The sequence below is a fragment of the Nostoc sp. CCY 9925 genome, from assembly GCF_963920935.1.
Classification (GTDB): Bacteria; Cyanobacteriota; Cyanobacteriia; order Cyanobacteriales; family Nostocaceae; genus Nostoc.
This window is the reverse complement of the sequence record NZ_CAWUDO010000001.1, coordinates 1-57671: the sequence shown is the minus strand read 5'-3', so window position 1 is coordinate 57671 and position 57671 is coordinate 1. Positions and strand designations below refer to the sequence as shown.

37 protein-coding genes (1 of these 37 running past the window's edge) are annotated in these 57671 nt (G+C 42.7%); 8 read left to right on the top strand and 29 right to left on the bottom strand.

The features are described 5' to 3' along the window. The 3 genes from devC to ACM0OY_RS00175 form a co-directional block, all read right to left on the bottom strand. On the bottom strand, window positions 1-1089 hold the 5' portion of the coding sequence (gene devC, locus ACM0OY_RS00185; RefSeq protein ID WP_414566891.1) for an ABC transporter permease DevC. 66 nt of this gene lie to the left of the window's left edge; only the first 1089 of its 1155 coding nucleotides appear in the window; its start codon is at window positions 1087-1089; its stop codon lies off the left edge, out of view. A gap of 23 nt (window positions 1090-1112) precedes the next feature. After that, entirely contained in the window at window positions 1113-2537 is a 1425-nt protein-coding gene (locus tag ACM0OY_RS00180; protein ID WP_414566890.1) for an HlyD family efflux transporter periplasmic adaptor subunit, read from the bottom strand. A 1177-nt stretch (window positions 2538-3714) separates the two neighbouring features. After that, window positions 3715-4464 (bottom strand): phycocyanobilin:ferredoxin oxidoreductase, encoded by a 750-nt coding sequence (locus ACM0OY_RS00175; RefSeq protein WP_414566889.1) that lies wholly within the window; start codon window positions 4462-4464, stop codon window positions 3715-3717. 200 nt (window positions 4465-4664) lie between these two features. On the opposite strand from ACM0OY_RS00175, the gene ACM0OY_RS00170 reads away from it, so the two are divergent. Further along, window positions 4665-4907 carry a hypothetical protein gene (locus tag ACM0OY_RS00170; RefSeq protein ID WP_414566888.1) on the top strand — a complete coding sequence of 81 codons (243 nt, stop codon included), beginning with the start codon at window positions 4665-4667 and terminating at the stop codon, window positions 4905-4907. Then, complete coding sequence (locus tag ACM0OY_RS00165; RefSeq protein ID WP_414566887.1) at window positions 4904-5458, top strand: EF-hand domain-containing protein; 555 nt, start codon at window positions 4904-4906, stop codon at window positions 5456-5458. Before ACM0OY_RS00170 ends, ACM0OY_RS00165 begins: the two co-directional genes overlap by 4 nt. A 114-nt stretch (window positions 5459-5572) precedes the next feature. Here ACM0OY_RS00165 and ACM0OY_RS00160 read toward each other — a convergent pair whose 3' ends face one another. Both ACM0OY_RS00160 and psbP read right to left on the bottom strand, forming a co-directional pair. Continuing rightward, window positions 5573-6166: a Maf family protein gene (locus ACM0OY_RS00160; protein ID WP_414566886.1), complete on the bottom strand. Its 594-nt coding sequence runs from the start codon at window positions 6164-6166 to the stop codon at window positions 5573-5575. 146 nt (window positions 6167-6312) lie between these two features. Then, entirely contained in the window at window positions 6313-6858 is a 546-nt protein-coding gene (psbP, locus tag ACM0OY_RS00155) for a photosystem II reaction center PsbP (RefSeq protein WP_414566885.1), read from the bottom strand. 505 nt (window positions 6859-7363) lie between these two features. Between psbP and dapB the strand changes: the two genes are divergently transcribed. Further along, window positions 7364-8200: a 4-hydroxy-tetrahydrodipicolinate reductase gene (dapB, locus tag ACM0OY_RS00150; RefSeq protein ID WP_414567072.1), complete on the top strand. Its 837-nt coding sequence runs from the start codon at window positions 7364-7366 to the stop codon at window positions 8198-8200. A 32-nt stretch (window positions 8201-8232) separates the two neighbouring features. Continuing rightward, a complete protein-coding gene (locus ACM0OY_RS00145) occupies window positions 8233-8922 on the top strand; it encodes a phosphate ABC transporter permease (protein WP_414566884.1) in 690 nt (229 codons plus the stop codon). Window positions 8923-9450: 528 nt separating this feature from the next. Here ACM0OY_RS00145 and ACM0OY_RS00140 read toward each other — a convergent pair. From ACM0OY_RS00140 to ACM0OY_RS00115, 6 genes are all read right to left on the bottom strand, one after another. Continuing rightward, window positions 9451-10863, bottom strand: coding sequence for a right-handed parallel beta-helix repeat-containing protein (locus ACM0OY_RS00140; protein ID WP_414566883.1), 1413 nt, complete (start codon window positions 10861-10863; stop codon window positions 9451-9453). A gap of 100 nt (window positions 10864-10963) precedes the next feature. Then, window positions 10964-11590 (bottom strand): precorrin-8X methylmutase, encoded by a 627-nt coding sequence (locus ACM0OY_RS00135; RefSeq protein WP_414566882.1) that lies wholly within the window; start codon window positions 11588-11590, stop codon window positions 10964-10966. A 142-nt stretch (window positions 11591-11732) separates the two neighbouring features. After that, window positions 11733-12539: a TPM domain-containing protein gene (locus ACM0OY_RS00130; RefSeq protein ID WP_414566881.1), complete on the bottom strand. Its 807-nt coding sequence runs from the start codon at window positions 12537-12539 to the stop codon at window positions 11733-11735. Between the two features lie 278 nt (window positions 12540-12817). After that, entirely contained in the window at window positions 12818-13357 is a 540-nt protein-coding gene (locus tag ACM0OY_RS00125) for a DUF948 domain-containing protein (RefSeq protein ID WP_414566880.1), read from the bottom strand. A gap of 11 nt (window positions 13358-13368) precedes the next feature. Then, complete coding sequence (locus ACM0OY_RS00120) at window positions 13369-13719, bottom strand: YtxH domain-containing protein (RefSeq protein WP_414566879.1); 351 nt, start codon at window positions 13717-13719, stop codon at window positions 13369-13371. Window positions 13720-14136: 417 nt separating this feature from the next. Beyond that, on the bottom strand, window positions 14137-14472 hold the full coding sequence (locus tag ACM0OY_RS00115) for a hypothetical protein (protein ID WP_414566878.1): 336 nt from the start codon (window positions 14470-14472) through the stop codon (window positions 14137-14139). A 1008-nt stretch (window positions 14473-15480) separates the two neighbouring features. On the opposite strand from ACM0OY_RS00115, the gene ACM0OY_RS00110 reads away from it, so the two are divergent. Then, window positions 15481-16464 (top strand): metal ABC transporter solute-binding protein, Zn/Mn family, encoded by a 984-nt coding sequence (locus ACM0OY_RS00110; protein ID WP_414566877.1) that lies wholly within the window; start codon window positions 15481-15483, stop codon window positions 16462-16464. A 382-nt stretch (window positions 16465-16846) separates the two neighbouring features. Here the strand turns inward: ACM0OY_RS00110 and ACM0OY_RS00105 are convergent, their stop codons facing one another. The 16 genes from ACM0OY_RS00105 to psb34 all read right to left on the bottom strand — a co-directional run bounded on the left by ACM0OY_RS00105 (window position 16847) and on the right by psb34 (window position 52289). Continuing rightward, window positions 16847-18415 (bottom strand): HlyD family efflux transporter periplasmic adaptor subunit, encoded by a 1569-nt coding sequence (locus ACM0OY_RS00105; protein ID WP_414566876.1) that lies wholly within the window; start codon window positions 18413-18415, stop codon window positions 16847-16849. Between the two features lie 151 nt (window positions 18416-18566). Continuing rightward, window positions 18567-21575, bottom strand: a complete 3009-nt coding sequence (locus ACM0OY_RS00100) for a peptidase domain-containing ABC transporter (RefSeq protein WP_414566875.1) — start codon at window positions 21573-21575, stop codon at window positions 18567-18569. Window positions 21576-22849: 1274 nt separating this feature from the next. Then, window positions 22850-26383 carry a DUF4347 domain-containing protein gene (locus ACM0OY_RS00095; RefSeq protein ID WP_414566874.1) on the bottom strand — a complete coding sequence of 1178 codons (3534 nt, stop codon included), beginning with the start codon at window positions 26381-26383 and terminating at the stop codon, window positions 22850-22852. 473 nt (window positions 26384-26856) lie between these two features. Further along, the gene (locus ACM0OY_RS00090) at window positions 26857-28035 is read right to left on the bottom strand and encodes an MFS transporter (protein WP_414566873.1); all 1179 of its coding nucleotides are present in this window, start codon (window positions 28033-28035) and stop codon (window positions 26857-26859) included. Between the two features lie 355 nt (window positions 28036-28390). Then, complete coding sequence (locus ACM0OY_RS00085; protein ID WP_414567071.1) at window positions 28391-31498, bottom strand: esterase-like activity of phytase family protein; 3108 nt, start codon at window positions 31496-31498, stop codon at window positions 28391-28393. A 368-nt stretch (window positions 31499-31866) separates the two neighbouring features. Then, a complete protein-coding gene (locus tag ACM0OY_RS00080) occupies window positions 31867-37287 on the bottom strand; it encodes a phytase (RefSeq protein ID WP_414566872.1) in 5421 nt (1806 codons plus the stop codon). A gap of 182 nt (window positions 37288-37469) precedes the next feature. Then, a complete protein-coding gene (locus tag ACM0OY_RS00075; RefSeq protein WP_414566871.1) occupies window positions 37470-41009 on the bottom strand; it encodes a putative Ig domain-containing protein in 3540 nt (1179 codons plus the stop codon). Window positions 41010-41032: 23 nt separating this feature from the next. Next, complete coding sequence (locus ACM0OY_RS00070) at window positions 41033-41164, bottom strand: hypothetical protein (RefSeq protein WP_414566870.1); 132 nt, start codon at window positions 41162-41164, stop codon at window positions 41033-41035. A 401-nt stretch (window positions 41165-41565) separates the two neighbouring features. Continuing rightward, entirely contained in the window at window positions 41566-42900 is a 1335-nt protein-coding gene (gene rppB, locus ACM0OY_RS00065) for a two-component system sensor histidine kinase RppB (RefSeq protein WP_414566869.1), read from the bottom strand. Between the two features lie 19 nt (window positions 42901-42919). Next, the gene (rppA, locus tag ACM0OY_RS00060) at window positions 42920-43615 is read right to left on the bottom strand and encodes a two-component system response regulator RppA (protein ID WP_414566868.1); all 696 of its coding nucleotides are present in this window, start codon (window positions 43613-43615) and stop codon (window positions 42920-42922) included. A 127-nt stretch (window positions 43616-43742) separates the two neighbouring features. Beyond that, window positions 43743-44186: a hypothetical protein gene (locus tag ACM0OY_RS00055; protein ID WP_414566867.1), complete on the bottom strand. Its 444-nt coding sequence runs from the start codon at window positions 44184-44186 to the stop codon at window positions 43743-43745. 335 nt (window positions 44187-44521) lie between these two features. Beyond that, complete coding sequence (locus tag ACM0OY_RS00050) at window positions 44522-47626, bottom strand: efflux RND transporter permease subunit (RefSeq protein ID WP_414566866.1); 3105 nt, start codon at window positions 47624-47626, stop codon at window positions 44522-44524. Between the two features lie 28 nt (window positions 47627-47654). Beyond that, window positions 47655-49253, bottom strand: a complete 1599-nt coding sequence (locus ACM0OY_RS00045) for an efflux RND transporter periplasmic adaptor subunit (RefSeq protein ID WP_414566865.1) — start codon at window positions 49251-49253, stop codon at window positions 47655-47657. 173 nt (window positions 49254-49426) lie between these two features. Continuing rightward, window positions 49427-50212, bottom strand: a complete 786-nt coding sequence (locus tag ACM0OY_RS00040; RefSeq protein WP_414566864.1) for a COP23 domain-containing protein — start codon at window positions 50210-50212, stop codon at window positions 49427-49429. A gap of 78 nt (window positions 50213-50290) precedes the next feature. Continuing rightward, window positions 50291-51919: a M48 family metalloprotease gene (locus ACM0OY_RS00035; RefSeq protein WP_414566863.1), complete on the bottom strand. Its 1629-nt coding sequence runs from the start codon at window positions 51917-51919 to the stop codon at window positions 50291-50293. A 199-nt stretch (window positions 51920-52118) separates the two neighbouring features. Next, window positions 52119-52289 carry a photosystem II assembly protein Psb34 gene (gene psb34 / locus ACM0OY_RS00030; RefSeq protein ID WP_414566862.1) on the bottom strand — a complete coding sequence of 57 codons (171 nt, stop codon included), beginning with the start codon at window positions 52287-52289 and terminating at the stop codon, window positions 52119-52121. Between the two features lie 119 nt (window positions 52290-52408). On the opposite strand from psb34, the gene ACM0OY_RS00025 reads away from it, so the two are divergent. The 3 genes from ACM0OY_RS00025 (at window position 52409) to ACM0OY_RS00015 (ending at window position 55956) form a co-directional block, all read left to right on the top strand. After that, window positions 52409-52573: a hypothetical protein gene (locus ACM0OY_RS00025; RefSeq protein WP_414566861.1), complete on the top strand. Its 165-nt coding sequence runs from the start codon at window positions 52409-52411 to the stop codon at window positions 52571-52573. 154 nt (window positions 52574-52727) lie between these two features. Next, on the top strand, window positions 52728-52913 hold the full coding sequence (locus ACM0OY_RS00020; RefSeq protein ID WP_414566860.1) for a transcriptional regulator: 186 nt from the start codon (window positions 52728-52730) through the stop codon (window positions 52911-52913). Continuing rightward, complete coding sequence (locus ACM0OY_RS00015; RefSeq protein WP_414566859.1) at window positions 52906-55956, top strand: ATP-binding protein; 3051 nt, start codon at window positions 52906-52908, stop codon at window positions 55954-55956. The genes ACM0OY_RS00020 and ACM0OY_RS00015 overlap by 8 nt, the downstream gene beginning before the upstream one ends. On the opposite strand, the gene ACM0OY_RS00010 is transcribed toward ACM0OY_RS00015, so the two are convergent. Both ACM0OY_RS00010 and ACM0OY_RS00005 read right to left on the bottom strand, forming a co-directional pair. Next, complete coding sequence (locus ACM0OY_RS00010) at window positions 55953-56357, bottom strand: hypothetical protein (protein ID WP_414566858.1); 405 nt, start codon at window positions 56355-56357, stop codon at window positions 55953-55955. The two genes, ACM0OY_RS00015 and ACM0OY_RS00010, sit on opposite strands and share 4 nt — an antisense overlap. Before the next feature lie 145 nt (window positions 56358-56502). Beyond that, window positions 56503-57201: a Crp/Fnr family transcriptional regulator gene (locus ACM0OY_RS00005; protein ID WP_414566857.1), complete on the bottom strand. Its 699-nt coding sequence runs from the start codon at window positions 57199-57201 to the stop codon at window positions 56503-56505. Window positions 57202-57671: the final 470 nt, after the last annotated feature.

Genomic DNA, 57671 nt, shown 5'->3' with positions numbered 1-57671 from the left:
CATGATTATGGTCAAAATCAACACAGTTGTGGCGCGATCAAAACTCATAAATACTGGTAGAAGCGTTGCCTCTCTTGCACTTTGATACATAAATAAAGAAAAAAATATTCCGGGGAAATATCCTAAAACAGCTAGTAGAAAAGCCTCTTGCAAAATCACTTTCAATAAATAGTTATGTGTATAGCCTATGGCTTTAAGAGTAGCGTACTCGGCTAAGTGATCTGAAACTTCTGTATAAAGAATTTGATAAACAATTACAGTTCCTACAATAAAACCCATGATAGTTCCCAGCGTGAAAATAAATCCGATAGCTGTACTACTTGCCCAGTAATTTCGCTCAAAGTCAATAAATTCTTGTTTAGTTAAAACATTTATCTCTTTAGGTATATATTTCTTTAAATCCTCAGCCACAGCGTTAACATTTGCTCCAGGTTTCAATTTAATTAAGCCAATATCAATTAATCCTTTCTGACGAGTGTTGAATATCCGCAGAAAGTTAACATCACTGGTAATTAAGTTACCATCTGCACCAAATGATGCACCTAATGTAAATAGTCCTACTACTCTCGTTCGCCGCCTTCGTACTTCTGCTGTGACGGTTTTTCCTTGGTCAAAATCAGCAGCAATTGGGCCATATTCAACCCTAGAAGAACGGTCAAATAAAACTACATCTGGTAGTTTAAGTTTTTCTAAATTTTCCTGAACTCCAGGTAAATTGAGCAAGTTAGTTTCTGGATTCATCCCAAATATCAGGATACTACGAGGGCGACCTGTGATCGGATTTTTCCAGGTTGTATAATCTAAATATATAGGATGTACTGATTCTACTGTTGGTAACTCTAAAGCTTTATATAATCGTCGTTGAGAAAAGCTTCTCATGGCTAAAACAGCACTAGATTGACTGTTAATTAAAACAATATCGCCCTGCAAACTGCTATGGAATCGAACGTTACTATAATACAAAGCATCCCGAAATCCGAGTTGCATAAACATCAAAATGTCAGCAAAAGCAATTCCGGCCAAAGCCACAGCTAGGCGAGTTCTTTCTCTTGTTAGTTGTAGCCATGACAGAGGTATTTTTTTATTCATTATCAAGATTGATTTCTGATGACTTAGTTATTAATTTCCACAAGAACTTTCGCATAAGTTAAACCAGAAACTTGCAGACTATCTTCTGGAGAGAGAGCAATTTTTACTTCTATGACTCTGGCATCCACATCTGCTGCTGGATCTGTATTCAATACATCTTTTTTGCCAATTTTTCTGCCAATTTCAGTGACAGTTCCTTTAAATTCGCCACCAAATGCTCCATTATCGCTAGTGATAGTAGCATTTTGACCGAGACGCACTTTGCTAATACTATCTTCAGGAACTTCAGCAACTACAAACATTTGACTAGTTTGTCCAATTTCAGCAATGCCATTTGCACCTATAGCTTCACCTGACTTGGTGTAAACCTTTAAAATTTCTCCTGCGATTGGTGCTTGAACGTAGCTTAATTTCAGTTCTGCTTCGGCTTTTCTGACATTAGCGATCGCATTACTAACTTGGGCGAGGGCTACTTGCACATCAGTAGGACTAACGTCCAAAAGTCTGCTGAGTTTGGCTTTTTCTTCATCAATTTGTCTTTGCAAAGTTGCTACAGTTTTGTCACGGTTAACTTTCGCTTCAATCAGCTGCTGTTGCAAAGTTGCTAAATTTTGTATTTGACTAGCTCTGGCCTCGGCAAGTTGCTGTCGTAGCGTTGCCAATGTCTGCTTCAGGGTGGCTTGACTTTCAGCAACCTGCTGATTAGCTGTAACTGCACTCAGGCGTCTTCTATCCCGTTCCTGCTGAGAAATCGCACCTTCTCGGTATAAAAAATCATAGCGCCCAGCATCGACTTGAGCATTGCGCTGTTCGGCTTGGATACGTGTAACTGTTGCTCTGAGAGCCTCTCTTTGTCCGCTAAGTTCAGCTTCTAGGCGATTTACAGTTGCTTGTTGGACGAGTTTTTCTCCACTCAACTGAGCTGCAATTCTAGTGATGCTTGCTTGCTGAGCATCCCTTTCGCCAAGTAACTGCGCTTGTAGGCGAGCAATAACCGCTCTTTGGGCTTGAATATCTCTTGGAGATCCGGCTCTGACTTGCGCTAAATTCGCACGGGCTTCTTGGACTTTAGCTTTTGCCTCTTCTAGTGCGGCTATTTGAGTATCGCGGTTATCCAAAATTGCTACAATTTGACCTTGCCTGACTTTTTCACCCTCTTTCACTAGAAGCTGCTGAATTCGTGAGGATGGTGCTAATCCTGAGGATGGCGCAGACAATTTAATAACTTCGCCTCGCGGTTCCAAACGCCCCACAGCACTAACGCTATTGGTAGATGGCATTACGGGTGCGGATACAGTTAGTTTTTTGAGCTGCTCGATTTTAGCTGTACCTAGTACCCCAGCAGCAATTACTATTGGCACTGCTACAGCAATACCCCACCAAATTTTAGGTTGTTCGGGATTAAATGTCTGCTCAGTTGGCTTTGGCTTCTCGGTCACCCTTGACATAGTATGTTGCCCGTTTATCTGAATTGTGCTGATGCAAGTAAAAAAGGGTTTTTAATCAATAGCCAGCCGCTTAGGATAAACAATGGCTATGGCTTAAAATCCATTGCGCGATCGACACTCAACACTCACACTAAAGCTTTGCAAAATGATGGCAATTTGAAAAAAGAATGCGACAGATACATACTCCCAAACCTTTATTCTGTCTGGCTTTCTTAAGTTTGAAGTTTGAATTTTGAATTGGTATGATGCCCTCTTGTAGCTGGCTATCTAATAACTCTGAGTATTTTTCAGATGTGAAATGAAAGTGAAGAAAATTCGATCATTCACAAGCTCCATCACTCAGAATTGAAATTTATGCCCTGCCCAATTGCAGTTATGAATTCAACTATAAAGATGCAAGATATCGCCTCTTTATTAAAAATCCATAACTGCTATGATGCGGTACTGTACTACTACATTCAGTATCGCAAGGATAAAGTTATTGACATTAACTAATCAGTGAACGCTAGTAACTATTTATTGATCAGAACTTAGCAACTAGAATAGTCAGGAAATAAATAGTTTTATACCTGATTGATTTTGTGCAAATTATCAAACTTGGGCATCTAAATCTATTAATTCTGACCACAGGCAGAGCTTCTCCGGCTCGGCTCCTGAATTCTGAATTCTAAATTCTTATCTTTCCTGATAGCTAATTAATTGTTTCAAATCTCCAACTTAAATTTTGATCGCTGATAACTGTTTGAGCTAGCACAGCCTAATCAGCGGAGGCTACAGTTATTTACAACATTGAAAAACAAGATCAAAAATCATTTGTTTCAAAGACCTGATACCAATTCTCAAAAATTTTGCTACACATTTTTCTTTGCGTCACTGTGTCACTGTGTCCCCGCATCATTATCTGTAACCTAGTTAAAGCTAATTGGTTTTATTAATCTCCCTGCTTCTATTTTGGGACTCCATCAAACTCTCGTTGAATGAATTCTACATTTATCAGTTACCGGAAAACGTAACAGAGCCTACAGATGCGGGAATAAGGGCATTGGGCATTGGGCATGGGGCATTAGGAGTCAAGAGTAAGGAGTTAGGGAGTTATTCTCGTCCCCGTGTCCCCGTGTCCCCGTGTCCCCGTGTCCCCGTGTCATAGCGCCCTCTCACCTTCTGGGTTGGAGATTTTTTATCTGGAAATCTCCTGTGGAAGGTCGAATAGGACTGTGGTCATGTAATGTTCTGCCCAAGCTGGCCCAAAGGCTTTTTCTAGTACGCGACGGGTTTTGTCGTTTTGCTGCTGTTTAGTGCAGTAATTGTGTTGTCCAGCGAGATTTTGTGTGACTTGTTCGAGTGGAACTGGACTAGAAGCGATCGCTTGGGTACAATGAATTTCTAAAAAGTCTCGCACACGAGAGAGAAACATTGTTTCTTCTTCTGGAGAACTAGGACGCACAAAGATACAATAATCTGAAAAAATATTTCCCCATTCAGGTAATTCTCGCGGTTGGGAAAAGTTCAGCACTGTTAGCTGTGTGAGTTCAGCAGTATAAGATTCTGGTAAGGTACGTTCTAAGTGTATGGGAGAAAGGTCTGCGATCGCCGCGCTAATTTGACCTCTACCCCCCACTAAATCACAACCAAACATCGGCAGGTTGTATTCTGGACGGGGAAACATGACGCAATGCAAAATATCGAGCATATTTCCGATTTTTGCTAGTTCCAAGTGCATTTTCCGGAACTGAGGGGTTTGATAGCAACGGTTTTCAATGGTCAGTTTTTCCCCTTCTAGTCTACCTTCCACATACCCCAACTCAGCAGGCAAATGGTAGGGCGAGAGATCCAGATGCTGATGCCAAGCTGCCTCAATACAATCAGCTAGCTGACGAATTAGGGGATGTTGTTGCTCACGCAGCGAGGGCATAGAAGTAAATGACATATTCTAGTTGGGAATGCGATCTAGTAGCCAGTCTACAACCTGCCGTGCCTCACAGTCATAGCTTGCAATATTAAGCAAACACTTACAACAGCCAACGTAAAGTTATAAGACAGCTGCTTTTCAGAAGTATTATTTATTTTGTAGTGTAAGTTACAGAAATAATTTTAGATTAGCCCATTGGTTAAGGCTAAGGTGAAGATATGAAACTAGATTCTAATAGACCAGATTTTGCTGTTCAAGCAAGAAGGCGGAATCTGGAAGATTTACAGCAGTTAAAAGTTTCTAGTTGGGTCAAGCTTTTGGAACTTCCCAACCCTTTGAGTTTTGACGAAGCACTTTTATTGTGTCCAGTTTCCAAAGATGAATGGCTAGCTTGGATTCCAGATCATGGAGAGGCGATACTGAACATCAGCCAATTACGTGATATCGCCAAAACCCTATGAACCATTTCCTGGATCGGAAACTCTCCAAACGCTTCCGCACCTTCGATGACGATCGCAACGGCTTTATTGAGCGGAGCGACTTCGAGATGTCAGTTGCACGTCTAGCTGAAGAATTCGGTCATGAAGAAGAATCTCCTGCCCGACAACGCCTGCTTGAGGTCTGCTTAGGCTTGTGGGATCACTTGTTGCAAGTTGCCGACACAAACACCGATGGGCGCATCAGCGAGGCAGAGTACAAAGCAGCATTCGCGTTGGGACTGCTAGAAACTACTGAAGCGTTTGACCAGAGTTACATGCCTTATCTTTCCGCCATTATGGATATCGTTGACCAGGATCAGGACGGCAAGCTTACTGTCACTGATGAGATCCGCTGGACTGGGGCTATGATGCACCTATCCGAGCAAGATGCCCGTGAGGTATTCCGTCACCTTGACCAAGACGCCGATGGCTTCATCACCACCCGTGACCTACTCGAAGCCATCCGCGGCTATTACTTCGACGACTCGCTTGATTCTCCGGGCTACTGGCTGCTCGGCCCGCTCGATTCATAATCGTTTCCTATACAAGTCAGGTGCAAGTGAAGTGCGGCAGGGTGAGCAAACATTTCTTCACCCTGACTTAATAGCTTAGGGTAAATCTCAAATCTCAAATCCAAAATTCATTGACTATTGCCAAAAATCCGTAACATCGTATCCCAGTTCTGCTAACATCTCCCGCAGCAAGGGTAAACTCAGTCCAATGACATTGCTGTGACAGCCTTCAATTTTTTCGACGAACAAACTTCCAAAACCTTCAAGGGCAAAGGCACCAGCACACTTGAGGGGTTCACCTGTGGCAACATAAGCTTTAATTGCCTTGTCGGTCATTGGAGCAAAGTAAACTCTTGTAACTTGAGACTTGACTAAAGTGCGATCTTGGTGAAGGTCAATTAAGGCGTGACCTGTGTATAAGTCACCAAAGCTACCCTGCATTATCTCCCAACGGGCGATCGCTTCACTAGCGTCTACTGGTTTGCCATGAATCTCATTATTTACAGACAAAACCGAATCACAGCCCATAATCAAAGCTGATTCAAACTGTGGGGCTACGGTTTGGGCTTTGTACTGGGCAAGAGTTTTGACCAATTGTGCAGGTTCACTTAATTGGATTTGCGACTCATCAAAGTCACTCGGTCGAACTATCGGTTCAATACCAACAGTTTGTAGCAAGCGCCGTCGCGCTGGAGAAGCTGAGGCCAGTACAAAAGGTGGAATGCTCATAAAGAAGCAGAGATGAGGGAGCAGGGGAGGCAGGGGAGGCAGGGGAGGCAGGGGGAGAATAATAACTCCTGAGTCAAATCAACAGTCAACACGGGCTAAACGCCCCGCTACCGCTAACAGCACTCCCAATGACCAATAACCAATGACTAATAAACAGAAAAAGAATTTACAACCTCATCAATTGTTTGTTTAACTTTTGGCCAGCGTTTTTCAGAAATTGAGGCGTTGAAGGTAAAAAGTTTACCACGGCTAACAGCGACGCTGGCGATGTTGTGTCGTTGCTGTTGACTAGGGAGTTTAACTTCATACTCCAAGAGGTAATATGTTTTACCGTCTACTTCTCGCTGCGCCGCATTGATTAATTCGGCTGAACGGCCAGAATCAGCAGGCGCTAGAGCTGCTTTTCCCAACTTGTACCCTACTTCTGTTGGAGTTCCCAATTCTGCTAAGGTTTTATTTTCTGGAACTGGGCTAATCACCACAGAAACGTTTTCAGATACCTCAATTAAATCGTGAAAAACCACATCCGGACCGTTGGCAACTTTAACTTGCAGCCAGCCATTAGGATATAAAAACTGATAGCCATCATTGGTGTCTACAAAGCTTTTGAGTCCAGCTGCAACCGCTACACCAGAATTACTCAGGCTGAAGCTCAACACTAATAGGAAAATTAATACAATTCGTTTCCACATTTATACAGATTCCTTTGGGCTGGAGGCAATACCAGGCAAGCATCATTTCTCGTTTTTATTCTCCCATCAAGCGGCACGCTTCGGATAAACCATAAGATGGGGAGGGCTAATCAAGAAAACAAAAAACCCCGACTTGATAGCCGAGGTAAATGGGAGAAGTCCAAATGTCGATGAGATATACCGATACCGAAATCTATTTTTTAGCTAACATTCAAGGCAACCAAAACTAGAAAGGTCATATACAGGGTGCAACCTTAGCTAGGTGGCTTGCTTTGCTGCTTTGTTAACCTATGTAAACAAACATAACAAATTTTATTACAGTTCGTCAACTAAACTTGACAAAGAAAGGTTAATAGCTTTATCAGGAGCTACTTATCAGGGCAGTGCCGATGAAAAAATTTTCAGCGCCATCTATGAAAAAGCAACTAGGGACTGGGGACTGGTATTTTTACATCGCAAAAGTCTTTACAATGCCCTTGTTAACTCAAAAAATATTTCTCAACATATGACGAATCAAGCTCCTATCCCGGTTATTGTCAATGGTGCTGCTGGTAAAATGGGTCGTGAAGTAGTTAAGGCGGTGGCGCAAGCACCCGATTTGAACTTAGTGGGTGCAATTGACAGCAGTCCGGAACATCAAGATAAAGATGCTGGAGAATTGGCAGGTTTAAGCGAACCTTTGGAAGTGCCAATTACCAATCAATTAGAACCGATGTTGGGTTATGTGGCTGGGGAGAGACAAGGGCCGCCTGGGGTGATGGTAGACTTTACCCATCCCGATTCAGTTTATGACAATATTCGCAGTGCGATCGCCTATGGTATTCGTCCTGTAGTTGGCACCACGGGATTAAGTCCAGAACAAATTCAAGATCTCGCAGACTTTGCCGAAAAAGCTAGTACTGGTTGTCTAATTATTCCTAACTTTTCCATTGGCATGGTGCTGCTGCAACAAGCCGCAGTCGCCGCCTCTCAATATTTTGACCATGTAGAAATTATCGAACTCCATCACAACCAAAAAGCTGATGCTCCCAGTGGTACTGCGATTCAAACGGCGCAGTTATTAGGAGAATTAGGTAAAATCTTTAACCCTGCTTTAGTGCAAGAAACTGAGAAATTAGCAGGAGCTAGGGGCAGCCAAGCAGAGGAAGGCATTAGAATTCATAGCGTGCGCTTGCCGGGGCTGGTTGCTCATCAGGAAGTTATTTTTGGCGCACCGGGACAGATTTATACTTTACGACATGATACGAGCGATCGCGCTTGCTATATGCCAGGAGTGTTATTAGCCATTCGCAAAGTCTTAGCGCTAAAGTCGTTAGTATATGGATTAGAAAAAATACTTTAAACTCATTACCCCTTATTCAGTACTCAGCACTCATGTTAGTACCACTGACTCGCCAGAAATTTGAACAAGTCGTCCCTCTGATTGCCACTGGTTTACAGTACAAGTACTACTGGGGGAAGTTTGCAAATTTTTTGCAACGGCTGTTAATTTCTGTAGTTTCTATAGTCGTAATTCTGCTTGTGACAGTCATTTTCAGGCTTGAGTTTGCTTCAATAGTATTTGTGGTGGGGGTAATTAGCGCTTTTTTCTGGCTGTGGTATCCAGTATTTCAAGCAAGTATGCGGAATATACAGTGCCGCCGTTACAAATATAGTGGCTTTTTTCGTGGTCGAGTTCTAGATTGGTGGATTACAGACCAGTTAATTGGGAAACAGGAAACCGTCAATAGCAAAGGTGAATTAGTAATTGTAGAAAACCGAGAAAAACGCATTAACTTAGAACTTGGTGATGACACAGGATTTACCATTGAATTTGATGCACCACTACGTCCTAGCCATAAAGCCATTACTCGCGGTCAAATTGCAGAAATGGTAGTGATGTCAAATCGCCCAGATTTAAGCAGCATTGAAGAATTCACCGATATATACATTCCCAGTCGCGAGTTATGGGTCAGCGATTATCCTTACCTGCGGCGCGATTTCTTTAACGAAGTCGGCCGTCGCTTGCGTGAAGACCAAGAGGAAAGAAGGCCGCGTCGGCGTCGGCGTAGAGTAGAGGAGTGATTTAATACCAATTCAAAATTCACGCATTCAAAATTTAACCCTGAGCGGAGTCGTACTCCTACGGAGAAGCAAGCTACGCGTAGCGTCTCCCAGAAAAGGGTCAAAATTAAGAAAGCCAGACAGAACAAAGGTTAGGGAGTATGTATCTGTCGCATTCTTTTTTCAAATTGGTCTAAAATTCTCAACGATTGGAGTCCGATTGATTCCTGAATAAACTGTGGAACACCGCACCAAATCTCTGCTTTGGTGCGGTGTTTCATTTCTAGCTAGTCCCATTTGCAAAGAAGATAGGACTTATATCATGTCCGCTTGATTATTTATTAAACCTGAAGAACCCCACCCCTTAATCCCCTCACCGCTTGCGGTGAGGGGAGACAAAGCGCAGCTTTGGCTCTTTGGGGTGCAATGACTGTGGGAATCATAACTAATTATGCGGACATAAATTGACTCTAAAAGCCCCACACCAAGAGACTTTCAACCCTGTTGCCCTTCTCTACGAGAGGCTGCGCCAACGACTTGGTACTTTTGCTAACGCGAACATCCCACCTTGATGAGTTTGCCTTTGAGACTATAAGTCACTGGTTCGCAAACAAGACTTGCTGAATTAAGCTTGATAGAAGTTGGTGCAGAGCGACTTTGCTTAGATAATTCTGAATTCCAATCACCAGCTATTTTTCTCAGAGTTGGATGTGTCCTGATAAACTCTGCATCTGCAACAATATCATGAGGCCCTTTAATATTTACAGAGGAAGTATTGAGGTATATATTGTAATCAAAAATAACGTTTTTACCTCTACTGTTACTGTTAACATTTTTGCCAGGAAAAGCATAAAGAATATTATTTAAAATTTTCACGTCAGATGACGTGTGAGTAAATATTTGTCCTAATTTAAGTTCTGGAGTCTGATTATTTAAAAAAGCTGTGTTATTTATAACATCAACGCGATCGCTATAAAATGTATGAATGCCTGAACCACCGTTATGAAAAGTCAAATTATTTTTAACTAAAGTACGTCCTTTATACGGAGAGAATTTTGCGTCATTTGCCTTAGTTAAACTATCTATAATAATGCCATTACCGTCGGTGATAGTTCCTGTCTTAATCCAAGGAATATACTGTCGATTGTTGTAGACTTTGTTGTTGGTTATGAATATCTTATATCCCTGGTAGTTATCAAAGTTCCAATTACGCAGCATTGAAATACCACTGGTAGCATAGATACTGTACCAGGCATTATCAAACACCACGTTATTATCTATAGTCACATAGTCTGATTCAATTACTCCAATACCTCCACCACCACAACTATGTGTCTTGTTGTTAACAATACGTATATGGTGAGGATGGCCTTTTTGTCGTCCATTTACGCTAATGCAGTTTCCATTTGTTAGCGGGTTTGATCTATTACTCTTCTGGCTCATCGCATAATCAAGAGTTACATTGGCATTGTTTCCTATCACCTCAAACCCGTTTACTTCAATATATGAAGCTCCATTATGAATCAAAATTCCATGCCATCCATTGTGCCGAAGTTTTGGTGAATGTCCGGGATATGCTTTAAACTTAATCCATGCATTTGCAGTTCCAGAGCGAGTAATTGATACTACCTCTCCGTTCGGACTTGCATTTGTGTAGACTCCGTTCATAACGAGTACGGTGTCTCCTGGCTTGGTAAGATTTGCTGCCTTTTGAATAGTCCTAAAAGGCGATGAGGTAGAAAGTCCCTTATTTTTGTCGTTCCCTTTGCCACTAACGTAGTATGTTTTTCCAGTTGTTTTAGTGCTGATTAACTGCGGACTGGGAGCGATGGCTTGTTGTTCGATAGACTCCTGACTAACATCTTTAACTACAGATACTTTGATGTTGTCTCCCTTGAGCAAAAGACTTAAAACTACGGGGATTGCAATATAGGCGCTTATACTTAAACCCTCAGTTACCACAGTATTAGGCTCCTTACTCGGCAGTATTAAATAAAAATATCAGGATATTCACTAATTTTGAATACGCTTTTGGATACAGGATAACACAGAGCTAACTTTCTTAGCTGCCTCTATTTCTATCTTGCCCATACGCTTGCCAAGCCAAATCTACTAATCCGTCAACGATCGCAGCTGCTATAACTGCATTACCTTTGCGATTTTCTATTGTGATGTGGGGAACCAGAGAGTCTTGTAAACGGGCCTTGGCATCAACGTTTACGAATCCTACAGGAGTCGCAATGATTAAAGCGGGTCTAATTTCTTCAGCTTCAATTAAATCTACCAATGCTGTTAATGCTGTTTGGGCTTGGCCCACCACAAAAATACCCTCTGGATAACGCTTTGCAAGGGTTTCTATTCCCCATGCAGCCCGGGTTTTTTCTTTTTGGGGGCGTGTCAAAGCTTCCATACTGCAATACACTGGATTGGCAAAAGTAGTTTGGATGTCGTAGGCAATACCTACTTGTACCATCGGTACATCTACCACAATCGTGGTACGCGCAGCTAAGGCTGCTGCTCCAGCTTGCAAGGCACGCTCAGAAAAGCGAATCAAAGACTTATACTCAAAGTCAGCCGTGGCGTAGATTACCCGACGCACAATCTCATACTCTGCCGGTGAAAAGACATGATCGCCAATTTCACTATCAATGATTGCTAAACTTTGAGCATCAGTTACGTGCCATTCCATTTTTGTTGAGCTTCTCAAATATTTAGCTTTCAGCTTATCAGTTTAAGAGAGTTAGGAGTAGAGACGCGATTAATCGCGTCTGTACAAAAGTCAGAATTGAGAATTCAGGACTCCCCACTCAGCACTTCCAAATCGGCAATATTTAGTCGTTAGTGGAAGAAGGGCGAGTGAAAACAGGAGATAGATAAGCAACTAAGACGCCGATGAGAAACCCAGAAATATTACGAACTAGAGGTAACCAGTCGCTTGTGCGTGTCACTACTGGGCCGATGCCAAAGGCAATAAACAAGATTCCCCATAAAGGAGAGAAAATTAAAGCCCATTGCCAAGCAAAAACTTGTCCTTTGTCACGAGGTTGAGCTGCAAATCCGCAAATTATCCCACCAATAACTGAAGTTATCAACGTGAGAATCCACTGTTCTCTTGGCAGTCCGGGGACGACATTGCAACCACCTTTGAGTAAACAGCCTTTAACAGATTCTAAAGCTTGTAGAATGGCTTGGTCTTCGCCTTGTTCGCGTACAAAGTACAAATTGCCGAACCTGGTTTGTAGTTCTATCCAGAAAGTCCGGGGTAAAAGTTCATAAACAGCATCGCCTACACTAAAGCTCAGGATGTTACCGCCGCGAGAATCAGCAACTAGCAAAATACTTTTATCATCTAAGCCCCAATAATTGATCACTGCCCGACCGGGAGTGCGGTCATACTGAGTCAATACTCGCAATTTCCAGCCTGTGTCGGCTTCAAACTGCTCTAAATCATTGACAAGTTTTTCTTCTTGCAGTTCAGGGAGAGATTTAGCTAAGTCTACAACTGGGGTAAAGGTCTTTGGGAGCAAGTCAGGATTGTCATAAGCCAGTGCCGGAGGAGAATGCATCACCCAAATTGACCCAGCCAGGAAAAATACTGCAATTGATACTAGGATTCGTCGCCAAAAACAAGACTGCATGGACGTTTTTATAGAAATATCAAAGGTAAAAGTGAACAAGTTGTTTTAAAAGAGTACTGGAAAACTCATACTTCTTTACACTTGTTTACTTTACTCTAATCTTAGGGATCAAAGCAAAGCGTTTTTGAGTATTGGGTATGCGGCATGGGAGGATGAGGGAGATGCGGTTCGGCTTTGCTCACCGACCGGGAGATAGGGGAGACAAGGTGACAAGGTGAGAACTTGCAACAATCTTTCTCCTTGTCCCCTTGTCCTCTTTTCCATGCCCAATGCCCAATTCACTCTTGATCATCAAAATCTGTTTCCCAGCTAGCAGCGTCGTTGTAACCGTCATTGGCGCGGTAGGCTTCTGGTTTGATGCGGTGATTGTCTTGTTTCAACACTTCTCGTTCTCGCAACGTGAGTGCTGGTTTTTCATTGCTGGCGAGGCGATCGCTAATTCGTCTTGTTGGCTTTTGGCGCGTGAAGTTTCTCCAAGCTGCTTTGACGCCAACCAAGATGCTGCGTGTACCTACTTGGAGATTTTGAGCCTGTTTTCTTGCAGTATCAAGGCTTTGGTCAACTTGTTTGACAACTTGACTGGCACTTTTTACACCTTGACTGACATCATCAGTTAAGTCAGTAATTTCTAAACCAGTGACGCGGATAGCATCTAGAGTCGGTGGTAGTTCTCGTGAGAGTGTGTCAAATAGCTTTTCTGCACTCCGGGCTGCGCGTGCTAACTCCTGCAAAGCCGGTATCGCCGCCACTAAAACCGCAGTTAAGCTTGTGGCGACTAAGAGTAAGGAAAGTCCCAACCAAAACAGGGGGTCAATCACGGTTGCATCATTTATAAGCGTTCTAATTGCTGGGGAAGAGAATCTGAGTCTTCAACGGATGTTTGCCGCTTCAAGACTTGGGTTTCTCGCTGACTGGCATCTACACCTGCGGCGATCGCTTCCTTTAATCTATCTAAAGTTTCATCCCAGTTTCGCAGTGCGCTGGCAGAAAGCCGATCTGCTTGGATTTGCACACTTGTTGATATATCTTCTGCCAATTCTGGGATAGCATTAGCAGATTTTTGCAAAATTTTACGCGTTTCGCGCCCTGTGCGTGGAGCAGCGAGTAAACCGGCTAAAGCGCCGATGGTAGCTCCCAGCATCAAACCGCCAATAAATACTCCAGAACGATTATTAGACATCTTGTTGTTTCTCTCCTTAGACCCATTTTAGGTGGGTTTTCCCCCCTTGCAAGACTTAAACAATTTTTATCTATATGTAGCACGGTACAAATCCAGCTACCATCTCAATTCAGTAGACTAGTACCGCAGGGCGGAATTCAAAATTCAAAATGACGCTCGCGGACACGGCTTAGCTGCGCTAACAAAATTCAAAATGAATACAGTGTAAGGTTTTCAGAGATTTTTAATGAGTTGTTTATTTCTGCTGACCTGTACTAAGGGCTTTAGTCCTTTGTTAAAGGTAGCCAAGCTTTTGTCACAGTGCAGTAGTTACTATCCTGACAAAATATCAGCCACAAATGTTGCTTTGATTCTAAGAATTTAGCAGTCAGAATTTTGCTGTCAATTCTGAACTCTGGCTTAAAAGTTGTTCAATTGTCATTTTCCGAGTGTTGTTTTCCCAGGTCTTAACTCTGGTCTTTGAAAATAACGCTGCCAGATTTGCCGCCCTAGCAAAATTAGACTGATAATTTGCTGCACTTGTTGAATTTGTATTTGTAGTGCTTGGTTTCTCTGCCGTAAGTTATAAATGTTCTGCTGATTCAGATAAATATTTTCAGGTGCTTCATACAGTGTTGCATGGGTACAAATTTCATAGGCGGTTAAAATATCTGCTACAGATGCTATTCGCTGCTTAAGTTTCCATACGTGCAAAGCAACATACAGTAGCATCAATGAAATCAAGGTGTTAATTATGACAACTAAAATTACCATTGTTTATCTTGATTAATGTCAGCTTTGAGGAGTTATTCTATGAATAAGAAAGAATTCAGAACTTTGATGAATCAAAAGGTAATTTTTACAAAAGTCTTTCATTTTTGAACTGCAATCTTCCATTACAATTGCAAAGCTATTATTAAACAAAGGTTCACCTGGTTTCTTGCTTCTTGAGTTAGGAAACCTAATTTTCTAATAATCATATAGGAATCCGGTTTGATTTCTGAAAAAAATTCGTACACTTCTAATACCCTTCTTCACTATTGCCTATTGCCTATTGCCTATTGCCTGTTCCCTGCCTCTACGAGTAATTTCAAAAATCAAATACTAGTCCTATAGATTGATTCAAAGTAAAAATAGACTAATAACGAACTACTTACTCAATCCTAATACCAGCAATAGTAATACTACATCACCACGTTGAAAGTTCCTCGGCAAAAAGTTGATTGTATAAACAATCCGATTTGATTTTTGAAGTTAGCTATGTGGTGCGGGAAAGGCAGCGCAAGCGCCATAAGCAGGCAATAGGCAATAGGCAAGAAGGTTTGTTTAGCGATCGCTAGCTTTTCCTAAATATAGCTTTTTTTCAGGAAGTAACAGCAATTAGCTAATGGTTAAAAATCGCCTATTTAGCAATTTTGTAGCAAATACATATCCACGCCTCACAAAAGCACAGCTACAATTGCCTTAGATTCACGACTTGATTTGCTCGCATCAACCCGTATGATCGATACGCCCCACCATCACTACGTTCCTCTCCTTAATCAATTTGCGATTTTGACGGCACATCAGCACAATGGTATAGTTGCTTGATGCAGATGGTGAGAGACTGCACTATATTTTCTACCAAAGAGACAACCTAGCATCGCCTCGTATCTTGGTGCTTTTACCTTTAGCAGTTTTGCAGCCCGTCGTGTAAAGCTACATTTTGCTTGCAGAAACCTTGTTTGCTGAATTCTTGAATCATAATGATTATCTTTTTTATGCATCCAGTAGGAGATGAGGATGTCAAAAAAATCACCAAAAAATAATTTATTACGAGCTATTTTTTTTGCATTGACAATTGGATTTGTTGGCTGTGGAAATCAAGCTGTAAGAACTACATTTACTCAGACTACCGCCCAGGTGAATGAAAATCTTCCGCGAGTCGTCGCAACTACAAGTGTACTTTGTGACTTAACCAGACAAGTTGCCGAGAATACAGTTAACCTCACTTGTTTGATTTCCCCTACTGCCGATCCCAAAGTTTATAAACCAAAACCGGAAGATCGTAAAGCTATTGAACAAGCTAATCTGATTCTTTATACTGGTTACAACTTTGAACCAAATCTGATCAAATTAATTAAAGCGACTAAAAATTCTGTACCGAAAATAGCTGTTGCCCAAGTTGCATTGTCTAACCCACAAAAATTTCAGGAAGGTCGTAAAAGAGTAAACGATCCTCATATTTGGCATAACACAAAAAATGCGATCGAGATGGTAAAAGTCATTAATAGTAACCTGAAAAAAGTAGTACCTAGTGATGCAGAAGTTTATAGTAGCAATACCCAAAAAATTACAAATGAACTCACTCAACTAGATAGCTGGATTAAATCAACAATTGCGACTATTCCTGTCAAACAACGCAAGCTAGTTACCACCTCTGATGCATTTGGTTATTATGCTAGAGCATACAGTATTCCATTAGCAGGGGGAATGGAAAGTATTCGCAATCAGGAAAAACTGACAACGCCACGAGTAAATAATTTGGCTAAAAATATTAAACAAGCTAAAGTGCCAACTATTTTTCCTGAAGTAGCAATTAACCCTAATTTAATTCAATCTATAGGCACAGAAGCTGATGTAAAAATTTCTCAGAGAAATCTGTATTCTGAGGGGCTTGGAGAAGCTGGAGGCGAAGCAGATACTTATCAGAAAATGATGATTGCTAATACACGCACAATTGTAGAAGGCTTAGGAGGGACATATTTGATGTTTCAAGCTAAATGATTGTGCATATAGCAGGGAATAGGCAATAGGCAATAGGCAAAGAAAGTATGTCTGTGTCTTGGTTTTACGGTCAGCTTATGTCCTCAACTATGTTTCAACTGTTATACAGCGTTTTTCAGGTAAATGAAGTACACGGGTAGAGGCGCAAAGCTTTGCGCCCTTACGAAAATCTGTACCTCATATCATGTCCGGTTGAAGACTTATCATTAGGGCTGACGCGGGGACACAAAGACGCGGAGAGTTTTTTTGATAAGTGATTAGGCGGACATGATATCACTCTTTTACAATCTGCTGTAAATCTCAAGTTTTTAAGGTTTTTAACAAAAACAGTAGGGGAGTATAGCTGTACGCCCCTACTCATCAATTTAGAATTATGCTGAAGTTAACGTACCCCTTTGAGAGTATCAACTTGCTTGGTAAATAACTCAGTGAACAGACTCAATACACTTCGTTCTTCCCGGACTTTGATATTGGCACTAATAGACATCCCTGACTGTAAAGTAACGCTTTTACCCTTAATAACTAAGGATTGTTTATCCAAAGAAATTTTAGCCGGATATCGATAAAACTGATGTATTTGGTCTGGTTCCAGTGCGTCTGAACCTATTCCGGCTACTTCACCCTTAATATCGCCAAACTCACTGTAAGGAAAAGAGTCAATTCTGACATCTACTTTCATGCCTTTTCGCACAAAACCGATATCTTTGTTGGTGATGAAAACTTCAGCTATATATTTTTCATTTGGTACAATTTGCATCAGTTTTGTAGTTGGATTTGCTACAAATCCTGGGTTTTTGGCTTGCAAATCAAAAACTGTTCCGGACACTGGTGCGCGGAGTTCTTGATATTTAACGTTTAACTCTGATTGGGAGATTTTACTATTTACATCTGCTAAACGTTGCTCATTATCTAGCACAACTTTCATGAATTGGCTATCGATGTCCGCAATACGTTTTTTGTTGTCACCTATTTTATCCAAAACGTTTTTGTCAGTAACAGCTACTGTATTGCTTACCTCTTGCTGTCCTTTTTCAATGTCGAATTGGAGACGTTTGAGTTCTTCACCTAATTGTGCTACTTCCGCCGTGCGGTTTTGCACTTCTTGTTGTTGATTCAGATACTGAAGCTGAGAAATACCACCTTCTTCTGATAGAATTTTCAGTTTATCTAAAATTCTCTGTTGAATAGCTAAACTTGATTTACTATCTTCTAATTTAACTTGAGTTTGAGTCAGTTGTTTTTTGGTTTTTTCTACTTCTAACCGCGCTGCATTGGAACGAGAATCTAATTCTTGTTTAGCAACTTGTAGACGTTGCTGTTCATCAATTCCCAGTGCATAATCTTGACCGGAGTTTCTTAATTGAGTCCGCAATAAGTCATTTTCTGCTACTAGGGCTGCCCGACTTTTCAACAAAAAAGTAGTTTCTGATGGCAAGTTACCACGCAAGAATAATAGTTCTGATGTAGTGGCGGTACTTGCTCCCAGCAGTCGCCGATAAATTTGGTTTTCTTTAGTTAATGCTACACGAATTTTATTCAAAGAATTTAATTCAGCAACAGAGGCAATGGAATCGAAAGTTAGCAGCAAATCTCCTTGCTTGACTTCTTGTCCATCTTTTACATAGAGTGCTTTGACTACTCCACTGACAGGAGCCTGAACTTCTTTGACTGTTCCTTCCGGTTTTAATTGTCCTGTTGCTGGTACTACTTGCTCAATTTTGGCAAAATAAGCCCAAGCAATTCCAAAACAGGCTAAGGCCATTAAGGTCACCATAATTGTACGTGACCAAACTGGAGATTGGCGCAATATAACGGACTGTTCAAACTCTTGAGGATTTGAGTTAATTAAAGATTCTGAAGCAACTTTCTGTTGTTTTGTCACAACTGGTGAATCTTGTTTTGCCCCGTTTTTATAATTGCCGTTGGTGTGATTCCCATTAAGTTGAGTCATAGCGATTTTGGATGTTGGATTTTGAATTTTGGATTGAAAATGAGACTTTTGTAGGGTAGACACCAGTATTGATAAACAGTGTCCACCCTACGTTATTGCTGAATTCTGTTAGCGCAGCGGGGCGTAGCCCATTCTGAATTCTGACTGCTGCTCATAAGTTGACTTCTTGTTGGTGATACAGGTAGTAATAATGACCTTTAGTAGCCATTAATTCTTGATGGCTACCTTGTTCTATAACCCTGCTGTTATCCATAACAACTATGATGTCTGCATTACTGACGGTGTTCAATCGGTGGGTAATAAAAAATACTGTACTACCCTTAAATGTTCTTGCTAAGTTGAGACATATTTGTCGCTCTGTGGGATAATCTAGTGCGCTAGTTGCTTCATCTAAAACTAGTAATTTTGGTCGTTGTAAAACAGAACGTGCGATCGCAATTCTTTGTCGTTGTCCACCAGAAAGTGCAGAACCCCGTTCTCCCACCCGTGTGTTGTAACCGTTGGGCAAGTTCATGATAAACTCGTGAGCGCAGGCTACCTGAGCTGCTTGGATAATTTCTTCGGTTGTCGCATCGGGATTTGTCAGGGCAATATTTTCTTGAACGCTGCCATCAAACAACAATGTTTCTTGGGGAACTACACCAACTTGTCGTCGGAGTGAATAAAGTTCTACTTTGGCAATATCGTAACCATCAATTAAAATTCTGCCAGACTCAGTTTCGTAAAGTCTCAGCAATAATTTCATCATGGTACTTTTACCAGAGCCACTTTGTCCGACAATCCCCACAAATTTTCCAGGAGGAAATTCCAGGTTGACGTTAGAAAGTTGTAGAGGGCCACTGGTGCCAAATCGGAAGGAAACGTTCTCGTATTTGACTTCTCCAGTAATTGCCGGTAAAGGTATATTGTAGCGGTCTGTTTCTGCTTCTTCTGGTGTATCAACAATATCGCTCAAACGTTCAATGGACAAGGCAGTTTCTTGGAAGCTTTGCCAAAGTTGAGCTAAACGCAATATTGGGCTGGTAACGTAACCCGATATAATTCTGAAGGCGATTAATTCACCTAAAGTTAATTCTTGTTGTAGTACTAAATAAGCTCCTACCCACAACACTAGTAAGCTGCTGAGTTTGTTGAGAAAGTTACTGGTAGAGTTGGCAAGGGTAGAAGTGACAACTGTTTTAAAACCAGCAGCGACATAACGAGCATAACGTTCTTGCCAGGAAAAGCGCGATCGCAATTCGATATTCTGCGCTTTGACTGTTTGAATTCCTGACATCACCTCCACTAAATAAGATTGAGTTTCGGAGTTGCGTTCGGCTTTACCGCGTAATTGTCTGCTAATAGTCGGAGATGCTATTAAGGTAATAATCACAAACACGGGAATTGTGCTTAAACCTACCAAGGTGAGTTGCCAACTATAAATCAGCATCACACCGATATAAACCAGGGAAAATAGAGCATCTAATCCCACTGTTAAGGCAGTACCAGTGAGGAACTGGCGGATGTTTTCTAGTTCGTTAATCCGAGTAGAAAGTTCACCCACCGGTCGCTTTTCAAAATAACGTAGTGGTAGACGTAATAAGTGGTCGATAATTTGCGACCCTAAACCCATATCAATACGATTCGTAGTATCGACAAATAAGTAGGTTCGCAAGGTAGTTAGTACTGCCTCAAATAGCCCAACTACTAATAGTAAAACACCCAAAATATGTAGGGTACCAATACTATTTTGCGTGATAACTTTGTCGATAATTAACTGCACTACCAAGGGATTTGCTAATGCTGCTAACTGCACGAAAAACGAAGCAATAAATACTTCTATTAGTACTCGGCGATAGCGTGATAAATAAGGGATAAACCACCGTAAACCAAAACGTTCTTGGGGTGTTTCTTTGGTAGCTGTTAGCAGCAATACCCTAACTTGTGGTGGAAAGTTGGTGGGGTCGGTATCTAATTGTTCAACAAATTGAGCGGGTTTGCAGCGGACAATTCCTTGGGATGGTACACCCACAACCATAGTATTGGCGTCAGATGCATATAAAACGGCAAAATTATCGGCATACCGTATTAATGCAGGTGTGGGAATCCGGCTGACTGAGGCGACTGGCAGCTCTACAAGTTGCGCCTTGAGTCCAATTAACTCTGATAGGTAAGCAATAGCTGGAAAGGAGATATTACCCTGGCGTTTGATTTGCTCGTTTAAAATACGGCGAATCACTTCTCGACGAAACGGCATTTCTAAGTGTTTCGCAAGCATTTGGAAGCAGGCGAAGGTTGAATTTAATTCTCCTTTGCCGCCAAAAAATGGGTATTTTATGCCTTTTGCCGACTTCTTTGAAGTCTGACCGTTTGTTTGTGATAGGACTATTTCATCTGATGCGTAGGGAATATCTAGTTCATCTTGGCTATGTGATTGGGTGTCACTAACTGCAAGTTCTAGCTGACGAGTATCTTGCAAGATCAAATTTGAGGGATTTAGACCAAGTAAGCGTGCGGGACTTTGACCTGTAACGTGTATCTTGTCTCGATCGTCGTATTGTTCTAGCCGATCGCCAATTGAAAAATTCGTGACGGTACCCCCACCACTGACAAACCAAACCCGTCCCCTATCGAGTTGGTCAAATGAGCTTTTCCCTGGACTCAGGTACTGAATTATCGCTTCTGGTAAAGCTGTTTGTGTTAATTCTTTGAGATTCAATGTGGCGATCGCTTGCTTTTGCCAATAAGCACCGAGAATATCGAAAACTTCTACTAAATTACTGCGGTTTTTACGAGCCTCGGCAAAAGCTGGGTATGAATCTACAAGGTTAAAGTAGGCTGCTGCACTCAAGGTTAAACATACTACTTCGGTGGAAGCGATCGCTGTTTCACAAGGAATCTCGCGTAATAAACCAATTTCGCCGATGATTTCCCCTGGTTGCAGTAATTTCAAGGTAGTTGGGATTTGCGTTTGGGGTTCGTATCCCAACAGCCGCACTTGTCCTTCATAAATGATTGTGATCTGTTGCGGGAGGCTTTCTTTGCCGATGATTTTTTGACCCAACCGATAGCGCCAAGCTTGCAGCTGTTGGGATATGTTGGCGATCGCTTCATCTGGTAAGCGATCGAACCCCTCTATGTTCGTGAGAAATTCCGGAAAAGTGTTCTTAATATAAGTCATGTCAAATAAGTCTAAAGGTAAAAATGAGTCATCAAGTTCCGAGCTTGGGATGAAGAGTTAACACTATTCTTAACCCCTACCGGGTTCGCCGTTTGTTTATGAAAGAAACATTTAAGACTACACTGCCTCACTTCTAACTCCTAACTTGACAATGTGGCATTCAGTGTATATGGATACGTGATACCACAAAAAAACAAATTTGCTAATTACAAACCTACATTTAGATCCACGGTTATTACGGTTAGATTATTCAAAATAAACACAGTTTGTAATAATTCTTCAAATTAGGCGATCGCGGTAAAAACCGACAACCAAGCACAAAAAAGTATTCCTCACCTACTCTCGTACAGACATCGTTAATCACGTCTGTACCCACTCACCACTCCTTATTTTCAAGAAAGTCAATCATCAGAAAATCCCATAACCAAAGAGAAAAAAGGAATATACCCTACTCTTTACTCTTTAGTTTTAATAATAAATTGAGAAGAGATTATTACTTGGTTAATGCTACATAATTTATACAAGCTGAAATTCAGAATCTACTATTGCAACTATCGAGAATCAATACTCACAACTAAACTAATACATCCAGACGTGTTTGCTAAATTTAGCCTGGTGCATTTAAAGTTATGATAGTCAACATGAAAATATCACAAATGCTTTCCTAAGTAAATACCCTAATTAAGAATTAGTAATAAAAAAAACTTTAAATTTCTGAATTATTTTTTACAAATTCTTTGATACAGGGAACAACAGTATCACTGATAAAGAAAGACAGCGGCCTTTCCTCATGAAACAGCACCCATACCTAACTGTCAAAGAATTCCGCATCACTTTTTGTCAGTTAAGTTCAATATGAATTAACTGAAAAAGTACTTTAGAGGAATCAACTATTAAATCTATGAAGGAAACACAATGACTGGCTTCAGTAGATTTACTAATTTAATATATCCGGCTAATTCTCGTTGTAGCGTGAAGTTGTGCAATTTTACTATGTAATTGCCGAAGTTTTTATCTGGCAAAAAAGTAGAAGACGTAATTTTAAAGTATCAATAAAAACCTTGTTATAAGTAGATGCTGTTATTTGATTGTTGGATTTTTGAAAAAATTCTACAAATTATAAGGCAGAAGGCAATAAATCTTTCCCTATTGCCTTCTGCCTATAGCAGTCCTAAATCATTTGTGAAATCTTGCTACCTAGACTGTTGGCTGTTAAGTGTTAACAGTCAACAGCCACAACTGACATTTTTTACAACTTAAATAGGATTGCTATATTACACAGCATTAGCGGTCAAATTGATCTGCACAATGATATCGTTGTAATCTTTGTCGCCCCCATTTGCCAAATCTTCAAAACCAAAGGTGTTATTTCCCAACAGCCGAATGTGATCTGCCTTATCAGTGTTAGCGCCCAAGAATGCAAAATAAACCGTGGGATTATTATTGCTATTTTTAGCAACAAACGCATCGGGTTTACCATTGATAATAATAAACGGTGCAAACAGCGAACTAGCTGCAAAAGTGCCATTGTGAGAAGCTGTACCCTGGTTAGTGACTGTCAAATCAATGCCTGTAACACGCCCACGCACAGCGGCTTCGGCGTAACCAGCCTGTCCAACAAGAATATCTGCCACACCATCATTATTGGTGTCAATGCCACCACTCTCATCAGCAATTTGATAGAACCCGACACAGTTGTTGAGTGCAGCTTCTCTGTGAACTTTAAAATCAGCTTTTACCGATTGTTTCACATCCCGTAAATCAATCAGTTCGCCTTCTTTTTTGCCTTGCAAACCTGTGCCCAAAGTTATTTGTTGATTTGTTGCTTCAACCGTGACAACTAAACTCTGGAAATTAAGAGAAAATCCTTCATTTTCTGAGCTTTGTGAGCTGCTATTCGTACTTGAGGAAAAAACGACACTTGAGAAAGATGCTTTTCCAGACAGTACAGCCTGAGTAGTACTGTTGGATACCATATAAAATCTGAGTTTGGTATTAGACTCAAATTCCAAGATGTTTGTCAAGTCGGCAGTATTAAAACCATTAGGCAGATTTCCCAGGGAGCAGAAAATCACTTTTGAACGCAAAAGAGCCGCTTTTGCATAACCTTCTGCACCGGGCGCTATGCCGTCAATCTTACCTTCATCATCATCAACATTAAATACACACAGTTCTTTTACTTCTTTTGAACTGTGAGTTTTAATCTTGATAGAAAGTTTTCCTTTGCTACCCTTGACTTTACTTTTGATAGTAAAGATATTCTGAGTAATATTTACCAGTTGGAAAATAGTAGTTATCTGGGTATTTGTAGACCCAAAGCCATCAATATTAACATCTAACTCCTTGTCGAAAGAAAGGCCACCAACGTCAGTAGTGCGGACGCGGATTTTATAACTAGATTTAGTGACATCAGATTTTATTTTGAGGCTATCTCCCTCAATGATGAATGCATTATTATCACTATCACCATTACCCGCCACTAAGCTATAACTGTGTTCATCGTCTTGGTTTGGGTCAATGGTAGTGAAGAAACCGATGATTTTTTGATCGTCATCGTCATTATCATCTCCATCACCACTACCACCATCGTCGTCATCGTCGTCATCATCATCATCGCTGATAATGGTAAATATCAAATTTGTCGGAGCAGAATTCTTTTGGGCAACTGCAAGTGCAAATACATCACTGACTTGATCTCCGGCAATATCTTGAGCTGTAACTTTGATGTTTAAACTACCCACATCCTGATTTGTGGGAGTGCCACTGAAGGTTAGGGTATTAGGGTTAAAGTTCAACCAAGTGGGTAGTAAGCTATCATTTTCCAGAGTTGCAGTGTAAGTGAGGATGTCTTCAGCATCTGCATCGCTGAAGGTGTCAACTGGAACAGCGAAGTTGAAAACACTATCTTCGGTGGCTTCTTGATCCTGAATTTCATTTGCCACCTCTGGAGATTCGTTGACCAAGTAGCGGGCGATCGCAAAATCATAATTAGTGCCGTTATTGCTAGCTCCCGCCACCAGAATCTTGCCGTCAGATTGCACGATGATGCTGTTGCCACCCTCATCATTCCCGTTAAAGTCGGTAGTAGCTTTACCAGTAGTATTGAAGGTAGTGTCGAGAGTGCCATCGCTGTTATAACGGGCAATGGCAAAGTCATCATTAGTGCCGTTATTGCTAACTCCCGCCACCAGAATCTTGCCGTCATCTTGGACGGTGATGCTGTAGCCAATCTCATTACTGGTGTTAAAGTCGGTAGTAACTTTACCAGTAGTGTTGAAGGTGGTGTCGAGAGTGCCATCGCTGTTATAACGGGCAATGGCAAAGTCATCATTAGTGCCGTTATTGCTAACTCCCGCCACCAGAATCTTGCCGTCATCTTGGACGGTGATGCTGTTGCCACCCTCATTACTGGCGTTAAAGTCGGTAGTAACTTTACCAGTAGTGTTGAAGGTTGTGTCGAGAGTACCATCGCTGTTATAACGGGCGATGGCAAAGTCATTATTAGTGCCGTTATTGCTAACTCCCGCCACCAGAATCTTGCCGTCATCTTGGACGGTGATGCTGTTGCCACCCTCATTACTGGCGTTAAAGTCGGTAGTAACTTTACCAGTAGTGTTGAAGGTGGTGTCGAGAGTACCATCGCTGTTATAACGGGCGATGGCAAAGTCATCATTAGTGCCGTTATTGCTATATCCAGCCACCAGAATCTTGCCGTCATCTTGGACGGTGATGCTGTTGCCAGCCTCATCATTGCTGTTAAAGTCGGTAGTAACCTTACCAGTAGTGTTGAAGGTGGTGTCGAGGGTGCCATCGCTGTTATAACGGGCAATGGCAAAGTCATCATTAGTGCCGTTATTGCTAACTCCCGCCACCAGAATCTTGCCGTCATCTTGGACGGTGATGCTGTAGCCAATCTCATTACTGGTGTTAAAGTCGGTAGTAACTTTACCAGTAGTGTTGAAGGTGGTGTCGAGAGTGCCATCGCTGTTATAACGGGTGATGGCAAAGTCATTATTAGTGCCGTTATTGCTATATCCGGCCACCAGAATCTTGCCGTCATCTTGGACAGCGATCTTGTAGCTACCGTCATTACTGCCGTTAAAGTCGGTAGTAACTTTACCGGTGGTGTTGAAGGTGGTGTCGAGAACTACTTTTCCTAGTACTGAGGAGTAGGCTGACATTACTTGTTCCTGGAACGCCAAAGGAGAAGCAATTCCCCCTGTACAAATATTCAGTTCCCAGTTCCCGCCTAATGTGCAATTCCCTATTAAGTGAGTTGAGGCTGCTACCCCTGCACCTGTCAGTTCGCTCAATCGCTGTACAAATGCCATTCCTTGCTGTGTTTGAGCAACTTCACAACCATACAGCAGCAGTTGTGCATCGGCAGTCAAAGCATTTGCCCAACCCATGAGTTGTGAAGTGTAGCGATGGAGGGTTTCGTGGCTAAGTTGACTGTTCCCCAAATAAACTCGCCCTGGTGCGCCGTGGGAAACAATGTGCAGACTCTTAACTTGTCGATGCAATGCCAACACTTGGCTAATTTGCTCAATACCATCCTGGTTAGGATCTAGGACGACAACAGTTATGTTAGGCAAAACACCTGCTACCAGATTTTGGTAGTTCTCTAGTTGTGAGTCAATAAAAACTAGTTGATTCCCAGGCATTTGCCCATAAAAGTTTTCAGTTGGCTCAATATACTTACCCACCACCAAGTTGAGTTTGCTATCATCCTCAATGTTTGTCACTGCAACCGAATTAGCAGTTGTCCCAGCTAGTAAGTTAGCGAGATTTGTAAATGATGCGGTCATAATTCTTTTGAAGTGAAGTATGGTATTTGATTGCCTCACACTTGTTTTTATTAAGATTGCAAGATAATAGGAAATGTAATATTCTTTGCTAACAAAGTGAGGAATGCACCATACAGCTTATTGTCTAAATTTGAGCTAAGCCTCAGTGAATACACTGAGTTTATGCCAGTTGAGAGCTTATACAAAGGTTTTATTGGCGATCGCATATACACGCATACCAGCGGGACGCTGCCTTTATCTAAGTTTTAATGCAAGTATGCGTCAATCCCACGGCTGTGGGGTGCGGGAGTAATTGGTCTGACAGATGTAAGCTTTTAATCTTTTAATAAAGTAGGAAGGAACCATCTCCATAAGACGGTTCCTATGTAAAATAAGTTACTACATTTACGTACAACTTTTAGGTCGCGTCTGTAGGCTCAGTACCCTGTATTAATCCTCTAACAGATCGAAAATCTCAAATTTTGTAAGATTTCTTAAACTTTAAACAGTCCAAGCAGTAAGGCTATAGGTGCTACTAGTAACACCCACATTGCTGGTTGCAAACCAATCTGTTGAGCTAAAATTCCTACTGCCAGCGGAATTAACCCACCCACTAAACCAAACATGTTGCTGAGTGTCATGACTGTGCCACTCTGTCCTGGCATCGCTGTGTACAATTGCCCTTGGAGAATTGAGTACCAACCCGCATTGAGCAAACCTAAACAAGCCAAAATAATCAGTTTGACCGTAAGGTGGGGAATCACCAGAAAAGCAGGGTAAAGAACTAACACCAGAAGCGCACTCACCTTTAAGTAACTCAATCCCGACACGCGTTCAAGTAGGGGAATCAACAGAAAATCACCTAGCAAGCCAAACCCCAACCAAATTGTGACAGCCAAACTCGCTTGCGTGTTGTTTGTACCGATCGCATCGACAAAGTACAGCGCGATAAAGCCGTGCAGCACATCCAACATCAAATCTGAAAATTGCAACAATGTCAGCCAGCGCAATACGGAGGGTCGTTTTAATGCAGCGATCGCATTGCGTATGCCATCCTTGAAACTGAGTGCGGGTGCATCTTCAAAAGAAGTTGGAGTTGCAATTGGATAATGCCACAGCAGTGCCAACAGCCATACCGTCAATACCGCTAGGACGAAAAAAGCACTCCGCCAACTGCTGTGCAAGGCAATTGCCCCTGCCAAGATTAAAGGCCCAATGACATTACCCAAGGAACCAGCTAATGCCCACCGCGCCAAGTTTTGCTCGTGGCGAGTCGGCTCAATGTCCATCAAGGTTGCTTGGGACAAAGTGACAAAGCTGCCGGATGCTGGATAAAACAACACAAACCCGGTTAATAGCAATGAAAAGTCATTGCTGAGAGAAATGAAGAGTAGAGCGATCGCAAAGGCGACTCCTCCGCCCAAAATCAACTGCCGTCGTTGACCAACATCGCCCAAAATTCCTAGAATTGGCTCAATCAAGCTGGCGATCGTATTGGGAATGGTCAGCAACATGCCAACCTGTACATAAGATAGGTGTAAGTCATTGCGAATCAAAGGCCAAGCCGCACCTCGCACCCCATCAACCAACTCATCTAACAATTCAATCATCAGGAAAATGATGGTTAATCTCATCACTGTCCTGGCAGTTTTCTGTTTATCGTTCAATGACATTGTGAAATTCTCCGTCCTCAAGATTCCATCGCTACGCAAACTCATTACTGCGTTGGATCTGGAGGGGGAATCCACGAACAGAAGCTCTGCCTAACTAAGGCGAATCGCTGACTGAATTGGTTTCTAGCAACTTACCAGGGAGGAAACATCTTAACTCTCCTCTAAGAGATTGTTTGAAAAGTCTAAATTAATACTAGCCCTGGCGATTGTAAATCGCGGCTACACAGACAAAACCCGCACTTCAACAAGCTCAGTGACCACCTGCGCGGGTTAAAAATCTTAATTTTCTGTTAGTCCGCGCAGGCGGACTTAGCTTGTATAGTAGCGAATATAATTCGCTGTCATCAACTTTGGACTAAACTGCGCTAGCAACAAAAACGAAATCATTGGCACTGAGGGTAGTTGAGGTAACTCCAACTAATAAAGCCAACTCTGTATTTGATGTTTTGATTAAAGTGTCACTACCCTGTTGCAATAGCGTTAAGGCACTAAATTGAGTCACGCCAATACCGCCAAGCCCTATTTTATCAATGCCTGCTGTAAAATCACTGACGATGTTTTTGGCAGTTGGTAGGCTGCTACTAGCAATCCAGAATTGGTCAATACCACTGCCACCACTGAGTTTATTACCGCCTGCTTGACCAGCAAATAAGACATCATCTCCATCACCACCAAACAAGAAGTCATCGAGATTTGAGAAGAAAATGTCATCGCCAGAACCACCATACAAACGGTTCTTGCTACCTTCACTGCTGAGGGTGTCGTTGCCATCTCCACCAAATAAGAATTGGCGAGAACCTTCTATGACTGTGAGAGTATCATCACCTGCGGCTCCGAATAGATTATTACTACCATCGGCTTCCACCACGGTAATTTCATCATCACCATTGCCGCCATCAGCATCGGTATTTTTAGCCGAACCGTTTTGACCAATAAATATTTGGTCGTCACCGTCTTGTCCGGATACTGAAGAGTCGCTACCTACCAACACAGTGTCGTCACCCTTTCCGGTTTCGATGGTGTTGCCTTCGCTACCTTCTACAAAGTCTGCACCATCACCTGTAAATAAGGTTTGATTTGGCTCAGCAATAATGTCATCGCTGGTGGTGGAGCCGAAATCAATGTCTTCAGCTGGGGGTTGACCTAAACCAGGAGCAAGATTGAGAGGATTCTCCAGTTTCAAGAGAATGATTTCGTTGTTGTCTATGACTGGATTTTGAGGATCGTTGCCAGGACGACCTGTTGAGAAGGGATAGTTGTTGTCATTGGCTACCAAAATGGTGTTTTTGTCAACAACTAAAACATTTTCAATTGTGACAAATGGGAAATCGAAGGTGGTTTTGCCATCACCGTTGAGGTCATTGGGGTCTTGGATGTTCAACAAGTCTGCAACTTCTTCTTTTGCTACGTAGCCATCAGAATCTGTTTTAGACAAGTCAATTTTGTAGATTTTCTTGAATTGAGCAGCAGCTCCTTGAGCATTATCCCGCTCAATCACAAGGTACTCATTGTCGTTAATGACTGCTAAATCCCCGATCGCATATCCAGGATTTTCCAGTTTGTAGTAGAGTTTTTTATCGGTATACTCTTTGCTGGCAATATCAAATTCGTTGATCCGCAAAGCACCAACGGGATCGCCTTGGACTGTACCCTCTAGCAGCATGTAGAGTTTGGTTTTGCTGGCGTTGATTGCTCCGCCTTCAAAACCTTTGGAGCCACCTAAGTTAGCAAAAGCATCTCCTGAGAGGACATCTGGGTTTTGTGGCGATCGCACTAAGTTATTCTCAGGAATACTCAAGAAATCTCGGACTTTATCCCCTGTATCTGGAAAGTCTGTGAACAGTGCGTCTACACCTAATTGAAAGAACTGCTGAAATTCTAGTTCTGGATTACCTTTGTAATCTGCTGCTAAATACAAATCCTCATTACGGAAGGTGTAAGGATGCACCTGTAAACCTGCATTGTGAGCATCTTGAACTAAAGTCGTAGGAGGCACCAGGTTTTTGTCAGCATCATTAACTACGCCGTCGTTGTTGACATCATCTGCCAAACCATCGTTATTAGCATCAGTACCTTTGACACTAACAATCATCCGCTTCCAAGGGCCAATACCATCAGCATATGTGGCAATTTCAGCTAAGCCTGCTGGAGTTCGTAAATCACCATATGTGCGAGGGTCATTATTAACTTTGAAATCATAAGGCTGAGTTTCGATGAGGGTACCATCTAGCTCAATACCAGCTGCATCTAGAAGTTGGACGAGTGGGATATCTACACCTGCATTAGGCATAATGCGATCGTTTAGATCCTTGAGGTTACCAACTTCAAAGGACTGGATGAAAATGCGATCGGGATCGGTGAAATTCTCAGCTTTGAGCGTGTCAATGAGTATTTCACTGATGTTTCTGTTAATTTTCTCTGTGGTGCCTACATAGGTGGCTTCTTTGGCAAAATAAGTCGGATGCTTGGTTTCAGGATAGATGCCAATTTTTTTACCCGTCTCGGCTTCTACTTCTTTCACCAAGTCAATAATTTCCGCCAGAGTCGGAATTTCAAATTGACCATTAAAAGATTGGTCGCGGAAAGGTAGACGCTGTATGGCTTTTAAACTTTTGATTTCCTCAAGAGTAAAATCTTCAGCAAACCAACCTGTGATTTCAGTTCCGTCGAGGCTGACTGTTTTCTTACGATCGGCAAACTGTGGATACTTGGTAATATCGTAAACGTCTGTGGTTGTATTGCTGAAATTGACAGTACCATCGGCGTTCAAAATTGCCAAAGCAGGTTCATGGCGAGCAATTAATACACCATCTTTTGTAACAACTAAGTCAGGCTCAATAAAGTCAGCGCCGTCTTCAATTGCTTGTTTGTAGGCCTCTAAAGTATGTTCTGGAAGCTTTCCACTAGCACCTCTATGACCAATAACTAATGGTGCTTCCCCATCTAGGGTTTTAAAGGAATCAGGTGTAGCAATGGGAGCTTCTAACAACTTACCAGCGGCATCAAAATGCAGCAGGTAAGGGCCAAATTCTTCTCCCACCCAGATGGTGCCGTCTTTATCAAAGACAAATGACTCCACATCAAAATCTGCACCAGTTAGTAATCTCTCGCTAGTGCCTTCATTAACTATTTTGAAAGGAATCTTGTTGTCAGGGTCAGACAGTTGAATGTAATCTAAAACCTTAACAGTGCCATCGCCATTTTCTATTCCCTTAAAATTGGGATCTAGACGATGGATGCGTAACAGAAAGTCTTCACTATTATCTTTGCTACCGTAACCATTATCTGACAGAAAATAGAGAGAGTTATTATTAGCAAACTGTACACCACTAAACCCTTGTATTGGCTGTCCTGGGAAAGGGCCGGTTCTACCATTGCCGGAAATTTCCTCACCAGAAGCTGGCCCCTCACCATAGGTATCAGGGGGTAAAGAGGCAAAACCTACTAATTCAATTGCCATAATTAGAATGTTTTTGGGTGTTTGTTTGAGAGCGATCGCAAGAATGAGAAAGTGAAATGTTGAGTGTTGACTAATGACTGTTGACAATCATCAGTCAACAGCTAATATTGATATTTTTCACAACTCAATAGGATTGCCATAGCCTTAAAGATGTTTTCATTGAAAGATTAAGAAAAGAATAAATGAAGCGAAAGAAACGATTAAAATACGTTCATTTACTAAAGATAATATTTATAAATTTTTATCAAGATAATCTGTAAAAAATTATATTTTCAACTAGCGCCAAATAAATTATAGATCCCCGACTTCTTTAAGAAGTCGGGGATCTATTTGTTGAGGAATTGAGATTAGGATTGTGTTAGGCGAACCAGTTAAGCGACAACACTAGCCAAGAAAACAAAATCATTGGCTGTGAGGCTAGTTGAGGTAATTCCAACTAATAAAGCCAACTCTGTATTTCCGGTTTTTACTAAAGTATCACTACCCTGTTGCAATAGCGTTAAGGCACTAAATTGAGTCATGCCAATACCGCCAAGCCCTATTTTATCAATGCCTGCTGTAAAATCACTGACGATGTTTTTGGCAGTTGGTAGGCTGCTACTAGCAATCCAGAATTGGTCAATACCACTGCCACCACTGAGTTTATTACCGCCTGCTTGACCAGCAAATAAGACATCATCTCCATCACCACCAAACAAGAAGTCATCGAGATTTGAGAAGAAAATGTCATCGCCAGAACCACCATACAAACGGTTCTTGCTACCTTCACTGCTGAGGATGTCGTTACCATCTCCACCGAATAAATATTGGCGAGAACCTTCAATCACTGTGAGAGTATCATCGCCTGCGGCTCCGAATAGATTATTACTACCATCGGCTTCCACCACGGTAATCACATCGTCACCATTGCCACCATCAACATTGGTACTTTTAGCCGAACCATTTTGACCAATAAATATTTGATCGTCACCTTTTTGACCGGATACACAAGAGTCACTACCTACCAGTACAATGTCGTCACCGTTTCCGGCTTCGATTGTGTTATTTGTAGTACCTTCTACAAAGTCTGCGCCATCACCTGCGAAAAATGTTTGTCCTGGCTTGAGTGTCACATCATCGCTGTTGCTAGAACCAAAACTGTCAGGGAAAGTAGGCTGTAGAGTTGTCAGGTTATTAGGTAGTTCCAAAATACCGAGTCTCTGAGCAGGAGTATTTCCCGTAATGTTGAAGTCGTTGTCATTCAGCAAAGCTAGCGTATTGGGTGCTACTAGCGCCAAACCTTCTAATTTTTCCACTCCGGTGTAACCCAACTGGGCAGCATTAGCAATTAAACTCTTGGTCACAGGGGTAATATTGGCAGCAGCTAGTTCCGCAGAGGTCAGTTGCTCAATGGTTTTCCCAGCTGGCAAAGTAAAATTAGCATGGTTGTTGATGTTGGTCGCTCCGGCTAAATCAATTTGGTAAATTAATTTATTGCCAGCAGATGTACCATTGTCATCTCGCTCAACTACTGCAAACTTGCCGTTACCCAAGGAAACTGCATCGCCAATTTTATCAGTTCCTGGCAAACCTTCCAGGCGATATAAATACTCTGCTGTTACTTGCTTGGTGACAATATCAAACTCCAGAATTCGCAGGTTGAGAGAAGCTTTAGAAGTCGCATCATTAGCGACATCTGGATTATCAATTGGACTCTGGATAAAGGCATATAATTTATTACCTTCCAATGCCACAGCTTCAAATCCCCGATTATTGCGGCGTTGGGCATAAACCGCTGGCAGTACCTCAATACCAAAGGTTCCGCCTGGTTGGTCTGGGTCGGGTGCAGTGGCAGTTCCTTGGGGAATAAAGCGCTCAATCAGCTTACCATTGCTATCGAAGTGGTAAATAGCAGGGCGATATTCATCCACCAACCAATAGTCACCATTTTTTGCAACTACAATTCCCTCCAAGTCTGCACCCAAAGGATCGTTAGGTAAAACATTATTGTCTAAGTCAACGGCAATTTCATCTGTGTAAGCTAAGCCGTTTCCTACAGCTTGCAGGTTTGGTAATCCCGTTAATGGTGTCGTTCCATCTTGCCGGAATAGCTTTGTTCTGTTGGTAATGGTGATTTCACCTGTGGTGCGGTTGAGTTCAAAGCTGACTATTTCTGGTTGGAAGTCGGGTAATAAAAATGGTCTGTTGACGCCATCAGGTTCTCCATTGGGGCCCCGGTCTGTATTGGTGACAAACTTCAGGTTGCCATTTGCTGCAATTCCTTGAAAGTACAACCCAGAAAAACCACCCAACAAAATATCTTGATTTTTTGAGGTTGTACCTAACTTGGGTAAATTTTCAAAGTCATAGATAGTCAGTTTGGGTTGGGCAACAGGATTGCGGGGATCGTAACTAGTGGTGTCAATATTTAAAGGAGTGGGCAAGGCGTTAGCAATATTTTCCCACGGTACAAGTTTGAAGTTAGAACTAATATTTTCTTCTTCACCTTCATCGCTAACTATTTTGCTGGGTTCATTAGAACCATCTTGAGTCACAAATAAACCAAATGGGAAGTTAGGCCCCAGTGGTACGTTAATGACATCTGCACCGTCTGACTCTTGTACGCTGTCAATTGAGCCGCTGTTACCAACGGCGAAGTTACCGACAAATTCGTTGTTACCTTCACGGGTGTAGGCAACAAAAGTGTTGTCGCCTTGGCTAGATGCTAGTAAGTAGCCTGTACCATTTTTGCCGTAATAAATGGTCAATCCTTCGACATCGTTGGTAAGGTAATTGCCACCCAAGTCTTTGACTTTATCAATTAATTTGCCAGTGGTGCCACCGTTTGGTTCTGCTTGGTACTTCCAAATTCCGACATCTTCCTGACCGATGTAGAGGAAGCCTGTTTCTTGGTCTACCACCATGCCCTCAGTTTGAGGTTCGCGTTCATCCACTGTCGGTACAGTAAATTCTCGTACTCGCTCGATACCAATTTTACCATTACCTTTATCGAGCAATTTATACTGAGCCACATCTCCAGTTTCCCGGCGATTGACAAAGACATAGTAATCATTGGTAATGGGACTGCGGTACAACGCCAACCCGTAAGCACTGCGAGAAGATGAAGAATAAGGTTCTGCAAAAGGTAGTCCTTGGAAGAGAGTGCCAATGCTGCTGTCGGTAATATCTTCTAGGTATTGTCCGGGGGTGGTGGGGTTGGGGTTAATTTTGAAGATTGCTAGTTTATCATTTTGGCGATCGCTAGCCACAGCAATATCAATAGATTGATTGCCTAATTTAAAACCGTATTGCAAATCAATGTTGTTGTAGCGAATCCCACCAGGATTAACTGTTTGCAACAAATCACCAGACAAATCGTAAACCCGCAGTCCGGCATTTTTCACTGAGGTTAATACTAAACTATCGGCAGCATTTGTAGCATTAACATAAATGGCAGGATCGTCAGCGTCACCCTGTTGATCTACTGGGAGTGTTTCATCGTCCAACAAATCCGGGGTAGTTTCTACCGTGGGTGCAGCGGTGGGAACTAAATCTGCACCCAAAGTGAGGATTTGGGTAAATTGGCTGGTGTTGAAGTTGTTGTCACTCACTAAGACAATGGACTGACGACCATCTGCAAGTTTGGGGCCAAAAGCGATACCTTCAATGTTATCAGTTGGCAAATCTAGGTCATTTAAATTTAACACTAGACGCTTTTGAGCAGGTGCAATGGTAGCTAGTTGCTCAGCACTCAAATCATTGAGAGAATCGTAGAAACTGATGTCTGTTGCACCTTGCAAGGAAACTTCGTAAATTTTGATGGTGTTACCGACACCCGCAGAAAAAGAACGTTCCACAGCCAACAAAGTGCCACGATTATCTATTGCTAGTAAATCCACCAGACCATTATCAGCAAAACCTGTGCTGGGGTTTGGTGCTTCCGGGATTGCATCTGTAATATAGAGGTATTCTTTTTCTGGTTGTCCATTAACGAGATTGTATTGCAAAATCCGCGAACGGCTACCACTGGTGAGTGAAGCCCTTAAGCCATCTTGGGACAGCGCGTTTTCAGTAGCAGTAAATAAAGTTTTTTGGTCGGGTGTGATGGTGAGGCTTTCAAATGCCAAGTTATTGTAAACGCCCGATGTCTGCGTGTCGCCTGCATCTACGATCCCGTTGTTGTTGGTATCTTCAACTACTGGTAGGAATTTGGTGGGGATAAGTAGCGATCGCACTTCTTGACCTGTAGTCAGCGAAAACTCTTTAATAAAGGGATTAGTAACGCGACTTGCACCCAAATCCGGTCTAACTTCGCCTTCTGAAGAGATGAAAACAGTTCCTTTATTAGTTAAAGCAATACCTTCTGGGTCAAGGCTAAAAGCTGTAAAAAAGTTGCCAGTGGTATCTTTGAGAGGTGTGACATTGGTAAAAGTCACCTCAGTATCGGCAGTGAAAGTGTAGAAGCGAGCTAGACCATTGGTATCAGACCGAGCATCAGAGATAGCATAGTAGACTTTGTTCACAGCATCGTAGGTGACACCAGATAGTCCACCCACCGGAGTTGGTGTACCATTGACAGTTCCCGCCGCACCAGCAGGAATAAAGCCAGTCTCGAAAGTACTTTGCGCCACAAATCCCAGGCTGGGAATGGTTTTACCTGGTTCATTTGGCCCGGTTTTGACATCCGCGAACACCAAGCGATGGTCGGAACTGGGGAAGGGAAAAGTACCTACTGGGGAGAATGTCGGGTCAGTATTTAGCGGCCAAAAGACTCCTGAATTGGCAATTGCCAAGTCAGCAGAGGGTAGGACATAATCAGTCCGTAGGTTTCCAGGAGTAGTATCAGCAAAATCCGCGGTGTCAAAAGCCGGATTACCCGTTTGGTTAGTGTTTGCACCACCCTGTAAATCTGCTTGTTGGGGGCCGCCAAGACTGCTAGGGATGACATTAGTATTAATACCAGGATTTTCCAACAATTGGCGGATAGCAAAGTCAAAACTATCACCATCTAATGGGTCAGCATTTTGGTCGCCCATAATCACAAAACTTGACCCAGCATCAATACCGCCCGTTTTACCCTCATCATCATAAATGTAATCGCCTTTACCAGGGCTAACATAATCTGCCCAAAAGCGGATTTCATCATGATTGCGTTTGCCGTTGCGGTCTTCTGGCCCATCAAATACCGGTGGTGTGGGGTGGCTGGCGAGGACATGAATTGTCTTGCCGTTTACTTGGATGGGTATATCCCAGTGACTTTTAGAAGAAAGGCGCAGAACTGCCAGTTCTTCTGGAGAATACCAATCATTTGGCTCTGGAGTTGCAGGATCGTCAGGAAGCAAGGCATTGGGCATATCCTTCCAGAGGAACTTTTGGAAAGTGCGGATGTTGGCGGTATCGATGGGATATTTAGATAACAGCAACATTCCGAATTGCCCAGGAAAATTACCAAATCCCAAAGCATCATCGCCGTATCCTGCTTCACCTGGAGTTGTAACCGCTGTGCCGTTGTTATTTAAGTCAAATCCAGAAGCAATACCCGTATTAGAAGGAGCAATGTAGAAGTAGGGATAGTCAACAGGAGTTGCACCATTTTGACTAACCGCTAAATAATTTTGTTTAAATAATTGAACTGCCTCTGGGGAGTAATCAAACTCATTAATCAGCAGCACATCCGGATTATTACGCTGGATGATTTCCGCAACCGCCTTCGCCTGAGCATTATCAGGAGTAGAAAGATCGCTGACTAACTGACCTTCAGCATTGCGATTCAAAGAAGCGTTGAACTGAGAAAAACGAATTGTGCTTGTCATAAAAATGGGGAGTGGGGGGTGGGGAGTTAGGAGTTAGGAGTTAGGAGTGGGGAGTTATTCTCTGCTTTGCGCCTTTGCGCGGCAGTCGCTCATGGGGAGCCAGTGCGTTGGGCGGCTCTGCCGACTTGAAGCAACTGGCGTGGAAACCCCCAAGACCGCGCTGCCTTGCCTTTGCGTGAGCCTTAAACAAAAACAAAACGGCTATCTGTCGCCAAATTTGTATTTTGGTTTAACCCGCTTTCCACAACAGCAATCAATTCCGTACCGTTGTTAGTGAAAATACTCACAGCAGATTTAATAATAGATACAGCCGACGCTGACCCTAAGGAATAATTGTTAGCAACTCCTTTGAGTTCAACACGATCGCTCGTCTGTAAGTTGAGAATATCTGCGTAGTCACTCTTACCGGAACTAGCATAGAAAACAGAAGTGTTATCGCCCAAAACGTAAGTATCTGCACCCTGGTCACCGTTGAGAAGGTCGATTTCGTTTGTGCCACCTCCCCAACCAATCAGGCGGTCATTGCCATCGCCTCCAGAAACTATATCTTTGCCAAGTCCACCGAAGATTGTGTCATTACCACCATCCCCAAGGAGTACGTCAGCACCTCCTTTACCATCGAGGTAATCATTGCCTGCTCCACCGTTGATTAACTCAGTGCTGTTAGTGCCGATAACGCGATCGCTCCCACCTAGAGCGCTGACTATGTACTGATTCAAACCAGTAAGTTCTTCGACAAAGATGATGTCGTTACCAGATGTGGCCTTGTTGTTAGCAACAGTCAATTCAAAAGTATCGCTGGCTGTCAGGCCTTTCTCATCAGTAGCGGTGACTGTGACTGCAAAAATACCAGTTGTGGGGATAGTGCCGGAGATAACACCAGTGTTAGCAGCGATACTAGCTCCCCCCGGTAAACCACTAGCACTGTAACTGAGGGTGTCGTCTGCATCGATGTCAGAAAATTTGTTACTGACATTGAAAGAGAAGGGTTTGTTAGTAGAGATGATTTGGTCATCAATGGGTTGCACTACCGTAGGAGCATCGTTTCCGGATATGTTAAACCGAGCCACGCTGGGATCGTGGTCGCTATTTTGATCGGCAAATTCTGAGTTGATGTGGACTACATCATACCCATCAAGTTTGCTCAGCAAATTGTTACTAACTAAAACGTGGTCAAGGGTTTGGGCGTTGCCTTCAAAGTTGTAGGTGTAGCGCTCATTTTGAGGCAGAGTTTCAATCAGAGAATTCAGTCCAGCACTTTTTAGGGTGTTGACAGGGTTGGAAAACTCAAAGTCATTCAAGTCACCCGCTACAACTACATTGGCATTGGGGTCGATCGCCAAAATACTCTCGACAAAGTTTTTCACCAGCGTAGCTTGTTGTTGGCGCTGCACTTCGCTAGTCAGGGTTGGCGGTTGATTCACACCAAATAATGGTTGGTCGCCACCTTTAGAATTAAAGTGGTTGCCAATTACATACACGGTTTCGCCGTTGAAAATAAATTCACCAACTAACGGTTTGCGACTGCTATTAAAAGCCGAGTTGGTGGGGTCAATCAAACCAGGACTATTAGAAATTGTGGGAACACCAGAGTTATTGCTGACTGTAGTGTTGGAGGTGGAAGTACCGCCGGGACGATCTACAAAACTGACGCGATTGGGATTAAATAAGAAGCCGACGCGGATATTTCCCCCAGGTTCACCGCCATTGGTATCATCCACTGGGTTAATTTGGCGATATTCGTAGGTGGGGCCGCCAGCAGCAGCGATCGCATTAATTAATTGTTGGAAGGTAATACTGGCATCGACTACGCTATCATTCGTCGGGCCATTATTGTCCTGAATTTCTTCCAGAGAAATGATGTCAGGCGATTTCAAATTATTGACAATGCTGCTAGCAAGGTTGCTAAACTTGGTTGCACTATCGCCTGGGTCAAGATTTTCGACATTGAAGGTAGCGATTGTCAGCTGGTCGGTGGTGGCAGTTAAATTCGTGACTTCCTTGGTCAGGGTGTTGGAAAGAACATTCACCGAAGTTGGCAGAACTTCGTAGTTACTAAAGTTATAATCAACCACACCCGTAATCGTGCCTAAAGTAGCACCGACATTAACTTCGGGTGAGCTACCAGAAGTAAACAGCGTATCATCTATTTGGATGCGTTCGGGATTAAAATCATTGGGGCTAATCCCGATACCACCGCGTGCTGTACGTCCGGTGGCGTTGGCGCCGTTGTCTGCCAGTACCCAAATCTCTCCAAAAGAATTTGTCGGGCTAACTGCCACAGGATTATTAACCTGTACCAGCATTCCTTCTAAGCTTTCGTAGAAATCGATGCCATCTTGGGCAGGGTCAAATAATGTAGCAGGATTTTCTACATTTCCACCCACAGCATCATTATTAATCACTTGATTGGGAATAGTTCTGCCGCCGTTGCCAAGGATTGTGGCAGCTGGTAAAGCGTTGCCACTGGAAAGTTTGACAATCGTGGGGCTAATAATTTCTGTGGTCGTCAGGTTATTGGCATTATTACCAGGACGAAACTCGGTGACTGTTCCAGTGACTAATATAGAATCTCCGACAGAAACCGTTGGTGCTGATGAGGTGAAGACAAAAATGGCTTCAGAGGTGCGATCGTCGTTATCAGGGTTGGGGTCTTGCAAGTAAAAACCATTACTTCTGACTACCGTGACAATTCCCGCTACATTATTAACTGTCTGACCTGCCAAAGGTGAGATATGCGCCGTTCCCTGAATCTCGCTAATCTTAATGGATGGGGCAACTTCGTTATCTGTCACCGTAATATCTGCAATGCCGTTAGTAAAATCTGTAGCAGAAGCAGTTATGGTCACTGTCTGGGAACCATCAAGTACTGAGTCGTCTACAGCATTAATCGCAAAGGTTACAGTCGAACTATTGCCTGTGAAGGTGACAGTTGTGGGTACTGTTGCCTCAGTTGTATCGTTACTGCTCAAATTGACAACTAAATTTGATGTGGAAGTATCCGAGCGTGTCAGAGTGGCTGTAGCAGCATTAGCCCCAGCATTTTCAGCAAATGAGCTAGGAGTAATACTTAGAGACAAAGTTGGTAATGGTGGAATAGAGCGTAGACTATTGATATAAGTCGTATTAGCTCCGCCATTGGGCAAACCAGGTGTAGTAGAAGCAAATGGAATTCCTGTTGTCCAGTTAGTAGTATTTGTTGCGCCAGCAACATCAGAGTTTAATGCATAGCCTGTGTTGTTTGTGCTAGTACCAAAATTGACATTTGCTGCGCTTGTGAAGACTCCTGTTGCAGTGCCAATATCTACAGCAAATCCGTCTGCGGAAATGGTTGCGCCAGTATTTGAAGTATCAACCCAAACAACATCATCACCAGCAATATCTCCGGTATTTCCGCTGTTGGCGTTAGGTAAAAAGGAACCACCAGCATTGAGAGCTATATTCCAGTCATTAGCTGATGGATTATAGGATGTGTTCTGAGTAATAGCTGTAGTTCCACCGACTGTAATGATAGTTCCTGCTTTGAAGGTGGAGGCTATAGAACTAACATTTGTAAATTTATAAGCAGAAAACTTAGAGGCTTTGGCAGCTGTGGAATCTCCCACAAAAAAAGACTCAAGCTGTGTAGCAGTCAAATCTTCAGTAAGCAAAAGCTCGATGAATTCGTCAGTTGTGGTCAGGGTTCCACCACGATAAAATTCATTGATAACGATCTTGGGCATAAAAACCTCTTGCTTTAATTGTGTTAAAAAGCGATCGCAACATCACTTTGTGTTAAGACCAAACCAACAGCATCAGAAGTCTGAGGGCTAGTACCGGCAGCGTCAATGCCACCTTCAAAATCCGAAGTGTGGAGAATTTGGAGTGTAAGTGCCATTTTTTTGCCAGTAAAACTACGTTAACTGCAAGTATGCACTTCGCAATTAACGCGAGAGCAATACCAAATACAGCTTCCAGACCACCATTGTTAGCAGTTAAGAGAAGTTAGTTGTACAACTTTTGAGTATTTAACTATTCAGCCACCTTAAACTATCTGAAGAAAGTTAAGAAACAGCTAGCAAAAGGTTAAAACAACAGATAGCTGAGCCTAAATTTCAGGCAAAGATACAAACACTTAAGAATTTTTCCCGCAAAAACTTCTCAATATCGGCACATCACATTTATTGAAAAATAATCAAAAATAATTATGATTTTTTATAGCTTTTATGTAAAATAAAATACAGACTAATGCTACTTAGTCAAGCAAAATTTTGTGACGAGACACCTGATAAATCGAACTTATTTCAGTGGTAACTTAGTAGTAAAAGTACTACCTTGGCCTAATTCACTTTGAACATTTAAACTACCGTGGTGAGCTTGAACAAGTGCTTGGGCGATCGCTAGTCCTAATCCAGAACCACCAGTGTTACGAGAGCGATCGCTATTGACTCGATAAAAGCGATCGAAAATCCGATTTTGTTCTGGCTGTGGAATACCAATTCCTGTATCTTGCACCTGAATCACAGCATAGCGATCGTTGCGGTCTAAAGAAACAGTTATTTTTCCCCCTGGAGGTGTGTATTGAATTGCGTTAATAATTAAATTAGAAAATAGGCGATATAGTTGGTCTTCATTGCCAATAATATTTAAAAATTTTGCTTCTTTGACTGTAGATGTTAATGTGATATTGTTAGCGATCGCCAATGCTGCAAATTCTTCTATTAAGTCATTAATAATATCATTCAAACAGCAAACATCGCGTTGCATGATAGGTTGACGATCCAGACGATTCAGCAACAACAAATCTGCAACAAGAGTTGTGAGTCTTTGATTTTGACGCTGTATAGTTCCCAAAATTTCACGAGACTCGCTTTCATCTAGTTGTGGCATTAATAGTGCTGATTCTACCGTTGCTTGCGTTGCTGCTAAAGGTGTCCGCAATTCGTGTGCTGCATCCGCCGTAAATTGTTGAATTTGTCTATATGAACGATAAATTGGTTGCATTGCTAATCCTGCTAAGTACCAACTAGCAAAACCAACCAAACCAATAATGATGGGTAAACCTAATGTTAAAGTTAGTTTTACCGCATCCAGATAATTATTAAAATCTTCTAGATTTCGTCCTACTTGAATATATCCCCAATCCCGATTCTCTTGGGTATGCAATACGAAGGAAATTTGGTGGTAAACCTTACCTTTATCGTCTTTGATAGTTTGCCATAATTCCTGATTAAAAACTGGTGAAAGTCCTTCTGGATAAACACCTGCAATGGCGAATAAGTTTCCTAAATTATCAAAAAAACGTACATAATAATGACCTTGATTGATGGCGCTTAAAATATGGCGCTGAGAATTTGACTGTTGTTGAATGCAACTTTTCCCAACTACACAAATATTAGGTAAAAGCTTCTCTATCACTGGTTCTAATCTACCGGGTTGCTGTAGCTTCAGTTCGATACTGTCATGTAAAGTTCCAGCAACAGACTCTAATTCTCGGTCTAATGTCATCCAATGAGCATGAGCGATCGCTTTATAAATACCATAACCGCATAAGCTTAAAATCAAAGCCATAACCAGCGCATACCACAGCGCTAAACGCAGGCGAGTTTGCTGAAATAATTGATTTTGATTCATATTGATTCATATTGCTATTTTAATTCCTGAGATTTAGACGATATCCTATACCATGCAAAGTTTCGATCGCATTTTCACAACCACTATTAGCTAATTTGCGGCGTAGCAAACGCATTTGAGCCGCTACTACATTACTGATGGGTTCTGCATTCACTTCCCAAAGTTGATTGCGAATTTGTTCTGTGGTGACAATTTGGTTTGGATGCTTCATAAAATATTCTAATAGCTGAAATTCTTTATTAGTTAGGGAAATCTCTTGTTTATTTCCATGAGAATTTTGAGTAACAACCAGATTATTGGCATAATTTAGAGTTAGATTGCCAATAGTTAATTCTTGGGGCTGAAATTGGGGCGATCGCCTTTGCAAAGCACGTAATCTTGCTAATAATTCTGCCATACCAAATGGCTTTACTAAATAGTCATCTGCACCTGCATCCAAGCCAGTAACTTTGTCTTCCATTGTGTCTTTAGCTGTCAGCATTAATACAGGCAAAGGATTTTTATGATAACGCAATTTTTTGCACAATTCCAAACCAGAAATTCCAGGTAGCATCCAATCAAAAATAGCTACTGTATATTGTGTCCAGCTATCTTCGAGATATGTCCATGCTTCATTACCATCTAACACCCAATCAATTAAGTATTTCTGTTGTGTAAGAGTTCGCTTAATTGCAGTACCTAAATCAGGTTCATCTTCGACTAATAACAGTCTCATGAGAGTTCACCTATCAAAAGTTGGGATTAAATTTGTATATTTGACTTTAGCAGAATTCAAAATTATGGATTTTGAATTCTCCTGTATATTAACGATTAAAATTAAACCTTCCGTCTACCTTTTCGCCTTAAATATCTGCGGTGATTTTCACTTGATATTGACCGGTTGCTTTTTCAGACAGCACAGACGCATAGTGCTTTTCCTTAGCATCGTAGTTAAAAATAACTGACTTTTGCTTTCCATCAGGTAACTGAACTTGAGCCGTAACTTTCGCATTTGACACAGCCTCGTGATTGTCACCTTTTTGTAAAAATAAATCCAGATGTGTTTCTTTAGCTTCTTTTACAGGTACAAACTCTAAATGATAAGTTTCTGTCTCTACAACTTGACCACCTTTAGATGCACCATGCTGGCTATTAGTTTTAGTTTTAGGTGAAGTTGAAACAGTTGGTTTTTCAGAATTTTGAGTAGACGTAACTGGAGTATTTGTTTGATTTGTCTTATTACAAGCTGCCAAAAACAATAGCCCAATACTTAAGATAATCATCGATGTAGATTGTAGTAATTTCATTCGTTTATTCCTCATTAATTGTGGAAATATGGATATGGCTCGCGCAGAGCCGCACAAAGTAAGAGTTGAGAAGAGTTGATTTTGGGATTTTATATTTAAATTCTTTCTCTCTGTGTTCTCTGCGCCTCTGCGGTTCGTTAACATATTGAGTTAATAATTGAATAATTATTAATAATATCATGTCTGCATAATTGGTTATGCTAACCACAGTCATTACACCCCACCCCCAACCCCTCCCCGCAAGCGGGGAGGGGAGACAAAGCGTAGCTTTGGCGGGGTGGGGTTCTTCGGGTTTAATAAGCAATCAAGCGGACATGATATAACTTATAAAAAATCTAATTAATAACTATGTTGACACTTGATGTATTTTTCCGAGAAACCAAAAATTTGCTAAATTGAGAATACAAAGCTGGCAAAACTAACAATGTCAAAGCAGTAGAAGTAAACAATCCTCCCAATACAACTACAGCCAAAGGTTGTAGAATTTCTTTACCTGCACCAGTACCAATTACTAGAGGTATCATTCCTAAAGCTGAAGTTAAAGCTGTCATCAAAATGGCAACCAAGCGCTCCATTGAACCTTCAAAAATGACTTTTTCTAAAGGCATTCCCTGTGCCAGCTTGTTGTTATAGTTGTCTACTAGCAACAATCCGTTACGTGTAGCTACGCCAAATAGAGTAATAAATCCTACTAAAGATGCCACTGAGATAATCCCACCTCCCAGAGCAATGGAAAATATACCGCCTACCAATGCTAAAGGTAGATTAATCATAATCATCAGCATGGCTGCTACAGATTTAACGGCAAAGTACATTAAAACTGCAATGATGACAACAGCGAGTCCACCAAATACAAGCAAGTTTTGGGTAGCTCGTTGTTCCGATTCAAATTGACCGCCGTATTGAATAAAGTAACCTGTAGGCAATTGTATTGACTGACGTATTTTACTTTGAATTTCCTCCACTGCCGATCGCAAATCTCGACCAGAGACATTTGTAGACACGACTATCAGACGTGAGACATTCTCGCGGTTAATTGTGTTGGGGCCAGTGCCATAATCAATGTTGGCAACTTGAGCTAGGGGGATTTTTTCACCTGTGGGTGAATCTACAAGTAAATTACGAATAATATCTAAGTTATTGCGTGCTTCTGGTTGCAACCAAACCACTAAATCAAATAATTGCTGCTCTTTGAGAACCTGAGATACAACTCGTCCATTGAGTGCAGTTTCTACCATCTCCGCAAGATTATTGATAGTTAAACCATAGCGAGCTGCGGCTTGGCGGTTAAATTTAATTTGTACTTGTTTAATTGGCACTTGGGGTTCGAGCTGTAAATCTACAAGTCCAGGAATATTACTCACAGCTGCCTCCACTTCTGCTCCCAAGTGGCGCAGTTGTGCTAAATCAGGGCCAAAAATTTTAATAGCGATCGCACTTCTGACTCCTGATAATACCTCATCCATGCGATGGGAGATAAAGCCCCCAATATTAGGCGCAACTCCAGGAATTTTGGCAAACTCCTGTCTTAGCTTCTCAATACTCCCCGTCCGATCTTCCAATCCTTCTGGACTCAATTCCACATCCAAATGTCCTAAGTTAACTCCTCCTGCATCTGCGTCACCGGGTGCACGTCCAGATCGTAGCTGCACTGTTTGAAATCGCTTGTCGTCCTTAAGTGCATTCTGCAACGTCAATCCGACTTGGTTTGTTGCTTCCAGCGAACTCCCTGGATAAAGCAGCATCGCATTAACTAAAGAAGGTTCCTGAAATTCTGGTAAAAACACTCTTCCCAAACTTGGCAGAACCACCAAAGAAGTTACCAAAGATGCTGTCGCCGCTACTAAAATTATGCTGGGAAAACGAATCGCAAAATTCAAAATCGGGCGATAAATCTGCTGCGATAAAGCACTTATCCAAGTATCATCGGTGGGTAGTTGTCGATTGGCTAGTAAAATCGCGCATAGTGCTGGGGATAAAGTCATTGCGACGAAAGTAGAGGCTAAAATTGCTAGCAAATAGGCAATACCCATTGGTGCAAATATTCGGCCTTCCACACCTGTGAGGATGAAAATTGGTGCAAAGACAACGGCAATAATTACCGTTGAAAAAATAACGCTAACTCTCACTTCCACTGAAGTATCATAAACAATCTGAAAGGGATGCACTGGATGAGTTGCAGTTTGGTTTTTTCGCAAACCTCGATAACAGTTTTCCATATCTACAATCGAGTCATCTACGACTGAACCAATAGCCACAGCCAAACCACCCAATGTCATGGTGTTAATTCCTTGGCCAAACCAGCCCAGAATTATCATTCCAATCAAGACTGATAGGGGAATGGCGCTGAGGGTAATGATAGCTGTGCGCCAGTTCATCAAAAACATCAGCAAGATGATAGAAACGATAATTGTGCCATCGCGCAGAGAACTAGTAACGTTTTCAATAGCAGCTGCAATAAAATTTTCTTGGCGGAAGGTTTCTGTGACTTTGACATCTTCAGGTAACCCAGCTTTCACTTCTGCCATCGCCTGTTCAATAGCTTTGGTAACAGTGGGAGTATCGTTTTGTGGTTGCTTGTTGACCATCAAGACGATCGCAGGTTGACCATTGAAACTGCCATCCCCACGTTTTAAGGCTGCTCCAATGCGGACATCTGCAATGTCTTGAAGTAGGATAGGCGTACCATTCCGGGCAGCGATCGCAGATTTTTCTAGCTCCTCCATTGACTCAATACGCCCCACACCACGAATAATTAGCTCTTGGTCTGGATCGATCAAAAAACCGCCCGCAGCATTGACGTTGGCGTTTCTAGTTGCTGCTGTGACTTCTTCTAAGGTGATGTTAAAGGCTTTTAGTTTTGCTGGGTCAACCAAAACCTGATACTGGCGGACATCACCACCATAGGCAATAACTTGGGAAACACCAGGTATAGCTAGCAATCGATTAGTGACATCGCGATCGACCAAGCGCCGGACTTCCATCAGTGGAGTTGTTTGGGCGGTGAATGCATATTGCAAAACTGTCGCAATGGGAGAAGAAATCGGGGAGATTTGCGGATTTTCCACCCCTTGTGGTAATTTTTCTTGTACTTGTTGCAATCGTTCCGTTACCAGTTGACGGGCTTGATAAATATCAGTCCCCCATTTAAAAATCACCTTGACAACAGAAATACTCACAGCAGAAGCAGAACGCACCGTTTCTACTCCTGGTGTACCATTAACGGCGCTTTCAATTGGTAGAGTAATTAGAGTTTCTACTTCTTCAGGTGCTAATCCTGGGGCTTCAGTTTGAATTTCAACTTGAGGCGGAGCAAAATCAGGAAAGACATCCAACTGCATCTGAGTCAGATTATATGTACCTAAAAGCGTAACAACGATCGCTCCTAGCACAACTATCCAGCGTTGGATAATTGACCATTTGAGGATGGCATTCAGCATAGTTTATGAAGTTGATGGTCAATTTGATTTACTTTTGACTCTGTTCGTCATGAACGGGAGTATCTAAATGAGAATTGCCTACCAGTATTAATTGCGACTTACGACGACGGTCAGACCAAAAACTCCCAGCTGCAAAAGCTAGACTGGCGATCGCACCTCCCCCAACTACCATCAGCCACGGCGTTGCTGCTAAATTGGATGTTTTCACCTCTGAGTAGACTGTGATATTTTCCTCTTTTTTTGGCTGACTCCCACCCCGCAAAGATTGAGCGTAAAGTTGCGGCGCACGCTGAGTAACTATCAAATCTCCCTCAAATAAGCCAGTTTTCACCTCTACCATGTTTTCAGAAGTTTCACCTAAGCTGACTTCTACTGGCTGATAGGCGTTGCCATTTTGTAAGTAAACTTGTTGCTTGCCATTTGCCTCTACTACAGCCGAACTCGGTATAGCTAAGATAGCTGAGGACGCTTGGTTTGCCAGAATTTCTAAATCAGCAAACATTCCTGGCTTGAGTACTCCACCTGGGTTATCGATTTCGGCTTTCACAGGTACTACTCGTGTCTCATCTGTTACCCCAGAATTAATGACCGCAATTCGCCCCGTAAAAGTACGGTTGGGTACGGAAGCAACTTTAACAAATACTCGTTGATTTGTTCTAATTTTGTTTAAATCTTTTTCGTATATATTAGCTGTGGCAAAAACTCGACTATCATTGACAATCGTCATCAGTTTGCCGCCTGCATCTTCAAATGATTCACCGATAGTAACTTCCCGGTCGGCAACTTTACCAGAAATTGGCGCGGCGATTGTGACTAATCCTTTGGCATTACCTCGAATTCCCAGTTGTTGCAGCCGAGTTTGATAGGTTGTATTACTGAGGCTAATACGTGATTTTGCTACTTTAACTCCCGCCTGGGCACGTTTGAGTTGATTTTCTGCGGCGATTACGTCTTGGCGGTTATTGGCTTTAGCGAGTTCAGCTTTGGCTTGTGCTAGCTGGGTTTGAGATTCGAGAAAATTACGTTGCGGTAAGGCACCAGCCTCAGCTAATTGCTTGTCTTTGTCGTACTTTTCTTGGGCAAATGCTACTTGAGTTTGAGCTTGAACAATTTCTGCTGCGGCGATTTGTTCATAGCGATCGCGGTTTTGTTGTGCTAGCTTAAAATCTGCTTGCGCCTGCTGCCAATCAGCTTGAGCTTGGGCGATTTTTTCCTGGGATTCTACCCGTAGTGATACTAATTCCGGACTCGATACAACCGCGACGGCTTGACCTTTTTTAACTAAGCTACCAGGTTCCACTAATAGTTCTAAGACTTTCGCGCCGGAAATTGGAGTAGTTACTTGTGCTTGTTTGCTAGGCAGAGTTTCAATTTGTCCAGTGGCTTTGATCCCAATTGTTAGCCGCCGGCGTTTAACTGGCTCGACTTTAATTCCCAGTTGTTTTGCTGTTTGGGTATCAACTTTAATAGCAGTATTAGTGGTGGCTTCACTTCCTCCTTGAAATTCATCTCCGTGTCCAGCGTGAGCAAAAACTACTACCGGACTAGCCAATAAGACAAAGCTCAGGAGTGTTGTGGAAAAACAACTTATAGTTACAAGGGATTGGGAACACGCAGAGATAGGCATTACTATCAAAAGTTCTTGAGTAGGTGGGGAAAGAAATTGTAATTAAGTATTGTTCTGGAGGACATTTCATGCATCTGATTTCCAGTTTTTCATCTCGAAATGAAATTGGCATGAAATTGAAGCAATACTTGGATTTCCCCACTCTCTAATTACTTGTGATAATTACCTGTCAATTAACGGAAATTCCCAGGATTTAAACGAACAGAGTTAGGCTGAGACTGGCGACGAACTGCTACTCCATTGCGGAGGTTTCTAGCGGTACCACCATCTCTGGTATCGAGGAAAGGCTTGAGGTTAATCCCACCTCTATATGAACTAACTCGATTATTATTGCCGTTGCCTAGAAGTGTGCGTCCTAAATTATATATGCTGTTACCTGAGCGATCGCCATAAGTGTTAACGGCTACGGTTTGCTGTCCGCTATCAGCAGTAGTCAAGTTTTGGAAAATGCTGTTGCGGATAATAACGGCATCTTTCCCACGCGGTACTGTCAGCACAATTCTACAAGTTGGGTTAGCCTCACTTGTGACGCAAACAATATTCTCGTTATTTTGTACCGATGTCTGGAGTTCTTGTAAGCCATCTGGGCGATACAATTCCAAGCGGTTAGCAATTGCTACACAACGCTTTTCGGCATCCCAACCACCGCCCAAAGCCGCAGGCGCCGCCCAAGGAAAGTATTGTCCTGGTTGACTTTGTGGCTGATACATCACGGTGTACTGACCATTGTAAGTCTGACAGGTAAAGCGAGTTGTACCGTCAGTTGAGGGTGAAGGTGGTATGCCTGTCGATGTATCTATTGGTACTGGTGCTGATGTACCACCGGATGGGACTGTTGGCACTACTACACCTTCGTCAGTAGGATAAGGATCGTATTGCGCCATTGCTGCGGAATTGCCCAGGCACAAAGATAAGCCAAGACTGCCCAAAGTTATCAATCGAAGCAGTTGTGATGACATAGCCATCCTCCAGTATAAATAGGTACGGGATTGATAGTTTAAGTGACGAATAATTCTATTTTTTGATTCATCAAAAACCTATTTTTTTTCGTCTCTTGCTTTTTTCTCTTGTAGTAGCTTTTTGACTCGTGCTTGAATTTCTGTATGATGCCCGACTCCTTCATAGGCGTAACGGTTGTAGCTACTACGGATAATCAGATTTTCTAAATCACTAACTCGTTCGCTACCGCCGGGATGGGAAGACAACCAACTAGGAGGTGCATTTTTTTGCTGTTTATCTAGTGTCACCATTAAGTTACGCAAGCCATCAGCAGCGTAGCCACTAGCTACAATTAGGCGTGTGCCGAGTGTATCTGCTTGACGTTCCATATCGCGGCTGTAACTAAGTGCAAAGAGTTGGCCGATGGTGCCGCCTAAAGGAAGATATTGGGTAACGTTAGAAATTAAGTTGCCTTGGGTGACTAATTGAAAACCGTGAGATAAAACGACATGGGATAATTCATGGCCAATTAATCCGGCTAATTCTGCTTCAGAATTGGTTTTAGCGATCGCACCCGCATTAACAAAAATTTTACCCCCAGGTAATGCAAAGGCGTTGAGACTTTCCTCTGGAATCACAAAAAATTCGTATTTAAATTCTTCACGTCCAGTTATTTTGGCTAATTTCTGTCCAATTTCGTTGACGTATGCCAAAACAGGTTCGTCTGTAATCACATTCAACTGTTTTTTTGCCTCTTTGGCTACCGAATCACCTATGGCTCTTTCGCCTTGTAGCAAGATGATGGTAGAATCGATGGCCGAAAATGGCCCAACCAGACTGCCAGTCAGGGCATAACCTAATGCACCTGTAATAATATTACCGATGACGTTGCCGCGAATTTCTGCCCGGATATGTCTTTTGTAACGTTCGAGATTTTCCTCTGCTAAGTTTGTAAACTCAGCCGCTTGGGGATCTTCTCGGTTGAGAATAGCAAACTGACGCGCCGCCAAAGATGCTTCCATCCATTTTTTCTCACCAGCCAAGGCAGTAACTCTAGCTTTAATTAATTGTGGTTGGTCTGGATAAAGAGAAGATGCTCGTTCTAATATATCTAAGGCTTCTTTGGGGCGATCGTATTGTTTCAATACTTCAGCATATCGGATATGACCGGGGATAAATTCAGGATATTGCTCAACCAATAATTGCAAAGGTACAACCGTTCTTGTTTGTAACTTAGTTGCTATCCCCGCCTCTGATTCTCGCCAGTATACCTTACCTCCTGGAGATAGTTGCGTGGGGTCAAGTATTGCTGCTTTACGTTCTTCAGGTACGCTTGTTTTGGCAAAAGGTTCTTTTACCTGGCGGTAAATTTTTTGTGCCTCTGGGATTTGTCCGGCGAGATAAAGTCTATCCGCCTCTATAAATTTTAGCTGACGACTAATTTCTTCAGGACTAAGTGTAGGTTCCTGTGGAGACTCTGGCTTTTTCGGTTCGGAAACTTCTGGGGAAGCTTCAGGCGTTGATGAACGTTGCAAGACTTCCCGTAACTTTTGGTCTTTAGTCGTTTCTAAACTGGGTAAATTTATCGTTTCAACTGTAGTAGACGCAGCAGGTTCTTGTGCTGGAACTGGTGCTGTTGGCTGCGTCAAGATAATCAAAATTGATGTACCAACCGACAGTAATACCCAGTTACAGGCTAGCAGTAGAGACTTCCAGGTTCGTTTCATGCCAGGTACCACCTATGCAAAAGGCTGTTTTTTAAATGTTACGAGGAATTAGGAATTACGTATATGGAGCGATGCCTACGGCGGGCGGGTACGCCATCGCCGCTATTTTACAACACAAAAAACCCCGGCTAAATTAGCCGAGGTAATGTCGAGAAGTGAGAATGACGATGAGATATAGCGATACCGAAATCTAAAAATCTTAACTAACGCTAAAAGCAACCAAAACTAAACTAGTGACGATTAAAGTTGCAAAAGCAGCTTGTACGAGGTATTTACGTTGTTCCCAAATTGCTGGGTACTCAGAGTAGTACATTTTGGGTTCGGCTGCGTAGTTATTGAGAACGCCGTCTTCATTAACAGTGGTGTACATAATTTTTTCTTTTTGGTGTTTGTTAACTTATGTAAATAAATTTAACAACTTTGTTACAAAAAGTCAAGAGGACTTGACAAAAAAGGGGTGATGATTCTAATAAAAGTTACTTATGAGCGATGCCTAGGGCGGGCGGGTACGCCATCGCGGATTCTAGCGAAATGGTTCGAGTTGCCCAAGCCCGATGTCTGTTAACTCGTCTACAACTTATGCAGACTCTAGGAATCCTTCTGTTCGAGATTATTTATCAAGATAGTTGGCTGCTATGCAAACTCAAGGTGTAGGAGGATAAAATTTCCAATCTTTCTTAAGAAGGTAAACAAAGTTATCCCCACTGTCCTATTATGAATTCACATAATCAGGAGAGTTATAAGCCTGGCAAAGCCAAAAGCTGTCGAAATGGCAAATTTAGTGCCTGATTTGCGACAGCAACTCTAGGTGTCACACAAAAAATTTGGTGCAAAATTGGGCGTTTCTTTCAACACGGTAAATAGGTTGGAGCGGTGGTATACCACGTCCTCTCCACGGGCAGTAAAGCTGATTGAAGATTTATCGCGATCGCTCGGCGAACCTGGGAAAGGCTTGTTGAAGAAATATTTCTCAGAGGGGGGATTGGATGTCTGAAGTAGTGCCTTGTGTGAGTTTAGACGATATTTTGATCGCAGCAGCGTTAGCTCAAAGATCGCCCCGAACCTCGAACTTACAAGCCGAAACTCAAGCCCTTCACACATTGGCTCGGCAACTAGCAGAGGAGTCCCAAACGATGCTCAAAACCCTGGTTACTGTGGCAAAAGATCTATGCCTTGCAGGAACCGCCGGAGTGAGCTTATTGGAAGTGACTGCCAATGGGGAAGAAATCTTTCGCTGGAGTGCCATCGCTGGGTCGTTAGCAGGCTCTGAGGGAAGCACAACGCCGAGAAACTTTAGTCCCTGTGGCACTTGTCTAGACCGCCAAGCTCCTCAACTTTATTCCTATCCTGAGCGGTATTTCACCTACTTTCAGCAAGCGAAACCGACCATCGTTGAAGGTCTGGTGATTCCATTAATGAGCGCTACTCAGGTATTAGGCACAATCTGGATTGTGTCCCATGACGAAGCGCGACAGTTTGATAACGAAGACGTGCGGATCATGACCAGTCTCGCTGACTTTACCACTGCTGCCTTACACAGTATTCATCTGCGTCAAACTGCTGAGGCGGCCTTGCAGCGCGAACAAGCTGCCCGGCAAGAAACTCAGGCAACTCGTCAAGCGCTGGATGAATCAGCGCAACGAGCCGTTGATATTCTGGAAAGTATTACAGATGCCTTCGTGTGTGTCGATCGCGAATGGCGAATTACCTATGCCAATCACGAAGCTGGTAGGTTAACCAATCTGCAACCAGAGGAAATGACTGGTAAGTCACGCCAGGAATTACAACCTTCGGCGATCGCTACAGTGATGGAACAAACTTACCATCGAATTGTGGCACAACCGGAGACGACACATTTTGAGGCCTTCGATGAAGCCTCAAGGATGTGGCTAGAGATCCATGCCTATCCCTGTAAGGTGGGTTTCAGTATTTATTTTCGAGACATTACTGGGCGCAAACAGGACAAAGCCGAACGCCAGCAAGCAGAATCAGCCTTACGCAAGACTGAATCCCGCTTTCGTCTGATTGTCGAGAGTGTGAAAGATTATGCCATCTTTACCCTCGACCTGAATGGACAAATCACCAGTTGGAATTCTGGAGCTGAGCGGTTGTTAGGCTACAAGGAGGCAGAAATTATCGGTCAGAACGGTCGCATTATCTTTACACCGGAGGACAATGAGACTGGACAAGCCGAGCAGGAACTCCAGACCGTTGTCACCCAGGGACGGGCAGAGGATGAACGCTGGCACGTTCGTAAGGATGGCAGTCGTTTATTCGCCAGTGGGTTGATGATGCAACTGCACAATGAAACAGGCAACCTTCAGGAACTGGTTAAGATTCTGCGGGATAAAACCGAAGCGCACCAAGCAGAGGAACGCGAGCATTTTCTGGCAGATGCCAGTAAAGTTTTGGCGGAGTCCATTGATTACCAAACCACACTGTTTAATATTGCGCGGCTCTCCGTGCCGTTTCTGGCTGACTTTTGTTTCTTTGATATCCTCAATAGCGATCGTCAGATCGAACGAGTTGGCTGGCATCACCGCGATCCGGCAAAGCAAAATTGCTTTGAGCAGTTACAGCGTTATGTGCCACCAGAGGATTTTGAAAGCCATCCCATTACGAAGGTGCTTTTGAGTGGTAGGGCTAACTTTGTGCCTTATGTTACTGAGGAGTGGATGGAAACTGCCGCCACCAGTGCTGAGCATCTGCAATTTATCCAAGAGTGTGAGGTGCGATCACTGATCGCCGTGCCTCTGGTGGCTCATGGTCGAACGCTGGGAGCGTTAACCTTTTGCTTAACCGCAGACTCTAATCGCCACTACCTAAAGGCAGATCTACCAGTGGCAGAAGAATTAGGGCATCGGGCAGCCTTGGCGTTAGATAATGCCCAGCTCTACCAGCATGCCCAGGAAGTCAACCGGATGAAAGACGAGTTTTTGGCAGTGCTTTCCCACGAGTTGCGATCGCCACTCAATCCAATTCTGGGTTGGCTTCAGATGATCCAAAGAGGCAATCTAAATGAAGCTCAAACAGCAAAAGCCTGGGTGACAATCGAGCGTAATGCCAGATTGCAAGCCCAATTGGTAGAGGATTTACTCGATGTCTCTCGCATTCTACAAGGCAAGCTGAGTCTGAATGTGGAGCAAGTCAATCTAGCGGCAACTATTCAAGCCGCCATTGAAACTGTACAGTTGGCAGCTCAAGCCAAATCCATTGAAATCGAAACAAGACTCGATTCTCAAATTGGGTCTATTTTGGGAGATGCCACCCGATTACAGCAAACCGCCTGGAATCTTCTTTGCAATGCGGTTAAGTTTACACCCCAAGGAGGGCGGGTCGAAGTGCGATTAGAACAGATTGATGGCTATGTTCAGATCGTGGTGAGTGACACAGGCATTGGTATTCATCCCAACTTTTTATCGCACGTATTTAACTACTTCTGGCAAGCCGATGGAGCGACTACCCGCCGATTTGGAGGACTGGGTTTAGGGTTGGCGATCGTGGATCAGATCGTTGAGGCGCATGGTGGAACGGTGTGGGCAGCAAGTCAGGGTAAAGGACAGGGGGCAACTTTTACGGTGAGATTGCCGCTGATGCTTGCTCAAACCACCACAGAGCAAGATAGCCAACCTTCAGAGAGTGTTTTTTATTTACAAAGCAAGCAAATTTTAGTGGTGGATAACGAGGCGGATTCGTTAGAGTTTATCGTTTTTATATTGGAGCAAGCCGGAGCAGAAGTCATTGGAGCGACTTCCGCAGATGAAGCGTTGGCCTTGTTCATTCAATCTCAACCAGATCTGTTGGTTAGTGACATTGGAATGCCAGATCGAGATGGCTATATGCTGATGCAGCAATTGAGAACGCTCCCATTAGAGCAAGGTGGACAAGTTCCGGCGATCGCTTTAACAGCTTATGCAGGGGATATTAATTATCAGCAGGCAATAGCAGCAGGCTTTCAGCAGCACCTTCCCAAACCTGTTGAGCCAGAAGTATTAATCAGAGTAATTGCTGATTTACTCAAGCAAAATCAGCATTAATAAACCGGGCACAACCACTGGAGGATGTCCTTTAACTGTTGCCCATCTTGGAGATAGGTGACATATTCATTCTCGCCCATTTGGATATTTTGCCCTTCAAGATCTTCCCCATAATCCTCAGCCATGACAATAATCGGTGTGCGGCTGTCCAGTTCTGTGCTTTGACGAATCTGTTGCCCGATCGCCATCAGTTCATCGATCAATTTCCCGGTCTGGTTCAGCAAAATCAAGTCAAAGTGTTCGCGTACTCTCTGGATGCGTTGGATAGCATCCTCTTCATCAAGCGTCATAATCACCTCATAGCCCCAATTTTGTAGGTTATGCTTCAGCACAGGCCGAACATCGTCATCCGATTCGAGGACGAAAATACAAGGTGATGTGGTAGATTGCTGATTTATCATTTTGGATAGCGATAACAATGGGTAATACCAATTGAAAATTCAAAATTCAAAATTAAGAAAGCCAGACATAACAGAGGTTTGGGAGTATGTATCTGTCGCATTCTTTTTTCAAATTGGTATAAGCAAGAGTGGAGGAGTTGCACTGCTATTTTTCTCCCAGCAAACGATCATATTCAGCTTTGATTGTTCTAAAACATTCACAAGCAGAGGCTTCTAGCCCAGACTGGTTCAAAATTTGGACATGACCCCGATGATATTGGATTAGCTTCCGCTCTTGCAGCTTCTGGGCTGTCTGGGTCACCCCTGCCCGCCGTACACCCAGCATTATTGAGATAAATTCTTGCGTCAGACGTAACTCATTGGAGCCGATTCGTTCTTGTGTTTCCAGCAGCCAACGCGGTAGGCGTTGTTCCAGGGTGTGGAGGGAGTTGCAAGCCGCTGTTTGGGAAACCTGCGCCAGAAATGCCTGAGTATAACGCAGCAGTAGGTCGCGCAGTTCGCCATTGCGCTCAAATTCCTGCCGCAGTATCTGGGCATCAATTCTGATCGCGCTACCTGGAACTTGGACGACGTATTCTGTTTGTGTGATTTCACTTTTGCCCATAAAAGCATTAATACCCAGCACTTCCCGATTACCAACCATCCCCACCTCTGCTGTCGCGCCATTCTGCATGGTGATCGTGATAGACAACAGACAGTCAATGGGAAAATAAAGATGGGTCAACACATCACCAGGTTTATGAATAATTTCACCCTGATCTAAGGTGAGGCGACACAGATGAGGCGTAAGCCGATCGCGCACGTCAGCAGAGAGACCAGCAAGTATTTGATTTTCAGCGTTCATAGAGGCCTCAGAGGATTTGCGAGAGGCTCTTTTTAGAACACATCTCAAAATGAAAGTTAAGAAGGGAACAGGGAACGGGCAATAGGCAACAGGGGAATAGCCATAATTAACATTAGAGGATTTGTAAAATGTCGCATTTTTGTTATTTTCATAAATCAATTTAGTTGCTCTGTACCCAGTATTCGCACCAATACTTCTTGGTTAAGGGAAAAGGGGGAAAGGAAAAACCTTTAATACCATGTTCGGGTGAAGACTTATCATTAGGACTGACGCGGGGACACGGAGAAATTTTAATAAGAAGTGATTATCCGAACTTGATATAACCTTTACCCAAGCCAATTCTGAGTTGAAAATGCACAAAGCAAGCAGTATTGGTATTCGAGCAGGTTTTCAAAGCTTGCTATTGGCAGGTATTTGCCATCGGTGAGAGGTTAGAGTGATTGCACTTTTGTCAAGAGGGTGCAGGAAAA

Excerpts from the sequence above, each read along its gene's own strand:
- ACM0OY_RS00180 (WP_414566890.1), bottom strand. The coding sequence starts at position 2,537 with ATGTCAAGGGTGACCGAGAAGCCAAAGCCAACTGAGCAGACATTTAAT.
- ACM0OY_RS00175 (WP_414566889.1), bottom strand. The coding sequence starts at position 4,464 with ATGTCATTTACTTCTATGCCCTCGCTGCGTGAGCAACAACATCCCCTA.
- ACM0OY_RS00170 (WP_414566888.1), top strand. The coding sequence starts at position 4,665 with ATGAAACTAGATTCTAATAGACCAGATTTTGCTGTTCAAGCAAGAAGG.
- ACM0OY_RS00165 (WP_414566887.1), top strand. The coding sequence starts at position 4,904 with ATGAACCATTTCCTGGATCGGAAACTCTCCAAACGCTTCCGCACCTTC.
- ACM0OY_RS00160 (WP_414566886.1), bottom strand. The coding sequence starts at position 6,166 with ATGAGCATTCCACCTTTTGTACTGGCCTCAGCTTCTCCAGCGCGACGG.
- psbP (WP_414566885.1), bottom strand. The coding sequence starts at position 6,858 with ATGTGGAAACGAATTGTATTAATTTTCCTATTAGTGTTGAGCTTCAGC.
- dapB (WP_414567072.1), top strand. The coding sequence starts at position 7,364 with ATGACGAATCAAGCTCCTATCCCGGTTATTGTCAATGGTGCTGCTGGT.
- ACM0OY_RS00145 (WP_414566884.1), top strand. The coding sequence starts at position 8,233 with ATGTTAGTACCACTGACTCGCCAGAAATTTGAACAAGTCGTCCCTCTG.
- ACM0OY_RS00135 (WP_414566882.1), bottom strand. The coding sequence starts at position 11,590 with ATGGAATGGCACGTAACTGATGCTCAAAGTTTAGCAATCATTGATAGT.
- ACM0OY_RS00130 (WP_414566881.1), bottom strand. The coding sequence starts at position 12,539 with ATGCAGTCTTGTTTTTGGCGACGAATCCTAGTATCAATTGCAGTATTT.
- ACM0OY_RS00120 (WP_414566879.1), bottom strand. The coding sequence starts at position 13,719 with ATGTCTAATAATCGTTCTGGAGTATTTATTGGCGGTTTGATGCTGGGA.
- ACM0OY_RS00115 (WP_414566878.1), bottom strand. The coding sequence starts at position 14,472 with ATGGTAATTTTAGTTGTCATAATTAACACCTTGATTTCATTGATGCTA.
- ACM0OY_RS00110 (WP_414566877.1), top strand. The coding sequence starts at position 15,481 with ATGTCAAAAAAATCACCAAAAAATAATTTATTACGAGCTATTTTTTTT.
- ACM0OY_RS00105 (WP_414566876.1), bottom strand. The coding sequence starts at position 18,415 with ATGACTCAACTTAATGGGAATCACACCAACGGCAATTATAAAAACGGG.
- ACM0OY_RS00100 (WP_414566875.1), bottom strand. The coding sequence starts at position 21,575 with ATGACTTATATTAAGAACACTTTTCCGGAATTTCTCACGAACATAGAG.
- ACM0OY_RS00095 (WP_414566874.1), bottom strand. The coding sequence starts at position 26,383 with ATGACCGCATCATTTACAAATCTCGCTAACTTACTAGCTGGGACAACT.
- ACM0OY_RS00090 (WP_414566873.1), bottom strand. The coding sequence starts at position 28,035 with ATGTCATTGAACGATAAACAGAAAACTGCCAGGACAGTGATGAGATTA.
- ACM0OY_RS00080 (WP_414566872.1), bottom strand. The coding sequence starts at position 37,287 with ATGACAAGCACAATTCGTTTTTCTCAGTTCAACGCTTCTTTGAATCGC.
- ACM0OY_RS00075 (WP_414566871.1), bottom strand. The coding sequence starts at position 41,009 with ATGCCCAAGATCGTTATCAATGAATTTTATCGTGGTGGAACCCTGACC.
- ACM0OY_RS00070 (WP_414566870.1), bottom strand. The coding sequence starts at position 41,164 with ATGGCACTTACACTCCAAATTCTCCACACTTCGGATTTTGAAGGTGGC.
- rppB (WP_414566869.1), bottom strand. The coding sequence starts at position 42,900 with ATGAATCAAAATCAATTATTTCAGCAAACTCGCCTGCGTTTAGCGCTG.
- rppA (WP_414566868.1), bottom strand. The coding sequence starts at position 43,615 with ATGAGACTGTTATTAGTCGAAGATGAACCTGATTTAGGTACTGCAATT.
- ACM0OY_RS00055 (WP_414566867.1), bottom strand. The coding sequence starts at position 44,186 with ATGAAATTACTACAATCTACATCGATGATTATCTTAAGTATTGGGCTA.
- ACM0OY_RS00050 (WP_414566866.1), bottom strand. The coding sequence starts at position 47,626 with ATGCTGAATGCCATCCTCAAATGGTCAATTATCCAACGCTGGATAGTT.
- ACM0OY_RS00045 (WP_414566865.1), bottom strand. The coding sequence starts at position 49,253 with ATGCCTATCTCTGCGTGTTCCCAATCCCTTGTAACTATAAGTTGTTTT.
- ACM0OY_RS00040 (WP_414566864.1), bottom strand. The coding sequence starts at position 50,212 with ATGTCATCACAACTGCTTCGATTGATAACTTTGGGCAGTCTTGGCTTA.
- ACM0OY_RS00035 (WP_414566863.1), bottom strand. The coding sequence starts at position 51,919 with ATGAAACGAACCTGGAAGTCTCTACTGCTAGCCTGTAACTGGGTATTA.
- psb34 (WP_414566862.1), bottom strand. The coding sequence starts at position 52,289 with ATGTACACCACTGTTAATGAAGACGGCGTTCTCAATAACTACGCAGCC.
- ACM0OY_RS00025 (WP_414566861.1), top strand. The coding sequence starts at position 52,409 with ATGCCTAGGGCGGGCGGGTACGCCATCGCGGATTCTAGCGAAATGGTT.
- ACM0OY_RS00015 (WP_414566859.1), top strand. The coding sequence starts at position 52,906 with ATGTCTGAAGTAGTGCCTTGTGTGAGTTTAGACGATATTTTGATCGCA.
- ACM0OY_RS00010 (WP_414566858.1), bottom strand. The coding sequence starts at position 56,357 with ATGATAAATCAGCAATCTACCACATCACCTTGTATTTTCGTCCTCGAA.
- ACM0OY_RS00005 (WP_414566857.1), bottom strand. The coding sequence starts at position 57,201 with ATGAACGCTGAAAATCAAATACTTGCTGGTCTCTCTGCTGACGTGCGC.